Source organism: Candidatus Magasanikbacteria bacterium RIFOXYB2_FULL_38_10, from assembly GCA_001783145.1.
Lineage (GTDB): Bacteria > Patescibacteriota > Patescibacteriia > Magasanikbacterales > UBA10003 > GWC2-40-17.
The window spans coordinates 1-51,207 of record MFQT01000009.1 but is presented as its reverse complement, the minus strand read 5'-3'; the positions used below and the strand labels follow the sequence as shown (position 1 = coordinate 51,207).

40 protein-coding genes, 4 tRNA genes and 2 pseudogenes are annotated in these 51,207 nt (G+C 38.5%); 35 read left to right on the top strand and 11 right to left on the bottom strand.

The window, feature by feature from the left end; translation table 11 throughout:
• The 7 genes and pseudogenes from A2294_02540 to A2294_02510 all read left to right on the top strand — a co-directional run bounded on the left by A2294_02540 (position 1) and on the right by A2294_02510 (position 12,136).
• Positions 1-388, top strand: a pseudogene (locus A2294_02540) (hypothetical protein).
• Positions 389-1,507: 1,119 nt separating this feature from the next.
• Positions 1,508-5,041 (top strand): DNA-directed RNA polymerase subunit beta, encoded by a 3,534-nt coding sequence (locus A2294_02535; protein ID OGH85818.1) that lies wholly within the window; start codon positions 1,508-1,510, stop codon positions 5,039-5,041.
• 26 nt (positions 5,042-5,067) lie between these two features.
• Positions 5,068-8,934, top strand: coding sequence for a DNA-directed RNA polymerase subunit beta' (locus A2294_02530; protein OGH85817.1), 3,867 nt, complete (start codon positions 5,068-5,070; stop codon positions 8,932-8,934).
• A gap of 44 nt (positions 8,935-8,978) precedes the next feature.
• Positions 8,979-9,680 carry a hypothetical protein gene (locus tag A2294_02525; GenBank protein OGH85816.1) on the top strand — a complete coding sequence of 234 codons (702 nt, stop codon included), beginning with the start codon at positions 8,979-8,981 and terminating at the stop codon, positions 9,678-9,680.
• A 120-nt stretch (positions 9,681-9,800) separates the two neighbouring features.
• Positions 9,801-10,271 (top strand): crossover junction endodeoxyribonuclease RuvC, encoded by a 471-nt coding sequence (locus A2294_02520; protein ID OGH85820.1) that lies wholly within the window; start codon positions 9,801-9,803, stop codon positions 10,269-10,271.
• Positions 10,264-11,994 (top strand): DNA polymerase III, encoded by a 1,731-nt coding sequence (locus tag A2294_02515; GenBank protein ID OGH85815.1) that lies wholly within the window; start codon positions 10,264-10,266, stop codon positions 11,992-11,994. The genes A2294_02520 and A2294_02515 overlap by 8 nt, the downstream gene beginning before the upstream one ends.
• 57 nt (positions 11,995-12,051) lie before the next feature.
• A tRNA-Leu gene (locus tag A2294_02510) sits at positions 12,052-12,136 on the top strand.
• A gap of 32 nt (positions 12,137-12,168) precedes the next feature.
• On the opposite strand, the gene A2294_02505 is transcribed toward A2294_02510, so the two are convergent.
• Positions 12,169-12,978, bottom strand: a complete 810-nt coding sequence (locus A2294_02505) for a hypothetical protein (protein ID OGH85814.1) — start codon at positions 12,976-12,978, stop codon at positions 12,169-12,171.
• 98 nt (positions 12,979-13,076) lie between these two features.
• On the opposite strand from A2294_02505, the gene A2294_02500 reads away from it, so the two are divergent.
• The 5 genes from A2294_02500 (at position 13,077) to A2294_02480 (ending at position 15,676) form a co-directional block, all read left to right on the top strand.
• On the top strand, positions 13,077-13,340 hold the full coding sequence (locus A2294_02500) for a hypothetical protein (GenBank protein OGH85813.1): 264 nt from the start codon (positions 13,077-13,079) through the stop codon (positions 13,338-13,340).
• Position 13,341: 1 nt separating this feature from the next.
• Positions 13,342-13,761 (top strand): hypothetical protein, encoded by a 420-nt coding sequence (locus A2294_02495; protein OGH85812.1) that lies wholly within the window; start codon positions 13,342-13,344, stop codon positions 13,759-13,761.
• Positions 13,762-13,846: 85 nt separating this feature from the next.
• Positions 13,847-14,857 (top strand): Holliday junction DNA helicase RuvB, encoded by a 1,011-nt coding sequence (locus tag A2294_02490; GenBank protein ID OGH85811.1) that lies wholly within the window; start codon positions 13,847-13,849, stop codon positions 14,855-14,857.
• Between the two features lie 5 nt (positions 14,858-14,862).
• The gene (locus A2294_02485) at positions 14,863-15,117 is read left to right on the top strand and encodes a hypothetical protein (protein ID OGH85810.1); all 255 of its coding nucleotides are present in this window, start codon (positions 14,863-14,865) and stop codon (positions 15,115-15,117) included.
• A gap of 4 nt (positions 15,118-15,121) precedes the next feature.
• A complete protein-coding gene (locus tag A2294_02480) occupies positions 15,122-15,676 on the top strand; it encodes a hypothetical protein (protein ID OGH85809.1) in 555 nt (184 codons plus the stop codon).
• Between the two features lie 36 nt (positions 15,677-15,712).
• Here A2294_02480 and A2294_02475 read toward each other — a convergent pair whose 3' ends face one another.
• The gene (locus A2294_02475) at positions 15,713-17,581 is read right to left on the bottom strand and encodes a hypothetical protein (GenBank protein ID OGH85808.1); all 1,869 of its coding nucleotides are present in this window, start codon (positions 17,579-17,581) and stop codon (positions 15,713-15,715) included.
• A gap of 154 nt (positions 17,582-17,735) precedes the next feature.
• Here A2294_02475 and A2294_02470 point away from each other — a divergent pair, with 154 nt between their 5' ends.
• The 5 genes from A2294_02470 (at position 17,736) to A2294_02450 (ending at position 22,448) form a co-directional block, all read left to right on the top strand.
• Complete coding sequence (locus A2294_02470) at positions 17,736-19,151, top strand: hypothetical protein (protein OGH85807.1); 1,416 nt, start codon at positions 17,736-17,738, stop codon at positions 19,149-19,151.
• Between the two features lie 30 nt (positions 19,152-19,181).
• Positions 19,182-20,498, top strand: coding sequence for a hypothetical protein (locus tag A2294_02465; GenBank protein ID OGH85806.1), 1,317 nt, complete (start codon positions 19,182-19,184; stop codon positions 20,496-20,498).
• Positions 20,485-21,177 (top strand): F420-0--gamma-glutamyl ligase, encoded by a 693-nt coding sequence (locus A2294_02460; protein OGH85805.1) that lies wholly within the window; start codon positions 20,485-20,487, stop codon positions 21,175-21,177. The genes A2294_02465 and A2294_02460 overlap by 14 nt, the downstream gene beginning before the upstream one ends.
• A gap of 91 nt (positions 21,178-21,268) precedes the next feature.
• A tRNA-Ala gene (locus A2294_02455) sits at positions 21,269-21,344 on the top strand.
• Positions 21,345-22,371: 1,027 nt separating this feature from the next.
• Positions 22,372-22,448 (top strand) — tRNA-Pro (locus tag A2294_02450).
• A gap of 45 nt (positions 22,449-22,493) precedes the next feature.
• Here A2294_02450 and A2294_02445 read toward each other — a convergent pair.
• The 3 genes from A2294_02445 to A2294_02435 are packed head-to-tail and all read right to left on the bottom strand — an operon-like array spanning position 22,494 to position 25,035.
• Positions 22,494-23,297, bottom strand: a complete 804-nt coding sequence (locus A2294_02445) for an ABC transporter (GenBank protein ID OGH85804.1) — start codon at positions 23,295-23,297, stop codon at positions 22,494-22,496.
• Position 23,298: 1 nt separating this feature from the next.
• Positions 23,299-24,069: an ABC transporter ATP-binding protein gene (locus A2294_02440; protein OGH85803.1), complete on the bottom strand. Its 771-nt coding sequence runs from the start codon at positions 24,067-24,069 to the stop codon at positions 23,299-23,301.
• 21 nt (positions 24,070-24,090) lie between these two features.
• Complete coding sequence (locus tag A2294_02435) at positions 24,091-25,035, bottom strand: hypothetical protein (GenBank protein ID OGH85802.1); 945 nt, start codon at positions 25,033-25,035, stop codon at positions 24,091-24,093.
• A 170-nt stretch (positions 25,036-25,205) separates the two neighbouring features.
• On the opposite strand from A2294_02435, the gene A2294_02430 reads away from it, so the two are divergent.
• The 12 genes from A2294_02430 (at position 25,206) to A2294_02375 (ending at position 38,482) form a co-directional block, all read left to right on the top strand.
• Positions 25,206-25,478: a hypothetical protein gene (locus A2294_02430; GenBank protein ID OGH85801.1), complete on the top strand. Its 273-nt coding sequence runs from the start codon at positions 25,206-25,208 to the stop codon at positions 25,476-25,478.
• A gap of 3 nt (positions 25,479-25,481) precedes the next feature.
• Complete coding sequence (locus A2294_02425; protein OGH85800.1) at positions 25,482-26,843, top strand: hypothetical protein; 1,362 nt, start codon at positions 25,482-25,484, stop codon at positions 26,841-26,843.
• Between the two features lie 29 nt (positions 26,844-26,872).
• Positions 26,873-27,241 (top strand): hypothetical protein, encoded by a 369-nt coding sequence (locus A2294_02420; GenBank protein ID OGH85799.1) that lies wholly within the window; start codon positions 26,873-26,875, stop codon positions 27,239-27,241.
• Between the two features lie 2 nt (positions 27,242-27,243).
• On the top strand, positions 27,244-29,430 hold the full coding sequence (locus A2294_02415) for a copper-translocating P-type ATPase (GenBank protein OGH85798.1): 2,187 nt from the start codon (positions 27,244-27,246) through the stop codon (positions 29,428-29,430).
• Between the two features lie 14 nt (positions 29,431-29,444).
• Entirely contained in the window at positions 29,445-30,140 is a 696-nt protein-coding gene (locus A2294_02410) for a hypothetical protein (GenBank protein OGH85797.1), read from the top strand.
• A 54-nt stretch (positions 30,141-30,194) separates the two neighbouring features.
• Positions 30,195-32,651: a magnesium-translocating P-type ATPase gene (locus A2294_02405; GenBank protein OGH85796.1), complete on the top strand. Its 2,457-nt coding sequence runs from the start codon at positions 30,195-30,197 to the stop codon at positions 32,649-32,651.
• A 1-nt stretch (position 32,652) separates the two neighbouring features.
• Positions 32,653-33,696, top strand: coding sequence for a hypothetical protein (locus A2294_02400; GenBank protein ID OGH85795.1), 1,044 nt, complete (start codon positions 32,653-32,655; stop codon positions 33,694-33,696).
• Position 33,697: 1 nt separating this feature from the next.
• A complete protein-coding gene (locus A2294_02395) occupies positions 33,698-34,087 on the top strand; it encodes a hypothetical protein (GenBank protein OGH85794.1) in 390 nt (129 codons plus the stop codon).
• Between the two features lie 96 nt (positions 34,088-34,183).
• The gene (locus tag A2294_02390; protein OGH85793.1) at positions 34,184-34,729 is read left to right on the top strand and encodes a hypothetical protein; all 546 of its coding nucleotides are present in this window, start codon (positions 34,184-34,186) and stop codon (positions 34,727-34,729) included.
• Positions 34,730-34,732: 3 nt separating this feature from the next.
• Complete coding sequence (locus tag A2294_02385; protein OGH85792.1) at positions 34,733-37,255, top strand: hypothetical protein; 2,523 nt, start codon at positions 34,733-34,735, stop codon at positions 37,253-37,255.
• Between the two features lie 173 nt (positions 37,256-37,428).
• Positions 37,429-37,500: transfer RNA gene (locus A2294_02380), tRNA-Gly, on the top strand.
• A gap of 13 nt (positions 37,501-37,513) precedes the next feature.
• A complete protein-coding gene (locus A2294_02375; protein OGH85791.1) occupies positions 37,514-38,482 on the top strand; it encodes a tryptophan--tRNA ligase in 969 nt (322 codons plus the stop codon).
• A 41-nt stretch (positions 38,483-38,523) separates the two neighbouring features.
• Here A2294_02375 and A2294_02370 read toward each other — a convergent pair whose 3' ends face one another.
• Genes A2294_02370 through A2294_02345 form a run of 6 tightly spaced genes read right to left on the bottom strand, consistent with a single transcriptional unit; the run spans position 38,524 to position 43,461 of the window.
• Entirely contained in the window at positions 38,524-39,492 is a 969-nt protein-coding gene (locus A2294_02370; GenBank protein OGH85819.1) for an L-lactate dehydrogenase, read from the bottom strand.
• Positions 39,493-39,511: 19 nt separating this feature from the next.
• Entirely contained in the window at positions 39,512-40,435 is a 924-nt protein-coding gene (locus A2294_02365) for a fructose-1,6-bisphosphate aldolase, class II (protein OGH85790.1), read from the bottom strand.
• Between the two features lie 5 nt (positions 40,436-40,440).
• Complete coding sequence (locus A2294_02360) at positions 40,441-41,406, bottom strand: hypothetical protein (GenBank protein ID OGH85789.1); 966 nt, start codon at positions 41,404-41,406, stop codon at positions 40,441-40,443.
• Between the two features lies 1 nt (position 41,407).
• On the bottom strand, positions 41,408-42,325 hold the full coding sequence (locus tag A2294_02355) for a hypothetical protein (protein ID OGH85788.1): 918 nt from the start codon (positions 42,323-42,325) through the stop codon (positions 41,408-41,410).
• A 44-nt stretch (positions 42,326-42,369) separates the two neighbouring features.
• Complete coding sequence (locus A2294_02350; GenBank protein ID OGH85787.1) at positions 42,370-43,002, bottom strand: hypothetical protein; 633 nt, start codon at positions 43,000-43,002, stop codon at positions 42,370-42,372.
• 3 nt (positions 43,003-43,005) lie between these two features.
• On the bottom strand, positions 43,006-43,461 hold the full coding sequence (locus A2294_02345; protein ID OGH85786.1) for a hypothetical protein: 456 nt from the start codon (positions 43,459-43,461) through the stop codon (positions 43,006-43,008).
• 156 nt (positions 43,462-43,617) lie between these two features.
• On the opposite strand from A2294_02345, the gene A2294_02340 reads away from it, so the two are divergent.
• The 6 genes and pseudogenes from A2294_02340 to A2294_02315 all read left to right on the top strand — a co-directional run bounded on the left by A2294_02340 (position 43,618) and on the right by A2294_02315 (position 51,207).
• The gene (locus A2294_02340; protein OGH85785.1) at positions 43,618-44,271 is read left to right on the top strand and encodes a hypothetical protein; all 654 of its coding nucleotides are present in this window, start codon (positions 43,618-43,620) and stop codon (positions 44,269-44,271) included.
• A gap of 100 nt (positions 44,272-44,371) precedes the next feature.
• The gene (locus A2294_02335; GenBank protein OGH85784.1) at positions 44,372-45,625 is read left to right on the top strand and encodes a hypothetical protein; all 1,254 of its coding nucleotides are present in this window, start codon (positions 44,372-44,374) and stop codon (positions 45,623-45,625) included.
• 228 nt (positions 45,626-45,853) lie between these two features.
• Positions 45,854-48,754, top strand: a complete 2,901-nt coding sequence (locus A2294_02330) for a hypothetical protein (protein ID OGH85783.1) — start codon at positions 45,854-45,856, stop codon at positions 48,752-48,754.
• A gap of 80 nt (positions 48,755-48,834) precedes the next feature.
• Positions 48,835-49,647 (top strand): hypothetical protein, encoded by an 813-nt coding sequence (locus A2294_02325; protein ID OGH85782.1) that lies wholly within the window; start codon positions 48,835-48,837, stop codon positions 49,645-49,647.
• Positions 49,648-49,802: 155 nt separating this feature from the next.
• Positions 49,803-50,765 (top strand): NGG1p interacting factor NIF3, encoded by a 963-nt coding sequence (locus tag A2294_02320; GenBank protein OGH85781.1) that lies wholly within the window; start codon positions 49,803-49,805, stop codon positions 50,763-50,765.
• A 5-nt stretch (positions 50,766-50,770) separates the two neighbouring features.
• Positions 50,771-51,207 (top strand): annotated as a pseudogene (locus tag A2294_02315) (hypothetical protein).

Here is a 51,207-nt window from a genome sequence, read left to right as displayed (position 1 = left end):
TACGAGCGCCTCCGGTCAGACTAACAGCGGATCTACCGCTCAGGATTCACCAGATGCCGCTAATAATTCTTCAACGGATCCGGTGGGCAATGATCCTTTGTCTTCTGCGGAAGAAACAATCGACGGAGAAAATACCGCTCCTTTGGGCAATGAAAATAATTCTACGAATGCGGACAACAATCCTTCGGCTGATTCTGCTGATAATCAAGAGACTTCTCCGCCAACTGAGCCTTTGGTTGCCAATGAAAATTCCAATTCTCCCGCGCCAATACCTGTGGAACAAACACCTGTGGCGGAAACTTCGCCGCCCACCGCAAAAGATCCTCCCGCAGAATCTGCGCCTTTGTCAGCTCCAAGTCCTGATACCGGTGAAACGGCCACAAATTAAAAATCCCCTTTAAAGGGGATTTTTTGTGATTCAAGAGGCTGCGAACAGCGCCCCCACTTTTTTCAAACAGTGGTTTTTTGGTCTCACTAAATTTCGTTGAAAATTTAGTGGAACTTCGCTTCCCCCTTATTGCGGGAAGTTAAGTTAATGACCTAACTCCTATTTGTTTTTGTGAAGCTTGCCCGCAGCCCCTTGATTCCCAAGACAAATTTATTAAGGGCTAGAGTTTATTATAAAGTAAAATCAGCAAATTTTCAAGATGGATTTCTAGTGACGAAGAGGGAAATTTTTTTGAAAACAAAAGCCGACCCATATAAAAATAAGGGCCGGCTTTTTGAGGTAAGATCTGCAAAATTTAGGAGGATAGAAGGTCTGGTACGCATTCCTGCAAGCAGGAAGTCATCCAGGAATGGACATTTTTTAGGTTCAAGCGAAGTCTTGACCCCCCTGGCCTAAAAAAAATCCGGCAACTAATCTTGGGCCTGTTGGCTTGTTTAGTCGTTTATCTACCCCTCCTTAATTTTGGAGAACTTGGCAAAAAATAATGCAAAACCCTCAAAATTAAAGAGGATAGATGATCCAGTTTTTTCTCTAAATAAATAGAGAGTGTTCTGGAAAAGGAATGAACCTAGAGGCAAGCGAAGTTATTCACCTCGCTATATTGCCCTATTTTCATCCCGCCGATTACCTCGCCCTCCTTGGCTACTTAATCGGTTATCTTTCCCCTCCTTAATTTTAAGGATTTTTGGCTTATTTTAGCGTTTTAATGAACTTGTTTTGGCTTCTTCATCTTCAGAACATATTAGTATAGCACATTTTTCCACAGTTGTCAAGACCTTTAGTCACTTTTGGTGGACACTTTTATTAACAATCTATTTTTTTAGGCTAATTTAAGCTAAAAAATAAATCTTGACAAAGTTAAATAAAAAGATTTGACAAAAGTTTTTTTTTGCTGTACACTCTATTCAATCTTTGAATGGACCTAAGCCCCGAATAACGGGGAAAGGGGCTGTTCGCAAGGAACATTTACATGATTTCCCTTGCAATTTTCTCAAAAAACAATCAATAGAGGTTTGTACAACTCCAGAAAAATGAATCTGGAGAGTTTTTGTTTCTGCTTTGAGTGTAGTATATAAGGATAAAATTAAACCGGATATAAGAGTATTTAAGGCTGTGGGTTTTCCAATTACAAAATTATTTTATAAAAAATTAAAAACTAAGTATAAAAAAATTATGTCTTCCTCCACCAATATTTTAAAACCCAGAATTCATTTAAGAGAACAAGAAGAAGTAATGGATTTGCCCAATCTCATTTCCGTACAAAAAGATTCTTATGATTGGTTTTTAAAAACAGGCGTGAGGGAACTTTTTGACGAGGTCTCTCCAATTCAAGATTTTACCAATCGCGATTTGGAATTATATTTTGGTGAATACTATCTGGATGCACCCAAATTTGATGAAATTATTTGCCGCAACCGCAACATTACTTATGAAGCGGCCTTGCGTGTTAAGGCGCGCTTAACTAACAAAAGGACAGGTGAAAGCAAAGAGCAGGAAGTTTTTATGGGTGATTTTCCCGTCATGACCAAAACCGGCACCTTTATTATTAACGGTATTGAACGCGCGGTGGTTTCCCAGCTTATCCGTTCTGCCGGTGTTTTTTTTACTTCAGAAATTTTTCGCGGCCATCGTTATTACGGTGCCAAAATTATTCCCAACCGCGGCGCTTGGGTGGAAATTGAAACCGATTCCAACAATGTAATTTGGTGTAAAGTGGATAGAAAGCGCAAAGCCCCTATTACTATGTTGCTCCGCGCTTTTGGTTTTGGCAGTGATGAAGAAATTAGAAAATTATTTAAAGATGTAGATACTCACCCGCAAGTTAGATTCATAGAAAACACCTTGGCCAAAGACACTTCTAAAGATGAAGACTCCGGTCTTATTGGCATTTATCAAAGGATCCGTCCGGGCGATTTGGCTACCGCTGATAACGCGCGTTCTCTTATTCACGCCATGTTTTTTAATTTTGATCGTTATGATTTTTCCGCTGTCGGCCGCTATAAATTTAATCAACGTTTTGCCGTTAAAGAAGAAATTGATGTTCACGACAGAAGGTTCCGCACTTTAACCAAAGAAGATTTAGCTACCATCATTAAAGAAATCATTCATTTAAATATTACACAGGAAGAAGCGGATGATATTGACCATTTGGGTAACCGTCGCGTTAGGGCCGTGGGCGAACTGGTACAAAATCGCTTAAGAGTTGGTTTGGCCAGAATGGAGAGAATCGTCAAAGATAGAATGAGTACTATGGATGTGGGGGCTTTGACTCCCAATAAACTGATCAACGCGCGTCCGGTAATGGGTGTCACCCGCGAGTTTTTTATGTCCTCCCAACTTTCTCAGTTTATGGATCAAACCAATCCACTTGCCGAATTGGAACATAAAAGAAGGTTGTCGGCCATGGGTCCTGGCGGTTTGTCTAGGGACCGCGCCGGTTTTGATGTGCGCGACGTGCATACCACCCACTACGGCAGAATTTGTCCTATCGCCACTCCGGAAGGCCCTAACATTGGTCTGGTCACTCACTTAGCCTCTTACGCCAAAGTTAATCAGTTTGGTTTTATGGAGACCCCATTCCGTAAGGTTTTAAGGGAAGTTAAAAACGATTCTAAATTAACTGAAGGCGAGAAATTACAGGAAGATGTTTTAGATGCCAAAGGTAAACTGGTAGGCAAAAAAGATGAAAAAATTACCAAAGACTTGGCCAAAGACTTGGCCAAGTTGGATTTAGAAATTGTTAAAGTAAAACCACGCGTCACTAAAGAAATTGTTTGGCTTAATGCTTTTATGGAAGAAAAAGGCACTACCACTTCCGCTAACACTTTACGCGATAAAGAAGGTTATTTTATACATGATAAAGCCGAAGTTAGAAAGCACGGCGAACCTAGTTTTGAAGATGTTACCACTATAGATTATGTAGATGTGGCTCCTAACCAAATTGTTTCTGTGGCCACTTCTTGCATTCCCTTTTTGGAGCACGATGATTCTGTTCGCGCCCTTATGGGTACTAATATGCAGCGTCAGGCCGTGCCTTGTATTGCTCCCGAAGCACCGTTGGTTGGTACAGGTATGGAAAAACGCGCCGCTATGGATTCCGGCCATATTTTTATCGCTGAAAATGATGGCGTGATTGCTGAAGTGGATGGCGGTAAAGTTCAGATTTTAGAAGATGGCGGGGGATTGCGTACTTTCCAATTAAATAAATTTGTTCGTTCTAATGCCTCTACTTGCTTTAATCAACATCCCGTAGTCACTCGCGGACAGCGTGTTAAAGCCGGTGATATTTTAACCGATGGTCCGGCTATTTCTCAAGATGGTGAGTTGGCCTTGGGGCAAAATATTTTGGTAGCCTTTATGATTTGGGACGGCTACAATTTTGAAGATGCTATTATTATTTCCGAAAGATTGGTACAAAAAGATCGTTTCACTTCCATTCATATTGAAAATTACACTACGGATGTGCGTGAAACCAAACTGGGGCCGGAATTGGTTACCTCGGATATTCCCAATGTCAGTGAGGAAAAATTAAAAAATTTGGATTCCGAAGGTATTATTCGCATTGGCGCCAAAGTAAAATCCGGTGATATTTTGGTTGGTAAAATTACTCCTAAGGGTGAAACCGAACTTTCCGCTGAAGAAAAATTATTACGCGCCATTTTTGGCGAAAAAGCTCGTGATGTACGCGACTCCTCTTTATATTTGGAGCACGGCGAACACGGCACAGTAGTAGACGTTAAAATTTTCTCTGCGGAAAACGGCGATAAATTACCGCCGGGAGTTATTAAATCCGTTCAAGTTTCTATTGCGGACATGAGAAAAATTCAAGTGGGCGACAAAATGGCGGGCCGTCATGGCAATAAAGGTATTGTTTCCAAAATCGTGCCAGTGGCCGATATGCCTTTTTTAGCCGATGGTACTCCCGTGGACATTATTTTGAGCCCTCTCGGCATTATTTCCCGTATGAATTTGGGACAGATTATGGAAACTGTTTTAGGTTCCGCCGCCAATAAATTCAGATACAAGGTGGCTTCACCGGTTTTAGCCGGTATTTCCGAAGAAAAAATTACTGAGGAATTAAAACGAGCCGGTTATGATCCCGATGGTCAGGCTCAGCTTTATGACGGTCGCACCGGCGAGTCCTTTGATCATCAAAGCACCATTGGTTATATTTATATGTTAAAGCTTAATCACATGGTGGAAGACAAAATTCATCAACGCTCCATTGGTCCTTATTCTTTAATTACTCAACAGCCTCTTGGCGGTAAGGCGCAATTTGGCGGCCAGAGATTTGGTGAAATGGAGGTGTGGGCTTTGGAAGGCTATGGCGCCGCCGCCACTTTGCAAGAAATTTTGACCATTAAATCCGATGACGTAGCCGGACGCGCCAAGGCTTACGAATCTATTATTAAGGGAGAGCCGATCACTCGCTTGGCTATTCCCGAATCCTTTAATGTTCTAGTAAGAGAATTAAAAGGCTTAGGTTTAGATGTGGAATTGTTGAAAAAGAGAGAAGGTAAGAAAGAAGTTGAATATGATGTAGTTAAAGAAGGTGCGGAGGAAGAAATTCTGAAACAAGAAGAAAAAAACTAAAAATATAAAAATCTATATCTAAAAATATGTTTAAAGATACCTTACTAGAATTTGATGCCATCCGTTTAAAACTGGCTTCACCCGAGACTATTAAAGAATGGTCTTATGGGGAGGTCACCAAGCCGGAAACCATTAACTACCGTACGCAAAATCCGGAAAAGGGCGGCTTGTTTGCCGAAGAAATTTTTGGCCCTACCAAAGATTGGGAGTGCTATTGTGGCAAATATAAAAAGATTCGCTATAAAGGAATTATTTGCGACAAATGCGGCGTAGAGGTGACGCACTCTTCAGTGCGTCGTGAAAGAATGGGACATATTGTGTTAGTTTCTCCCACTTCTCATATTTGGTTTTTGCGCTCCACTCCTTCCAAATTAGGATTGGTTTTAGATGTTTCACTTCAAAAATTGGAACGCGTTATCTATTTTGTGGATTTTATCATTACTTCTGTTGATGAAAATTTAAAACAAGAAACCGATTTGAAATTGAAAGAAGAATATAAAAACAAACGCAAACAGATAGAAAATGAATTTCAAGCTAAAATTAAAAATACGGCCGGCACCAAGGCGCAAGAAGAAAAAATGTTGCAGGAAAAAGAAAGGAAATTAGCCGCTTTAGAAGCCGATTATTTGTCTGCTCAAGCGGAAATTAAAAAAATAGAGCCGTTAAATGTTTTATCAGAAATTGAATATCAGGAACTGTCTTTGCGTTACGGTCATATTTTTGAAGCCGGTATTGGCGGTGAAGCGGTAAGGGATTTGCTGGCCACAATTAATTTGGAAAAAACCATTGAAGAATTATCTGCGGAAATTAAAGAGGCTCCACCGGCAAGACAAGAAAGATTAGTTAAGCGTTTGAAGCTTTTTAAGAGCATGCTCCGTAATAAAATCAGGCCGGAATGGATGATTATGACCACTGTGCCGGTTATTCCACCGGATTTACGTCCTATGGTGGCTTTGGATGGCGGTCGTTTTGCCACTTCTGATTTGAATGATTTGTATCGCCGAGTTTTGAATCGTAATAATCGTTTAAAAAGATTGATTGAATTAAACGCCCCGGAAATTATTTGCCGCAATGAAAAAAGAATGTTGCAGGAAGCCGTGGATGCTTTAATTGACAATAGCGCGAGGCAAAGTAAGACAGTGGCCGCTTCTACCGGCCAGAGACGCCAATTAAAATCTTTGGCAGATATTCTAAAAGGCAAACAAGGCCGCTTTAGACAAAATTTGCTCGGTAAAAGAACCGATTATTCCGGCCGTTCGGTTATTGTGGTAGGTCCGGAATTAAATATGGATCAATGTGGTTTGCCTAAACGCATGGCTTTGGAATTGTTCAAACCTTTTGTCATGAGCAAAATTATTGAAAGAGGTTTGGCGCATAATGTGCGCTCCGCCTCCAGATTTATGGAAGCCGATCATGACGAGGTTTGGGATATTTTGGAAGAAGTCACTAAAGATACCTTTGTCTTGTTGAATCGCGCTCCAACCTTGCATCGCCTGGGTATTCAGGCCTTTAGGCCAATTTTAATGGAAGGCAAGGCTATTCGTTTGCATCCTTTGGTTTGTACCGCCTTCAATGCGGATTTTGATGGAGACCAGATGGCTGTGCATGTTCCCTTAACCGAACAAGCTAGATACGAGGCTAAGGAGATTATGCTTTCCACTAAAAATTTATTAAAACCAGCCACAGGTTCCCCCATTGTCACTCCTAAACAGGATATTGCCTGGGGTGTGTTTTATCTTACTTCACTTGATGATAGGCTTACCGCCGATAAATTAAAATCTTTTACCAACATTAGAGAAGCGGAAATGGCCTATAAATTGCGCCAGATTAAATTACAGCAAAAGATTTTAGTGCGCTTTGATGATTTAAGCAAATTTCCCAAAGATACCAAATCTTTAATTGAGACCACCATGGGTAGAATTTTATTTAATCAGGTTTTGCCCGATGGTATGCCTTATTACAATGAAATTGTGCCGGTAAAAAAATTAGGTGAAATTGTAAAGACCGCTCTGGAAATGTTTGGTTTTGAAAAAACCGCTTTAATGTTGGATCAAATAAAAACTTTAGGTTACAAATACATTACCAAATCCGGTTATTCTTTGAATATGCATGACTTTCCTAAACTGACTGCCAAAAAAGCCATTATTGATGAGGGTGATAGACAAGTGGCGGAAATTGAAGGACAGTACGCGGAAGGTTTACTGACCGATCAGGAAAGACATGTTAAAATTATTGAAGTTTGGACAAAAACTAAAGATGAGGTGGTAAAAATCAGCCGCACTGCTTTGGATCCTTACTCCTCCGTTTCTTCCATTATTGAATCCGGTGCCCGCGGTTCTTGGGGACAGCTTACCCAGGTCATTGGTATGAAAGGCTTGGTGACCAACCCGGCCGGTAAAATTATAGAATTGCCGGTGAAGGGAAGCTTTAAGGAAGGTTTTGATGTTATTGAATATTTCATTTCCACTCACGGTGCCAGAAAAGGTTTGACTGATATGGCTCTTAGAACCGCCAATGCCGGTTATTTGACTCGCCGCTTGGTGGATGTGGCTCAAGATATTATTATTCATGCTGAAGATTGCGGATCGGATGAAGGCGTGATGTTAACAATTAAAGATAGCGAAGAAATTGGTGAAAAAATCGGCAACCGCGCTTTTGGCCGCGTAGTTTTGCATGATGTGATTAATCCTCAAACCAAAAAAGCCATTGTCAAAAAGGATGAATATGTTAATGAAAAGCAGGCTAGAGAAATTGATAAAGCCAAAGTGGATGATATAAAAGTTAGAAGCGTTTTGCATTGCCGCTTAGCCAAGGGCGTTTGTCAAAAATGTTATGGCTATGATTTAGGCAAGAGCCAGCCGGCAGAATTTGGCACCGCTGTAGGTATCATTGCCGCCCAATCTATCGGTGAACCTGGTACACAGCTGACACTCCGCACCTTTCATACCGGTGGCGTGGCTTCCGATGAAGATATTACTCAAGGTTTGCCTCGCGTGGAAGAATTATTTGAAATTCGTCCGCCTAAGAAAAAAGCCTTTATTGCCGATGTGGCCGGCCGCGTGGAAATTGCTTCGGTGGAAAAAAGAATTATAGAAGGGCCTGACGGGGAAAAGATTTTTGAAGGTCGCTTTGGTCAAAAAGTTATTAAAATTAAATTTGCCGATGTTGGCGAATCTGTTTATGATGTTGGCAAAGGAGATACGGTGGCAGTGGAAAATGGCGCCGCGGTTAAAGGAAATGCTTTGCTGATTACTAAAAAGGATGGCACAGAAATAAAAGCCGTTCGGCCCGGTAATGCCGTGGTGGAAGGTAAGAAAGTTAAAATTATAGGCGAAGTGGAAGGTGAAAATGAATACATTATTCCCAGCGGTTATGTTTTGTGGGTAAAAACCGGCGACTTGGTTGGAGTGGGCGATCAGTTGACTGATGGGCATTTAGACTTGAGTTTACTTTATCAGTTGCGCGGCAAAGAAGCTGTACAAAAGTATATTAAAGATGAAATTCAGGATATTTATTCTTCCCAGGGTCAGAAGTTGAATGATAAACATATTGAGGTAATCATCAAACAGTTATTTTCTAGAGTCTATATTACTCAATCTGGAGATACAGAATTATTGCCGGGCGAAATTGTGGAACGCGCTTCCTTTTTGGACGAAAATACTCGTGTTAAAAAAACCAACGGCAAGATGGCCGAGGGAGATGAATTACTTTTGGGCATTACCAAAGTTTCCTTGTCTACCGATTCGTTCCTCTCCTCTGCCTCTTTTCAAGAAACGGCTCGCGTATTAATCAATGCGGCTATCACCGGTAAGGTGGATAGATTGGAAGGCTTAAAAGAAAATGTTATTATTGGTCGCCAGATTCCAGCCGGTACCGGGTTTAGAAAAAAGTAAAATAAAAACCCCTCCTTATGTGGAGGGGTTTTTAAAGAAAAAATATGTCCAAACATTCCAAATGGTCAAAAATCAAAAATCAAAAATTTTCTGCTGATGTTAAAAAAAGCGCTACTTTTACCAAGTTTATTAGGGGTATTGCGGTAGCGGCTCGCGAAGGCGTAGATCCGGCTAAGAATTTTAAGTTGCGTATGGCCTTGGACTCTGCCAAAGCCGCCGGAGTGCCCAAAGATACGATTGATCGCGCTTTGGCCAGGGCTTCTGGCGAGGGTGAGGCTTTGGAAGAGGCTTTATATGAAGCTTTGGGTCCGGGAAAAGTTGGCATTATGATTGAGGCGGTGACTAATAATAAAAATCGCACTTTTAATGATTTGCGTAAACTTTTAGATGATCATGGTGGAGTTTTAGGCCAAAGCGGGACTGTGGGGTGGCAGTTTACCAGGTTTGGAGTGGTACGTTTGAATGTTTCTAAAAATGATAATTTGGAATTACAATTGATTGATTTGGGAGCTGAGGATATTAAAGAAGAAGATGGTGGCTTAACCATTTATACTCAAGTGCCTAATTTTCAGAATTTATTAGAAGGTTTGGAAAAAATGGGTTTAAAACCGGAATATCAAGGTTTGGAGTGGGTGGCTAAAGAGCCTGTGGAAGTTGATGAAACAGTTCATGGTAAATTGGAAAAATTATATGAAGATTTAGATGAGGCAGATGATGTTCAAAATTACTACACCAGTGAAGCTTAAAGAAAAATCGTTCCTAAGGGAGCGGTTTTTTTTGATTTAAAAATTATGGTATAATTTTGGTGTAATTTACTTACTTGTTGCTTAAATATAAAAGTAAATATGGCTGGTAAAGTTAAAAAGATTTTAGGTATTGATCCGGGATTCCACAGGATGGGTTACGGAGTGATAGAATCAATTGGTTCTAAAATTAAAATGATCGATTACGGTTCTACGGAAACTTCTAAAACCAAAAGTATAGGAGAACGTATTTTAGAAATTTCTTGCGTTTTGCGTGAAATAATAAAAAAACATCAGCCGGACAGTTTAATTTTGGAAGAATTATTCTTTTTTAAGAATTTAAAAACCGCCATCAACGTAGCTCAGGCGCGCGGTGCTATTATTTTGGTGGCTGAGGAGTGTTGCCTGCCGGTAGTAGAACTAACTCCCTTGCAGGTGAAACAGTCTGTCACTGGTTTTGGTAGGGCGGAAAAAGGACAGATTCAAAAAATGGTCAAAACCTTGCTTAATTTAAAAGAAATTCCTAAACCAGATGATGCGGCCGATGCTTTGGCGATTGCTATTGCGGGAAGTAGCTGGGTAAAATATGAATAATACAAATCAAGAAATCGCAAAAATTTTTCGCCACATCGCTTTTATTCTAGAAGTTCAAGGCGTGGCTTTTAAACCCCGCGCTCACGAACGAGCCGCTGAAAGTTTAGAAAATTTAAACCAAGACGTTTTGGCTTTGTATAACATTGGCGGTGTTAAGGCTTTACTAGAAATTCCGGCGGTTGGCAAAGGTCTGGCCGATCATATTGAAGAATACATTAAAACCAAAAAAATCACCGAATACGAAAAGTTACGTAAAAGTTTTCCTGTAGATATTGAAGAATTGTCTTCGGTGGAAGGTTTGGGGCCAAAAAAAGTTAAGGAACTTTATGAAAAATTAGGGGTGAAGAATTTGATAGATCTAGAAAAAGCAGTGCAGCAGGGAAAGGTGGCAGACTTAGAAAGATTTGGTCAAAAAAGTGAGGAAAATATTAAAAAAGGAATTGAATTTTTAAAAAAATCCACCGGACGCGTACCTTTGGGGCATATTTTACCTTTGGTTAGAGAAATTGAAAGTAAACTTAGCGCAGTTAGTGGAGTAAAAAAAGTGGTGGTTGCAGGGTCAGTTAGACGCTTCCAAGAAACTGTGGGGGATATAGATTTGCTCGCTACTTCCACCCATCCTAAAAAAGTAATGGAGGTTTTTGCCAATTTGCCAGAGGTGCAAAGCGTTTATGCTAAGGGCTTAACCAAAACTTTAGTGCGCCTTAAAATTGGGTTGGACGCGGATTTGCGCGTGGTTGCACCCGAGTCTTTTGGCGCCGCCTTGCAATATTTTACCGGAGATAAAAATCATAATGTTAAGTTGCGAGTGATCGCTATAAAAAAAGGATACAAATTGAATGAGTATGGTTTGTTTAAGGGTACAAAAAATATCGCCTGCAAAACAGAAGAAGAAATTTATGAAAAGTTAGAAATGGATTGTCCGGCTCCTGAATTGCGCAGGGATAGTGGAGAAATTGAAGCGGCGCAGAAGCGGAAACTTCCCAAAATTATTCCTTTTGGATCCTTAAAAGGTGATTTGCAAACTACCACTAATTGGACTGACGGCACTGTCTCTATAAAAGAAATGGCCCGGGCGGCGCAAAAATATGGTTTAGAATATATTGCCATTACCGACCACACCAAAAGTTTGGCAATGGCTAATGGTTTAAATGAAAAGAGTTTGGCCGAGCAGTGTAAAGAAATTGATAAGTTAAATGCACAAAATAAAAATTTTAAAATTATCAAAAGCGCGGAAGTAAACATTAACAAAGATGGGACTTTAGATATTGATGATATTACTTTAGCTAAGTTGGAAATTGTCAGCGCGGCTGTACATTCCTCTTTTAAGATGAAAAAAGAAGAAATGACTAAAAGAATTATTAGGGCGTTTGAACATCCTTTGCTAAATATTTTGTTTCACCCTACTGGTAGGCTAATCAATCGCCGCGAACCTTATGAACTGGATATGGAAAGAATAATTAAGGCCGCCAAGGCCAATAATGTGGCTTTGGAGCTAGACTGTTTTCCCGATAGGATGGATTTAAAAGATATCTATATTAGGCAAGCCGTGGCTAGGGGAGTAAAAATCGCCATTGATACAGATGCCCATCATCCCAGTCACTTTCAATTTTTAGAGCTCGGAATTGGTACAGCCAGGCGTGCTTGGGTTAAAAAGGAAGATGTAATCAACACGTGGCCATTGGAAAAATTGTTAAAATGGGCTAGAGATAAAAGGCTTTAAACAGGGTGTTTAAAAGAGTTGACGATTGGAAAGTTTTTTGGTTTAATATAGCTACTTGCCGCTGTGGTGAAATGGTATACACACTACACTTAAAATGTAGCGCCCTCAAGGCATGCCGGTTCGAGTCCGGCCAGCGGCACCAAGATTTAAAAAAAAGCAGCTTTTTAGCTGCTTTTAAAATTGCGTGATGAACTGTTTTAATTCTTTCATCTTTTTTTGCATCGCCTTTTGTCCTTCTTCCATAAAATCTTTACCGTCTAAGAAGTGTTCTATTCCTAGTAAAGTATTGTCGTGAATGTGTGGCGTTACTATTATATCTGCCAAATTAGAATCTTTCTCCGCCAAATGAAAACGGGCAATATCTAAGAGTGGTCCTATCAAAGAAGGGATATGTACCGTTTTATATTTTTTGGGTTGATGCAGATAATGATCCAAATTAACCCCAATAACAATATCTGCACCCATTTTTTTAACCACTTGCACTGGGACGGGCTGGCTTAAACCGCCATCAACTAATAATTTTCCCTCACGACGCAAGGGTTTAAATAATACAGGAATGGAAAAACTGGCTTGCAGGGCGGAAACAAAATCGCCTGTATTAATAATTTCTGTCTCTCCTGTTTCTATGTCCGTAGCCACTGCGCAAAAGGGAATTAACAAATTTTTAAAATCTTTAGCTGCTAAATTTTTTCTTAAAAAGTCAGCCATTTTTTTGCCATTGATAATTCCACCATTAAAGCCGGCAAAATCAGTTAGAAAATCAAAAATTTTTCTCCAAGTGTTGGAGGATATCAGTTCTCTGGCAACTTTTATGTCTTTGGTGGCGGAGTAAATTCCGCCAATCACTGCTCCAGCACTGGATCCGGCGATATAATCAATGGTAATGCCGTTTTTTTCTAACACCTCTATTACGCCAATATGAGCAAGACCTCTGGATCCGCCGCTACCCAGGGCCAGGCCAATTTTAGGTTTATTTGGTTTCATGTAGTTAAGTTTAGCATAAAAATTTGTTTAAAGTAAGCGGATAAAATTTCGGGTTTAATATTTGACCAGTATCTTAACATATGTTAAGATACTAACATATGATTAACAACAACAAAAAATACCTATCTACAATAGAATTAGCCAAAATATTGGGCGTCAGTAGAATCACGATTTTTAACCGCGTTAAAAAAGGAATGATCAAAGCTGAAAAAATCGGTCGAAATTTTGTAATAAATCAACAGGATTTGCCGGAAATTTTAGGTAATAATCTAACGCGAAAAGATAAAGAAGAAATTGAAAAAGCTGTTAAGAAAACAGTCGCCGAATACGGGGAAACATTAAAGTTATTGGGGAAAGAATAATATGAAAAAAATAACCTTAAAAGAGGTTGAATTTTTGGCACTCAATTTAGCAAAAGAGATGATGGCTTGGAATGAACCGATACCTGATTTTGGAACCAGATTTCCAAATATTTTAGAGAGTTGTCTGGCCGGACCATTTTATTCATTTCAAGGCAAAAATTTATATCACGGAACGGTAGAGCAGTCTTCCATATTATTTTATCTGATGATAAAGAATCATCCTTTTCAAAATGGCAATAAAAGAATTGCCATGACGACTCTATTCGTATTTTTATATAAAAGGAAAAAATGGCTTAAAGTGGATAATCAAGAATTGTATAATTTTGCAAAATGGGTGGCGGAAAGCAATCCTAAATTAAAAGATGAAACTGTAAAAGCGATAGAAAAGTTTGTTAAGACCTATATAACAGACCTAAAATGATCCTGTCTTATAAAGACACCTCTTAAAAAAACGGTCAAATTTTTTTGATTGCCAAAATATCCTTAAACTGCTATAATTTAGCATTATGGAACGCGTTGTTTCCCCTCAAGTTAAAGAAGATGAAATTAAATTAGACACCACTTTGCGCCCACAAAGTTTGGGTGAATTTGTAGGCCAAGAAAGAATCAAAGGTAATTTGCAAATTTTTATTGATGCAGCCAAAGGACGAGGTGAAACCATTGAACATGTTTTGTTGTATGGCAATCCGGGATTAGGCAAAACCACTCTGGCGCACATCATTGCCAAAGAAATGGGCGCTAACATTAAAGTGACTTCTGGTCCGGCTTTGGAGAGAGTAGGTGATTTGGCTGCCATTTTAACTTCACTAGAGACCGGTGATATTTTATTTGTTGATGAAATTCATCGCATGAATAAAACCATTGAAGAGGTTTTGTATCCGGCTTTGGAAGATTATGCTTTGGATATTATTATTGGCAAGGGCCCGGGCGCCAGGACTTTAAGAGTGGATTTGAATAGGTTCACCTTAATTGGCGCCACTACCAAAATGAGTTTGCTCTCTGGCCCTTTGCGGGATCGCTTTGGTGCTATTTATCATTTAAACTATTATGAAGAACCAGAGATTGAACAAATTGTAAATCGTAGTTCCAAAATTTTAGACATTGCTTTAGAAAAAAAATCCGCAGAAATGATTGCTTCTTCGGCACGTCGCACTCCCAGAATTGCCAATCGTTTATTAAAACGTGTGCGTGATTTTGCTCAAGTAAAAGGCGATGGGGTTATTACAGAAGATTTGGCCAGAGAGGCTTTAAAAATGTTAGAAATTGATGAGGCAGGACTAGACCAAATTGACCGGCTTATTTTGGAAGTGATGATTAACAAATTTGATGGTGGGCCAGTGGGATTAAATACCTTGGCCGCGGCTACAGCCGAAGAGATAGAAACAATAGAAGAAATTTATGAACCGTTTTTATTGCAACGCGGACTTATTAATCGCACGCCACGCGGCCGCATTGTGACCGGTCTTGCCTATAAACATTTGGGTCTTCAAGCACCCACTCAACAAAATTTAATTTAATTTATATGGCTTTCCCTCTTTATTATCTCTTATTTCCCTTAGCTGTTTTTGGCGCAATTTATGCGATTTTTGTTTTAATGGACTTATATCATCTGGCCAGTTTTGCCGAAATGCATTTTACCAGCTTTGTAATGACTTTTATTTTTTTAGCCGGTGTGGCTTATATTTGTTTTTGGGGTTGGACATTTTTAGCTCCTTTAAATTGGAATGAGACTGTTACTATTTTCAACGGTATTACTTTTAATGCCCCTACTTACTAAACATATGTTATACAGCCAAGTCATTAAACAAAAAAATTACGAGAAAATAATGCATTTATTGCGCCGCGACATTATCACCCTTATCCCCTATGTTTTATTTTTGTTTTTACTTTTAGCAGTAGAGTTGGGCATTTATTATTTGTTAAAAAATTTATTTCCCGAATTGTTTTTAAAGAATTTTACTTTAGCCATTTTATATCTGGTGGCTTTTATTTATACTTTATCTGTTTGGCTGTTTTTTTACACTGCTTTTGTTAATTATTTTTTGGATATGTGGATTATTACCAATGACCGAATTGTAGATATTAGACAAAAAGGTTTGTTTGCCAGAGTGGTGGCCGAGTTAGATTTGTTTAGAGTACAAGATGTCACCTCGGAGGCCCACGGAATTTTTGCCACTATGTTTGATTTTGGCAATGTTTATATTCAAACTGCCGGCGAGCAAGAGCGTTTTGTCTTTTATAACATTCCCGAACCTCACAAAATTAGGGAGGCGATTATTAGGTTAGCTGATGAAGACAGAAAATTTCACAATGCCGATATGATGAAGGAACAGTAAAGAGAAACAAAAAATCCCTTTAAAGGGATTTTTTGTTTAATACATTTTCTGCAAATCTATACCGGTGTAGTAGTATTTTAAAATATCATCCCAATTGGACCCATCCTTGGCACGGTATAACCCGTCGCGAGCAGACATACCTACCCCGTGTCCCCATTGGGTTTTGCCTTTATCATAAGGGGTGGTAACTGCTACCAACCAGGGTTTTTCCGCGCCCCACACCGCTTTGGCGCTTTTAGTTTTGCCGTTGGAGCGGGCAAAATAAGGCGTATCGGCCGGTTCGTTATTATAAGTGGCTACAAAGCCACGAGTTTCTTCTATCGCTATAACCATGTTGGGTGAAATTTTTTCTCTTACATATCCTCTATAAACCTGATCATTATCCGCGTCTAAATCAAAATGGCCCAGCAAATGACGGCCGGGGTTTTTAAGTTGATAATAGGCATAGCTTCTTTCTGCCACTGCCATGGCCTTTAAGAATTCTGTTGGTGAAGAATCGCTTTCTTCCGCCATGCCTTTTAAATAATTTTCCATGCCTAGTTCATTAATCACCCAAACATATCCGGTTTCCGCCAATCTTAATTCTAAGGTATCGCGAAATTCGTTGTAATTAATATTGTTGCCCCAACGAGCCAGTAGTTCGTGGTTGCTGATGGTAAAGTAAGCGTTCAAATCCAGCGGAGCCAACCGCAGCGGTCTGTCCGAAATTATTTTTTGTTCACCCAAAACGGCAAAATATTTTTTGCTGTCTTCATCGTAAGAAAGCAGAACTTTATTTCCAGGTATGATGCGTCCCAATTCTAATCCGTCCGTGTCTTTAATAGTATAATCAAAAGGAGAAACAAATTCTAAAGGCTCCTCGGTGGTAAATAAACCAATTCTAACTCGGGTGTCATCAATAATTATGTTAGATGAATCATCGGCTACATTTTCCAGTGGATTTTGATTGATTACCGTCACGGGTAAGTCAAAATTGCCCCCCTCAATTTTTTGTCCATTGATGAGTAAAGAAAAATGCAAAGTAAAAATTCCAGACCGTTCGGGCGCTCTTAAGGGGATTTGATAAATTTCCGTTTGCCCATTTTTAATTGGGGTAGTAGAAAATTCAGAGATGGTATTGTTGTTCAGCCAAGCAGTGGAAGCAAAAGAATTGCCGGTGCTAACTCCTGCCAAAGAAACGTTGTTCAAAATTAAGGTTCTTTTGTCCCAATTTTGTTTGCCTTTATTGATAAATAATAAGGCGGTGGTTTTTTCTTCGCCGTAATTTAAAGAGACTGGTTCCATTTTGCTTAGCTTCATGGCTTCCAGATCTTTTTTGTTAAATTCAATTTTGGGAGGATTTAAAAAAGCATTATCGGCAGTTTCGGCTTCTATATCACCGGTGGCCTTGTCGCTTGCATCATTTATGGCGGAACTTGTTTTGCCCACATTTACCACCAGTTCAAATTGTCCACCTTTAACCCAGGCTTTGTTTTCCGCCGCCAGGGCAAAGGTTTCTTTGTAGGTACCAGCTTTTTGTGGCGCCTTGATTTCCAGTTCAAAATAACCCTTGCTATTTGGCCCGGCCAAAGAATCTTTTAATTTGGTTGGATGGCTGTAAGAGAGCCATGAAGCGGCGGCTAATTTACTGGCATGATATTTGGGGCTGTAAGTATAAATGGAGACGTAATTTTTACCTGTGTTGCGCCAGTTGTAAGTTCCGCGGTTATAAAAACCGATTTTGATTTGTTTAACTTCTCCTGGCGCTAAGTTTATTTCTGAAATTTTAGAATATTGTTCCGCTGCCCAATCTGGAATGGTAGTCTTGGCTAAAACAGGGGAGATGGATAAACCGTTAAACAAAAAAGCGGCAAAAAATAGTATTAAAGCCAGTTTTAGGTGTTTTTTAATACTGCGGGTTTTCATAATAAAAGTATCATACCAATAATGTTGTCTTGGGGCAATGTGGATAGTTTATTTTTTGGCTAAATTATGGCATTGCCCTCCAAAGCCTTGCAAGCTTTTGGAGGGCTTTTTTTGTCTTCTTTTCCTAAATACTATATACTAAAATCAATTCACTATGTCTTTAACCAAAGCTGTCAGGCATACTCTAATTCAACTTACAGGCCGAGCTTTTTCCACTCTTTTTGGGGTGGTGGCTTTGGGAGTAATTACCCGTTATTTGGGCCAGGAACAGTTTGGTTGGTACACCACCATTACCGTCTTTTTACAATTTTTTGGTATCTTGGCGGATTTTGGCCTTACTTTAATTACCGCTCAAATGCTTGCCCAACCTGGGGCCGACGAGACTAAAATAACCTCCAATCTTTTTTCTTTGCGTTTGTTTATCTCAACTGTTTTTTTTGGTAGTGCCTTAATTTTAGTTTGGTTTTTTCCTTATCCTTTAATTATCAAATGGGGAGTTTGGGTTTACGCCGCTTCTTTGTTTGCTATCACTTTGCAGAATATTTTTGTGGGTTTTTATCAAAAACATACCCAAATGGAGCGCGTAGCCTGGGGAGATGTTTTAGGTCGGGGTTTAATTTTGGCTGGTTACATCCTCTGCGCAATTTTGAAGTTAAATATCTTGCTAATTTTAGCGGTGAGCGTGGTGGCTAATTTGGCTCAGCTTATTTTGTTGTGGAGTGGCGTAACTAAATTTGTTAAGATAAAATTTTCTTTTGATAAAGAGATTTATAAAGAAGCTTTAACGCGCAGCTGGCCCATAGCCATTTCCATTGCTTTTAATTTATTATATTTAAAAGCCGATACTTTAATTTTGTCGGTAATTAGGCCGCAAACAGAGGTTGGTTTATATGGCGCGGCTTACCGCGTAATTGATGTTTTGACTTCCATCCCCACTATTTTTATGGGGATTATGTTGCCGCTTTTAACCTCTTCTTGGATTTTGCAAAATAAAGAAGAATATTCCAAATATTTCCGCCGTGCTTTTGATTTGATGTCCCTTGCGGCCTGGCCTTTGCTTATTGGCGGTGTTATTTTATCTTCTCGCATTATGTCTTTTGTGGCCGGACAGAATTTTTCCGCCTCGGGAAATTATTTGCAAATTCTTTTAGTGGCCATGTTTTGCATTTTTTTTGGCGTAATCAGCGCTCACGCCATTTTATCTTTGAACAAGCAAAAACAAATGATTAAATGGTATTTGTTGGATGCTGTTTTATCTTTGGCCGGTTATTTTATTTTTATTCCGCAATTTGGCGCTTACGGGGCGGCTTGGGTGACGGTTTTTTCTGAAGCTTTTATTATGTTAGTTACTTATATTGTGGTGATAAAAACCACTGGTATTTGGCCGGGTTTAAAAATTAGTTTTAAAAGTTTGGCAGCTTCTTTAATAATGGCGGTGGCTGTTATCTTTTTGCAATCTTATAATTTTATTTTTATTTTATCGGCCGCGATTATAACTTATTTTGCAGTTTTGTATTTATTACGGGGGATTACCAAAAAGATGTTTTTGGCTTTATTTAAACAAGATTGATATACTATAAATATAATTAAATGAATCTGTATGTCTCTTTTTTTTATCTTTGTTCTTATTATCTTTTTTCTCTTGTTTGTTTTTCTTTTAAACAAAAATTTGCTTTGGGGGCTTATTTTGATTTCCGCCTTTTTGCCATCTTATTTAATCCGTTATACAATTTTTGGTTTGCCCACTACGGTTTTAGAAGGAATGGTCTTATTAACTTTTGTTGCCTGGGTAATTAAGCATGGCGCACAATGGGGGGGTGTCACCAAGAATTTTTTAAAACGTCAGGCCTTATCTTATCCATTTAACCGTTGGTTTTGGGCCATTATTTTATTTTTGGCTGCGTCAATTTTAGCTGTTTATACCTCTCCTAATCATTTGGCGGCTTTAGGAATTTGGCGGGCTTATTTTTTAGAACCAATTTTATTTTTTTCCGTTTTTATTTCCACTGTTAAAACCCGCGAGGAAATGCTTAAAATAATTTGGGCGCTGGTGCTGGGCGCCATTCCCGCCACTCTTTTAGCTTTGGCCCAAGAATTTACCGGCTGGCTTATTCCCAATCCTTTCTGGCAGAACTGGGCTACGCGCCGCGTCACCAGTTTTTGGGGTTATCCCAACGCTGTGTCTTTATTTTTTGCGCCACTGCTACCCTTTGTAGTTTATCTTTTTGAGCATACTTGGCGTAAGACTAAGGGTTTGTTTTGGCAGGATCTATTTTATTCTTTAATCTTTTTTTTATTTTTTCTGGATATTATTTTTGCCCGTTCTATGGGTGGGTTAACGGCCGTGGCGGGGACATTATTAATTTTTGGTTTGGTTTTTCGTCGCACCAGAAAGATAACTTTGATTATTGTGATTATTGCCGGCTGTTTGGCGTTTTTAACGCCTTTAAAAAATTCTTTGCAGGAAGAGTTTTTTTTGCAGGGTGTTTCCGGAAATTTGCGGGTGAACATGTGGGGTGAAACAGTGGAAATGCTACGCAGTCGTCCTATTTTGGGCGCGGGACTCGCCGCTTATCAGAGCGCCGTGGCACCCTATCACATTTTAAATTGGGCCGAAATTTATTTGTATCCGCATGACATCTTTTTAAATTTTTGGTCTGAAGTAGGTTTACCGGGCCTTATTGCTTTTTTGTGGCTGGTATTGTTGTTTGGCCGAGCCGGTTGGAGGCTTTTAAAAGTCCGCCAAGGCGATGATCTGTGGTTAGTGGAAACATTGCTTGCTTCCATGAGTATAATTTTAATTCAAGGCTTGGTAGATGTGCCCTACTTTAAAAATGATTTGGCAATTTTCTTTTGGATATTAATGGGTCTGATGGCTTTAAATTTTAAATTTTCTTCCCAATATGCTCATTCCTAATCCTGGAAAAAATTTATCTATTGAAGTTGAGGGAAAAAAATATGATCGCTTTCCGATTAAAACTCCGGTGATTAAAAAAGGGGACGATTTGGTAGTGATAATTAAAAACGGGACCGGGCAATATTTAGAGTCAGGTGATTTTATTTTTATCAGTGAAAAAATTGTGGCCATTAGTCAGGGTCGCGCCTATCCCATCAGCGAGATTAAACCATCTTGGATGGCTAAATTTTTAGTCAGGTTTGTTTATAAATCTCCCTACGGAATCGGTTTGGGTAGCCCGTGGACAATGGAATTGGCTGTGCGCGAAGTGGGTTACTTTAGAATTTTATTTGCCGCCTTACTGGCCGCTTTTACCAAGCCTTTAGGAATTCGCGGCGTGTTTTATTTGGTGGCTGGACGGGAGGTGGCGGCAATTGATGGACCCTGCTCTTACACCTTGCCGCCGTATAACAAGTACGCCAAACTTGGTCCGGCCAAGCCCCATAAAGTGGCTCAATTTTTAAAAGAAAAATTAGGACACGAAGTAATTATTATTGATGCTAATGACTTGGGGGTGAATGTTTTGGGCAAGTCTAACCGGGAGATTAAAGATGCTTGGACTAAAGCCATTTTTAAAGATAACCCCCTGGGCCAGACTAATGAACAAACACCTGTGTGCATTGTAAGGGAGTTAAAGTAAAGCTAAACAGCTAAAAACAGCAGGTTTGACAATTAAGTTAAATTGTAGTATTATTAGGACTAGTTAAATTGTAAATTAAACCGTAGCGCAAGGGCCGTTAGCTTAGTTGGTAGAGCGCCACATTTGCAATGTGGAGGTCAGCGGTTCGAATCCGCTACGGTCCACCAATACCTTTTTGCCGAGGTAGCTCAGTGGTAGAGCGAAGGACTGAATTTTCGGTCCATCCTATAGTAATATGGGATTAAAAATCGGGTGAATTCGGGGAAACCCTCCAGTAAGAGGGTAATCCCGAGCCAAGCCAAGATGGGTTAAAATATCTTGGAAGGTGTAGAGACTAGGAAGTGAGTCCCAACAATAATCTTCCAAAAAGCGCCCGACACCCTTTGGGGTGATGATATAGTCCGATCCTTGAAGTAATTCAAGAAAAAAACAAGGAAAATCCTTGCGTCGAGAGTCCGATTCTCTCCCTCGGCATTTGATAAAGTATAAAACCCATGATATAATACCATGTGTGGTAATTATCATGGGTTTTAAATTTTATGGATATTAAACAAGAAGCTAAAAGATTGAGAATAAAAGGATTATCTTATAATGTGATTTCCCGTAAACTCCTTGTTCCTAAGGGCACTTTAAGTTATTGGTTCAAAAAAGATCAACGATTTAAAAAAATTACAGAAAAAAATGTAAAAGCTGCAAATTTTAATGCAGCAATTAATATCACTAAATATAATAAAAAACGTTCAATTATTGCTAGAGAAAAATGGTTGGAAATAGAAAAACAGGCACAAAAGGAAATTTCTAAAATAAGTAAAGATGATTTATTTTTGATTGGAGTATCTTTATATTGGGCAGAAGGTTATAAAAGAGGTAATTGGAATGTTGTTTTTACTAATTCTGATTCAGACATGAATGTTATAATGCTAAGATTTTTTAGGGTTTGTTGTTTCGTCCCTAAGGAAAAAATTAGGTTGCATTTACAAGTACATCAGAAGGATCAGGTAGAAAAATCCATTAATTTTTGGGCAAATAAGCTAAAGATGCCGCGAAAATTTTTTTTAAAAACTACTATTCAAAAAAATGTAATTAAAAAAAATACAAAACGCCGTCTGCCTTATGGGACTTTACGAATTAAGATAAATGATGTAATATTAGTGAATAAAATAAGAGGGTGGATTAAAGGGCTTATTTTAAGTTCGGGCTGTGGCTCAGTTGGCTAGAGCGTCTGCTTTGGGAGCAGAAGGTCGCGAGTTCGAGTCTCGCCAGCCCGACCAACTTAAACTTTTTTCAAATTCATAAAAGACCCCGCATGGGGTCTTTTAAAGTTTTTTGTAGATTAAGGCCAGTATAAAGAAAAGGGCGTTAAGAAGTACAATCGTGGCGCCACTGGGCCAGTTTAAGAAAAAAGAAATTGTAATTCCCAAGACTACGGAAATTAAAGCCGTACAGCAAGCTAGGACAATAGCAATTTTAAATCCTTTGGCAATTTGTAGGGAAGTGACAGCCGGCAAAATTAAAAGTGCGGAAACCAACATTACTCCCACCATTTTAACTGCTAAAACCACAGTCACGGCCGTGAGGGCGGAAATAATAATGTTGATGTATTCTGTTTTTATGCCGGTAGTTTTGGCATACTCTTCATCAAAAGTAGCGGAAAATAAATCCCAATAATATAAATAAATAATGATTAAAACAATGGCCGATAAAATAACGGAGAGGATTACTTCGCTCAGGGCAATGGATAAAATATTGCCAAAGAGGTAGCTGAAAAGATCCACGTTAAAACCGTTAGAAAGACTGGCTAATAAAACTCCGCCGGCAATGCCTACGGCCGAGACAATGCCAATAGCCGCATCGCCGTAAATTTTAGCTTTTTCCGTGATTTTTAAAATAATATAAGAGCTTAATATTACTAAGGGAACGGCGATATGGAAAGGATAGATTCCTAAAAAAATGCCCAAAGCAATGGCGCCAAAACTTACATGTGATAAACCGTCACCGATTAAGGACATTTTGCGTAAAACTAAGAATATTCCTAAAGCCGCGCAAATAATTGCCACAAAAGATCCGGCTAAGAAAGCCCTTTGTATAAAAGAATATTGTAAAAAATTAATAAATTCCATATTAGTTTTGATGTTTGTGCTCGTGCAGATGTTGATGGCAGATAATATGTTGTTCATGTCCAAAGTATGATCCCATATCAGTTGATGTGCAGAATTCGGAAAATTTGCCGAAGTAAACCAATTTTTTATCTAAATATAATAATTTTTGAGCGTATTGACCAATATAACCGGTATCATGGGTAATTAGGATTATGGCGATTTTATTATTTTGATTAAGTCCGCTTATTATTTGGAAAAAAGATTCTCGCGATTCCGGATCTAAGGCGGTGGAGGGCTCGTCCAAAATTAGTAGTTGCGGTTTAGAAATCAAAGCTCGTGCCAAGAGAATTTTTTGCTGCTGTCCCCCGGAAAGTTCACTGATCATTTTTTTTCTCAAATCAGAAATTTTAAATTGTTCTAAAATTTCATCAACGCGTTCATGTTCTTTTTTGCCAATTACTTTGGGCCATTTTTTGGATGGCAGAATTCCCAGCATTAAAATTTCTTCAACTGTGGCTGGAAAAAGAGTGCTGATAATGGCCGATTTTTGTGGCAGATAGCCGATTTTTTGCCAAGCAGAGAATTTTTTTTGTGGCTGATCAAAAATTTTCATCTCCCCATTGGCTAAAGGAATTAACCCTAAAACAGCTTTAATCAGTGTTGTTTTTCCTGCTCCGTTGGGTCCGGCGAGACCAATATAATCACCTTGGTTAATTTCAAAACTTACATTGTGTAAAGCTGGGGTTTTGCCGTAATTGACACAAATTTTATTAGCTTTTAAGATAACAGACATAAATTTAAAATTTTGATAATTTTAATGGGGGTCAATTTCCGAACAATCCAATCCAGTCTTTAAATTTTTTAAATTTTTTTCCATTAAAGATAAAAAAGTTTCTCCTTTTAAAAAATCATTTTTAGAAAGATTGTGACCCGCATTTAACAGGAGCATTTTAGTGCGGGTCTCCTGGGCTAGGGTTTCAGAAATTTTGGGGCTGGTAAGCTCTTCGTAAAAAATGTATTTAATTTTATTTTTTTTGATCTGTTCAATTAATTTTATCAAATCTTGAGCGGTAGGTTCGGCATCAGGGGCCAGGCCCTGGGCGGCCAAATAATTAAGTCCGTAGCGTTTGGCCAAGTAGCCTAGGGCATAGTGTCCGCCATAAACTAAAGTCTTATTTTGACAGGTGCTTAAGTAGCTTTGGTATTTTTCATCTAAATTATTTAATTGAGAAGAAAAAGAGGCAAAATTATTTTGATAAAAAGTTTCATTAGAGGGATCTTTTGTCTGCAAAGCCTCTAGAATATTTTTAGCCATTATCCTATCGTTATCAAAATCAAGCCAAATATGGGGATCGGAAGCTCCTGCCGGCTCATCAGAATCGTGGAAAACCGCATCAATCAACCGAACTCCGTTGCTATCATCTACCACTAATAAATTTTTGTTAGTGGATCCTTTGATTATTTCCGCTACCCAAGGTTCCATAAATTTGCCGGTAAAAACAAAAATATCCGCTGTGTTTATGTTGGCAATATCACTGGGGGTTGGTTCAAAAGAATGAGGCTCTACTCCGGGTGGCAAAAGCAAAGTAACTTCAGTTTTGTCTTGGCCAATGTTTTTGGCAAAATCGTATAAAGGAAAAAGGGTGGTGATGATTTTGATTTTACCCGTTTGAGGCCGGAGCCGTTCAATTTTGTTTAGGCTGTAAAAGAGGGCCAAGATGAGCGCCAAAATTAAAGCCCCAAAAAGAATTTTTTTCATAAGCTTGTTGGCTATATTGTATAGGATAAAAGTTTTTTTTTCAATCTTTGTAGGGGATGCTATAAAGGAGGCAACAAGTTGGGTATTTGACATGTGGAAAAATAGGGGATATACTATACCTATACCTGGGGTGGGGGTATATTAATAAATAATTTAAATTAAGAAAATTTATGCAAAATTACAAAGAAAAGGCTTTGATTAGTTTTAAAAAGGCCAACAGCTTATTAGCCAAAATTGTTCAAATGACAGAAGACGGCGAATATTGCATCAATATTATGCAACAGAACTTGGCGGTGATTGGTCTTTTAAAATCAGCGCATCAGATGCTAATGGAGAACCATTTGGCTTCTTGTTTTACTTCGGCTGTCTCTTCCGACAATAATAAACGTAAACAGGAAATGATAGAAGAAATTTTAACTGTCACCAAATTATTTAATAAGTAAAATATGAGTTCAACTAAGAAATTTGAATTTATTTATAAAGTCAAGGGTATGCATTGCGCTTCCTGTGAAATTTTATTAGAAAAAAAAATTATTGAAATTCCCGGTGTCACCTCGGTTGACGCTTCGGTTGGCAAAGGGGAAGTTAAAATTACTTACACGTCGGGTCGGCCGACAATAGACAAATTAAACGCATTTTTTAAGGTTGATGGTTATCAATTTTCTGATTTGGGTTTTAAAAAAGAAAATTCCGGCGGTTGGGGTAAAAATTTTTTGCTAGTCATAATCATTATTTTGGCCTTTCTTTATCTTAATCGTTTAGGTTTCAGTTCTCTTGTTAATGTTAATTCGTCTTCTAATTTGGCGGGTTTTTTTATTTTTGGAATTTTAGCTGGTCTATCTACTTGTGCCGCTTTGGTGGGGGGCCTTGTTTTATCCATGTCTAAACATTGGGCTAACGCCTATGCTTCCAATTCCGGATTATGGCAAAAAATGCACCCGCACTTTATGTTTAATGCGGGCCGTCTTTTTTCCTATGGTTTAGGAGGAATGGTTTTGGGCGCCATTGGCGGTAAATTACAAGTTTCCCCAAGCTTTACCGGCATATTAGTTTTGTCTGTTTCCATTCTGATGGTCCTTTTGGGATTGCAAATGATGGGTTTAAGTTATTTTCAAAAATTTCAAATAAGAATGCCTCGTTTTATCACCCGCCAAGTTTCTGATGAAAATAATTTTAGCGGCAAAAAAATGCCTTTTCTTTTAGGCGCCGGGACTTTCTTTTTGCCTTGTGGTTTTACCGTCACTTCCCAGGGAGTAGCTTTGTTGTCCGGATCCTTTTGGCAAGGCGGTTTAATCATGTTGTTTTTTGCTTTAGGCACGGCTCCGATGTTATTTCTTATTGGGTTATCTAGCGTCAAGTTTGTTTCGCGTCCGCATACGGCCGCAAAATTTTTAAAGACTGCCGGCCTTTTGGTTTTGTTTTTTGCCCTTTTCAACATCAATGCCCAGTTTAATGTTTTGGGCTGGCCCAGTATTTCTGATTGGTTTAATAGCGGTTCTCCAACTAAAGCCAGGCCAACGACTTTGATTGAGGGTGAGCAGGTGATTAAAATGGAAGCTTCTGCTTCGGGTTATCAGCCGGACTATTTTAAAATTAAAGTAGGTGTGCCGGTAAGATGGGAAATTAAAGACACCGGAACCAGCGGTTGCACCAACGCCGTCATTGCCAGAGGACTTTTTTCCGGACAAATTGATTTAAAGCCCGGCAAAACAGCAATTAAAAAGTTCACCCCTTTAAGGGTTGGGCGCTACAAATTTAGTTGTTGGATGGGCATGATTAACGGCATAATTGATGTGGTGGATAGCTAATTTAATCAAATTTTAATTTAATTAAAAATATGAAAATAACCGGTTTAATTTTAATCTTACTGATTATTGCCGCCTTTTGTTTATGGGTTTGGAAAACTAAAAGAAAAAAAGGTACAGAGCCATTTAAGGAGGATGGTGCTCAAATTTTTAATATTTTAGTTAAAGGAGTCTATTCGCCGGATGTTCTTAGAGCCAAACTTGGTAAAAAAATATGGATAAATTTTAAACGAGAAGAATCTGCGGATTGTTCCAGGTTTGTTAATTTTCCCGATTGGCACATTAGAAAAGAACTGCCTGAAGGCGAAATTGTAACGGTAGAATTATCAGTGGATAAAAAAGGCGTTTTTACTTTCACTTGTGATATGTCCATGTATCAAGGAAAACTAATAATTGAATAAATATGTCTAAAAAAAATTCCGTTTCCGCGGCCAAACAAACTTATAATATAGAAGGCATGCATTGCGCTTCGTGCGCTCTTCTCATAGAGAATAATTTAAAAAATGTGGCCGGTATAAAAAAAGCTACGGTTAATTTTGCCACCCAGAAAGCTACGGTGGAATTTGACGGCGATAGAAGTTTAGATGAAGAAGTTGTGTCCGCCGTTGGGAAAATCGGCTACAAGGCTTTTCTTGGCAGTGATGACGAGGCTGATGAAAATTATAAAAGGAGAGAAAAAGAAATTAAAAAAGAAAGAAATTTATTTTTATTAAGTTTGGTTTTAACTTTGCCGGTGGTGATTTTGAGCATGATTTTGGTTGATAAGTCGTTTAATAGCAAGGTGGTGCAATCCATTTTGGCTGGAGTGGTGCAGTTTTTCATTGGCTGGCGTTTTTATCGTGGAACTTATTACGCATTTAAAAATGGCAGTGCCAATATGGACACTTTAATTGCCGTTGGCACCAGCGCCGCTTATTTTTACAGTATCGCCGCCACCTATTTTATAGAAGGGGAAATTTTTTACGAAACCTCGGCCCTGCTTATCACTTTTGTGGTTTTGGGCAAATGGTTGGAGGCGAGAGTTAAAGGCAAAGCCAGCGAAGCTATAAAAAAACTTTTGGGGCTTCAAGCTAAAACCGCCCGCGTAATTCGTGATGGTGCGGAAAAAGACATACCTCTTAAAGAGGTGGTGGTTGGCGACATCATTATTGTTAGACCGGGGGAAAAAATTCCGGTTGACGGACAGATTTTAGAGGGTTATTCCAGCGTTGATGAATCTATGATTTCCGGAGAAAGCTTGCCGTTGGAAAAAAAGGCCGAGGACTTTGTAATCGGGGCGACTATTAATAAAACCGGGAGTTTTAAATTCAGAGCCACTAAAATCGGTAAGGATACGGTTTTGGCCCAAATTATTAAGGTGGTGGAAGAGGCGCAAAGTTCCAAAGCGCCAATACAGAAATTTGCCGATTTGGTTTCCGGTTACTTTGTGCCGGCAGTGGTGGCCCTGGCTTTGATTACATTTGTGAGTTGGTTTTTTTTAGCAAACTCTCCTTTTTTAATAGCTTTGATGTCCTTTACCGCCGTTTTAGTAATTGCCTGTCCCTGTGCTTTGGGATTGGCTACACCCACCTCAATTATGGTGGGTACCGGTAAGGGAGCGGAAAATGGGATTTTGATTAAAGGCGGTGAAGCGTTGGAAGTTGCCAATAAAATTAAAGTAATTGTTTTTGATAAAACAGGCACTTTAACCAAAGGACAGCCTGAGGTCACCAATTTGATTGTTGGTGAAGGGTGGGAAGAAGACCGTTTATTACAGATCGCCGCTTCTTTAGAGAAGTTATCCGAACATCCTTTGGCCGAAGCCGTGGTAAAAAAGGCTAAAACAGAAAAAGCGGAATTTTTATCCGTTAATAATTTTCAGGCCGTACCCGGACACGGCGTCAAGGGTGATATAGGAGGAGTCAGCTATTTTCTGGGCAATAAAAAATTATCAGAAAATAACGGATCTGTTATTGGTGAAAAAGAAATTGGTATTATTGCCAATTTAGAAAATGAAGGGAAGACGGTAATGCATCTTACGGCAGATTCCAAATTGCTGGGATTGATTGCCGTGGCCGATACTTTAAAGGAGACCTCTAAAGAAGCTATCAATAAATTACAGCAGATGAAAATTAGAACTATCATGATTACCGGCGATAACAAAAGAACCGCCGAATCCATTGCCAGGCAATTGGGAATTGATGAAGTCTTGGCCGAAGTTTTGCCGGAAGATAAAGCCAAAGAGGTGATTAAATTGCAACAGAGCGGTCAAAAAGTAGCCATGGTGGGAGATGGCATCAATGATGCTCCGGCCTTGGCCGCTTCTAATCTGGGAATCGTTATGGGGTCGGGTACGGATATTGCCATTGAAGCAGGCGGAATTGTTTTGGTTAAAAATGACCTGCGCGATGTTGTTAAAGCTATTAAATTAAGCAAAGCTACAATGAGAAAAATCAAACAAAATATGTTTTGGGCGTTGTTTTACAACAGCGTTGGTATTCCTATTGCCGCTCTGGGTCTGTTAAGGGCCGAATTTGCCGGATTAGCTATGGCTTTAAGCAGCGTTTCCGTAGTTTTAAATTCTTTGCTTTTAAAAAGAATTAAATTTTAATAAATTGATTGCTTATGAAAATACATCGTTTTTTCATGGAACAAAATTTAAAGGAAGAACAAGTAGTTTTAGGAGATAAAGAAATAATTCATCAAATTGAAGATGTTTTAAAGTTGCAATCCGGCGAGTCTATTGTTTTATTTAACGGTGATGGTTTTGAATATCAAGGTAAAATAAAAGAGTTGAATCGAGAGGAGATAGTTTTAAAAGAAATAAAAAAGACGGCTAACAATGTAAGGGCTAAAAATCAGGTAACTCTTTTTTGCGCGGTTTTAAAAAAGGAAAATTTTGAATTGGTTGTTCAAAAAGCCGCCGAAGTAGGGGTGACAAAAATTATTCCTCTAATTACGGAAAGAACCATAAAATTAAATCTTAATTTAGAACGATTAAAAAAAATAATTAAAGAAGCAACTGAGCAGTCAGGTAGAAATATCTTGCCAGAAATTACCAAACCTTTGTCTTTTAAGCAGGTTTTGGATGGACTTAAAAAAGAAGATATTAATTTATTTTTTGATATCACAAAAGATACGGATGCTTTTCCTAAGGTACAGGGTCGTTTAGTTAATATTTTTATTGGACCAGAGGGCGGCTGGACAGATAATGAAAGGAAGCTGTCCAGTGATTACTATTTTAAAGAAGTTAATCTGGGGCCAGCTGTTTTACGGGCAGAAACCGCTGCAATTATTGCTACTTACTTAGCGGCCAATTGATTTCCAATTTAAGGAGAAAGTGCTAAAATAGAAGCATTAGGCTTCTATTTTAATATGGAAAATATTTTAGGCTTAAGCGGCATTGAAGCATCCTTTCGGCTCAAAAAGTTCGGAGAAAATATTGTGAAACAAAAGAAAAAAATTAATTTTTTTCTTTTGTTTCTTAAAAAATTTAACAGTCCGCTTTTAATCCTTTTAATTTTTGTTTCTTTGGTTTCCTTTTTTTTGGGTGAGAGCGTTAATGCAATTATTATTTTGGTAATGGTTTTTGTTTCGGCGGTTTTAGATTTTTTCAACACTTTTAAATCGGAAAAAGCCGTAGATAAATTGATCAATCGCGTGGTCACTACGGCCACTGTTTGGCGCGATGGGCAAAAAAAAGAAGTAGTTTTAAAAAAAATCGTCCCGGGAGATATTATAGAGCTTACAGCCGGGGACATTATTCCCGGGGATGGCCGTCTTTTAGAGGCTAAGGATTTTTTTGTTAATCAAGCTGCTTTGACGGGCGAATCTTTTCCAGTTGAAAAAAAATCAGAAAAGGGGGAAGAAAGTATGATTTTAATGGGAACCAGTGTGATTGCCGGTCGGGCGATTATGGAAGTGGAAAAAACCGGCCGTTTCACCAAGTACGGAGAAATTGCCGAAAGACTAGAAGCAGGCTCTTTAGAAACTGAATTTGCCAAAGGCCTGCGTCGTTTTAGTTATTTTATTTTAAGAATCACTTTTGTTTTGGTTTTTATTGTTTTTACCGCCAATTATTTTTTGGGTCGTGGTTTTTTTGATTCTTTTCTCTTTGCTTTAGCTATTGCAATTGGGTTAACTCCGGAACTTTTACCAATGATTGTTTCAGTGGCCTTAAGTCACGGTTCCTTAAAAATGGCTAAAAAAGACGTAATAGTTAAAAATCTTTTGGCCATAGAGAATTTTGGCGGCATGAATGTTTTGTGTACTGATAAAACCGGCACTTTAACTAAAGATAAAATTACTTTAATCAAAAATATTGATATTTTAGGTGAGGAAAAAGATGATGTTTTTTTGTATGCCTATTTATCCAGTATGTTTCATACCGGAGTAATTAATCCTTTGGATAAGGCTATAAAAGAATACAAAAAATTAGATATTGACGATTTTAAAAAAATTGATGAAATACCTTTTGATTTTATGCGTCGTCGTAATTCCGTGGTAGTGGAAAAAGACGGTCGCCGTTGGCTTATTAGTAAGGGAGCTCCGGAAAATATGTGGGAACTTTGTCAAGGGGTTTGGGAAAAACCCAATCTTTCCACTATCAATTTGATTGAAAAGGGCCAAGAAACATATCAAAAATTGAGTGCTGATGGTTTTAGGGTTTTAGCCGTAGCCATAAAAGAGATAACAGATTTTAATGATGTTTATGAAAAAGACGTGGAGGACGATTTAATTTTTGTTGGTTTTGCAGCTTTTCTTGACCCCCCTAAAGAAACGGTTAAAGAAGCCATTGGTTCTTTGGAAAAATTGGGAGTAGAAATAAAAATTTTAACCGGGGATAGTGCTATTTTAACTCAAAAAATTTGTCGCGACATTAATTTAGTAATAAAAGGAACTCTAACCGGCGAACAGATGGAAAAAATGACTGAAGAAGAATTGTTGCCCGTGGTTGGGAGAACTACTATTTTTGCCAGAGTGAATCCAATCCAAAAAGAAAAAATAATTTTATTATTAAAAAAAAATAATGTCACTGTGGGTTATTTGGGCGATGGCATTAATGACGCTCCGGCTTTAAAAGCGGCCGATGTGGGTATTTCTGTTAATAACGCCGTGGACGTGGCCAAGGAAACGGCCGATATTATCTTACTTAAGAAAAGTTTGGACGTCTTGAAAGATGGTATTATTGAAGGCCGTAAGACTTTTCAAAATACCTTAAAATACATCATGATGGGCCTAAGCTCCAACTTTGGCAATATGTTTTCTATGACTTTTGTTTCCTTTCTTCTGCCTTTTTTGCCCATGTTGCCGGCACAAATTCTTTTAAATAATTTTTTGTATGATATGTCCCAGCTGTCTTTGGCTACCGACACGGTGGACGAAGAGGCTGTTAAAAAACCTTTGCGTTGGAATTTGCCTTTTATTAGAAAGTATATGTTAATTTTTGGACCAATCAGCTCTTTGTTTGATTTTATCACTTTTGGAGTTTTATTTTGGTTTTTTCATTTTGGAGAAAAACAGTTTCAAACCGGATGGTTTATAGAATCTTTGGCCACGCAAGTTTTTGTCATTTATGTTATCCGCACCCAAAAAATTCCTTTTCTCCGGAGTAGGCCCAGCTTTCTTTTATTTTTTAATACTTTGCTGATAGTGATAATAGCTTGGGCTTTGCCGTATCTTCCCCTTGGCTCTTATTTTTCTTTTACCCCCTTGCCTCTTTTTGCTTTAATTTCTATTGTAATTATAGTAATAGCTTATTTAATTTTGACAGAATTTTTAAAATGCTTGTTTTTTAATAAATCTTTGAGGCATAAACAGTTAGATAATTGATATGGCTAAAATAATTTATGGCGTAGCCGGTGAAGGGTCAGGTCACGCTTCGCGTTCTAAAATTTTGATAGAACATCTTCTCGGCCAAGGCCATCAGGTAAAGGTTGTTTCTCATGATAAGGGTTATGAAAATCTTTCTCCTTATTTTGATGTCTTAAAAATTTCCGGTTTAAGAATGACTTATAAACACAATCAGTTGCATTATGTGGAGACTTTGTTTGCCAATTTACTTAAACTGCCGGGCTTGCAAAGAAGTTTTCAGAAAATTAAAAATTTGATAGAAGAATTTGCGCCTCAAATAATTATTTCTGATTTTGAACCTTTGACGGCTTTAATAGCTCATTTAAAAAATATTTCCCTTATCTCCGTTGATAATCAACACCAGCTGACTAATACAAGATTTTCTTATCCGCGTGAGTATTTGGAAGAGGCTGTTTTAGCCAAAACCGTCTCGCGTTTGATGGTTTATAGAACTAAAGCTTATTTAGTTACATCTTTTTTTAATACGCCGATTACTCACGCCAGAACTTATTTGTTTCCGCCAATTTTAAGACAAGAGGTGTTGGAGGCCAGGCCCAGCCAAGGCAATTTTGTTTTGATTTATGTTAATTCCAATTTTTCCGATTTAGTTGATGTTCTGGAAAAAATTGGCAAGCAATTTGTAGTCTATGGCATTTCCAGCAATAAAAAAATAAAAAACATAACTTTTAAAAAACCAAGCCAAAAAGAATTTTTGGAAGACTTAACTCATTGCCAAGCGGTAATTGCCACGGCCGGACTTTCGCTTATTTCCGAAGCTCTGTATTTGGGCAAACCCTATTTGGCTATTCCGGTTAAGCATCAGTTTGAACAAATTTTGAATGCTTATTATTTGGAAAAACTCGGTTATGGAAAATTTTTAAAAGAAATCACCAGAGAAGGAATAGAATCATTTTTGTTTGATCTTCCTTTTTATGACAGAAATCTGCTAAAATATAAAAGAAGCGACAATAGGCAGATTTTTAATAAATTAGATTCCTTAATTCAAAAATATTCAATTAAATAATATGGAAAATCAAATAAATAAACTGACAATTTTAGTTATTGAAGACGAAAAGCCTTTGCTTGAGGCTGTTAGTATTTCCTTGGAACAATCCGGTTTTAAAGTGGTAAAATCAAGAATTGCCGATCAAGCCCTGCAATATTTAAAAGATGTTGGAATTGTTGACTTGATTTGGTTGGATCATTATTTGTTAGGCGACGACGGGATAAAATTGACTCAAAAGTTAAAACAAGAAGAAAAATTTAAAAATATTCCCATTTTTGTGGTTTCCAACAGTGAAGATCCAGAAAAGAAAAAACAATATTTGGATTTGGGAGTGATTAAATATTTTACTAAATCGGATAGTTCTTTGGAAAAAATTATAGGAGAAATTAAAGAACATTTTAAAAAATAAAGAGGCCGCTCCAACATTGGTTGGGGCGGTTTTAAAATGTTGCTAAAGGGGAACATTTTAGGTACAATTTACTCATATTACTCCCATGCTAACCATATGAATTTAACTTTAATTTTAGGGCCAATGAAAAGCGGTAAAACTTTGGAGTTGATTAGTCGCATTTCTCCTTTAAAATTTATGCCAGTCAAGTTTGCTTTATTTCAGCCCGTTAGAAACGTGCGCGATAACGAGGTGGAATCTCGGGCCGGAGCGGTGCTTTTTGGGCAGAAAATAAAAAATTTAAAAGAAATTTTGGATCATGATTTGGAAATAGTGGGAATTGATGAAGTGCACATGTTTTTGCCGGAAGATATTGAAGCCGTGGAAATTCTTTTAAAAAAACAAGTTCAGGTCATTGTTTCCGGATTAGATATGGATTATAAAGGAAAATTATTTGATACTGTCTCCCGTTTGATTGAACTTGGGCCCAAGGAAATCATATACAAACGTTCGGTCTGTGAAAAATGTTTGCATTATAACGGGGTCTACACGCAAATTTTTAAAAATGAAGATCCGGTGGTGGCAGGCCTGCCTCCTGTTGTGCCGGATGATGGCACTTATAATTACAAACCTGTTTGCCGGGAATGTTTTGTTAAAAGTTAATTTATGGACAATTTAAATTTAGAAAAAATAATAGCCGAGCGCAATACCTTTAAAGGTCTGACTTCTAAAGAAGCAGAGGGTTTTTTAATTGAATATGGTTTAAATTCCCGACCGGCAGTTAAGAAAAAAAATTGGATAAACAGATTGGTAAAAATTATGGGTGAACCCATGATGCTTTTGCTTTTGGCAACAGCCGCGGTTTATTTTTTCTTAGGCGATAAACTGGAAACGTCTATTTTGCTTTTGACTGTCATTCCTATTGGTTTGATGGAATTTTTTCAAGAGCAGAAAACTGATGAGGCCATTGGGGCGCTTGATAAAATGATGGTGCAATACGCGGAAGTTTATAGAGACGGATTTTTAAAAAAGATGGAAATTAAATATATCGTGCCGGGCGATTTAGTTTATTTAACGGCAGGTGATCGTGTGCCGGCTGATGGCATTATTTTAAGTTCTCCCGGAGTTTCCCTTGATGAATCCATTCTGACAGGAGAATCAATTTCGGTTGTTAAATCGGTTTTGTCCGATGGTTTAAAACAGGTAAAAGATGAAAATAAATTATGGCAGGGGACTTTGGTGGTACAAGGTGAGGCTTATTTTTTAACTTTAGCCACAGGGGTCAATACCGCTTATGGCAAAATCGGCAGTTTGATGGAGAAAATTATCAGTCAAAAAACTCCTTTGCAGATGAAAATTTATCGTTTGGTGCGAGTGGTGGCGATTTTTGCGGCTTTTTCCGCTTTACTGATCGGCTTAATTTTGGCTTTAAAACAGGGCTGGACTAGTGGTGTTTTAGGCGGCTTAACAATTGCCATGTCTTTAATTCCGGAAGAATTTCCCATTGTTTTTAGCGTATTTTTGATTATGGGCGTATGGCGCATGACGCGTCAAAAAGCCTTAATTAGGGAAATGGCCATGGTGGAGACCTTGGGTTCGGCTACTGTGATTTGCACTGATAAAACCGGTACTCTAACTCAAGGTACCATGGCTTTAGATTTTATTTATTACGACGGAGAATTAGTTGAAACAAAGAAAGGCCATCTGCATCCGTTGAATTTAAAAGAGATTATTGTGCCCTCTCTTTTGGCATTGGAACAAGTGGCCATTGACCCCATAGAAGTAGAGGTGCAAAATTTTGCCAAAAAAATCGGCATTGATACCCATTCTTTTTTTAGAGAAAGAAAATTATTACAAGACAGTTCTTTTGAATCTAAAACTAAAATGGTTCATCATATGTGGCAGGAACCGGATGAAGAGTGCTATCAATATACTGCCGGAGCGCCGGAATCTGTTATTGCTTACAGTAAATTATCTGAAACAGAAAAACAAAAAATTGAAAAAGCCTATTTAGAAATGGCCGCGGCCGGTTGTCGCGTGGTAGCTATTGCTAAAAGATCTTGCTCCGAGCAAGAGAAAATAATTATTAAAGACTTAGATTTTATTGGTCTTTTGGGAATGAGCGATCCGCCGCGTGAAGGTGTTAAAGAGGCCGTAGATATCTGCCAAAAAGCCGGCATTCGCATTATTATGATAACCGGTGATAATAAATTAACCGCTCATAATATTGCCGAATCAATTGGCTTAAAGCACAGTGAAGAAATTATCAACGGAGAAGATTTAGAAAAAATGTCGCCATTTGCCCTTCGGGAAGCGGTAAAACGCCACGACATTTTTACTCGGGTTCATCCTGAACAAAAATATCTGATTGTAGAAGCTTTACAAAAACAAGGTGAGATAGTGGCGATGACCGGTGATGGGGTTAACGATGCTCCGGCTTTGCGTCAAGCTAATATTGGTATTGCCATGGGGTTAAAAGGCACAGAAGTGGCGCGGGCGGCTTCCGGTATTGTTTTAATGGATGATAATTTTGCGACAATTGTTAATGCAATTAAAGAAGGGCGGCGTGTTTATGATAATTTGCGCCAGGCTTTTGTTTTTTTATTTTCTTTTCATCTGCCTATTGTGGGTTTGGCTTTTTTACCTTTGATGCTGGGCCAATCTTTGGTTTTTTTACCCATTCATATTATTTTTTTAGAATTGATTTGCGATCCCGCCGCGGTTTTGGGGTTTGAAAGAGAATCGCCGCGCCGCAATTTAATGCATCAGCCGCCAAGATCCTCCCAAGAGCCGCTTATTAATCCCCACTTGTGGGCCATAGTTTTTATTCAAGGGATTTCCATTTTGGCTGTTTCTTTTGGATTTTATTACTATTTTGCTCTAGTAATGGGGGACATGGAGTTGGGCCGAACCGCCGCTTTTACTTCTTTGGTTTTATCGCAAATATTTTTAATAATTTTTAGCCGCGAGCCACATCAGGTTAAAACCAATAAATTGTTGTTAGGGATTGTTTTATTAACTTTTGCCTTGGTATTCTTGATTGTGGAAGTGCCAATTTTGAGAAAAATTTTTCATTTGGTGGAATTATCTTGGTTTGAACTGGGTTTAATTGTTAGTGTTTCTATGGCCGTGGCTTTTTCTTTACGTATTTTACGAATGGTCAAAAGGAAACTGTGCCTTGCTTTTTAAAAAGAGTTTGTTATAATGTTAGGCGTCGCGGGTATATTTTCGTATACCCACTCGTTCGGAAAAGATATCCAAGCTTGCTTGGCCGCCTTATTCCTCATTTCGCGGGTATACTCCGTATATCCGCTCGTTCGCAGAAAATAGACAAACAAGTTTGTCTGCTTTCTGCTCACTTCGCGGGTATAGTATAATGGCTATTATTACAGCTTTCCAAGCTGAAGATGCGGGTTCGATTCCCGCTACCCGCTCATTCAAAATTTTATGCAAAGATTATTATCAGGCATTAAACCGACGGGAGACATTCATCTTGGCAATTATTTTGGCGCCATGCGTCAGTTTTTGGATTTGCAGAATGAATTTGACAGTTTTATCTTCATTGCTGATTATCATGCTTTGAATCAATTGCAGAATGCGAAAGAGTTATCCAAAAATATTTTAGAAATTGCCAAAGCCTATCTGGCGATTGGGTTAAATCCGGATAAAGTGACTTTATTTAAACAATCCGATGTGCCAGAAGTAACGGAGCTTGCTTGGATTTTTAATTGTTTAACGCCGATTGCGGAATTGCAACGTGCTCATGCCTATAAAGATGCAATGGCTAAAAAATTGCCGGTCAATATGGGTTTGTTTGATTATCCGGTACTAATGGCGGCGGATATTTTGATGTACAATTCCGATGTGGTGCCAGTAGGAGCAGATCAGAAACAGCATTTAGAGGTGGCACAGGATATGGCTAAAAAATTTAATAAGGTTTTTGGAGAAATTTTTAAAGTACCTCAAGAAAGAATTTTGGAAGGATCGGCCACAGTGCCAGGATTAGATGGCAGAAAAATGAGTAAGAGTTATAAAAATACTATTGGATTATTTGATAGTGAAAAAGATGTCTTGAAAAAAGTAATGACTATCAAAACAGATAGCAAAGGTGCTAGTGAGCCCAAGGATACTAAAACGGATAATATTTTTTCTTTACATAAATTATTTGCCACTCCAGATGAATTAAAAGAGTTAGAAAGGGCTTATAAAGAAGGTCAAATTTCTTATAAAGAATCTAAAGAATTGTTAGGAGAGAGGATAAATAATTTCCTGCAACCGCTTAGAGAAAAAAAATTAGCTTTAGATGCTAATGAAAAAATGGTTAAAGAAATTTTGGTGCAAGGCGCTGGCAAAGCAAGAAATGAAGCTCAAGCAATGATGAAAAGAGTTAGAGAGAAAATTGGAGTGAAGAATTAAAATAAAATCCGCTGTTATAGCGGATTTTATTTTTGTAGTTTCTAAATTTTTATACTCTTGATCGTTTCGCTAATGACTTTGGCAGATTGACGCAGTTTTTGCAATTCTTCATCATTTAATTTTACTTCCAGCACTCTTTTGATGCCGGTTCTTCCCACTACAGAAGGCAGGGATAAACAAATATCTTTTAATCCATATTGCCCTGTTAAAAGAGAGGACAAGGGGAAGACATGATTTTCATCATACAAAATAGCGCGGACAATTCTAGAGATAGCTAAGGCAATTGCATAATAAGTGGCGCCTTTTTTACAAATAATCTCATAAGCGGCATTTTTGGTGTGGTTGTAAGAATCCTCTACTAATTGGGGATCGTATTCTTTAAAACTGGTAATATTTTCACCCATTAAATTAGCGTGGGAAATTATTGGAACCTCGGAATCGCCATGTTCGCCAATTAAATAGGCGGCCATGGAATCTGGCGCTACACCAAATTCTTGGGCCAATAAATAACGAAAGCGGGAAGAATCTAAAGTGGTACCGGTGCCAAAGACTTGATAATTAGGTAGGCCGGATTTTTTTAAAGCTACATAGGTCATCACATCTAGTGGATTTGTTACCATTAAAATTACGGCCTTGTCTGTATAATGGCGTACTTGTTCTATGATTCCACCAATAATTTTGGCATTGATAGCGGCCAAGTCTAATCTGGTTTGTCCAACTTTTTGTCCCAGTCCCGCTGTAATAACCACTACATCGGCATCTTTACAATCGGAATAATCACCGGCCCAAATCCGGGATTGTTTAACAAAAGAAAGACCATGCCCCAAGTCCATGGCCTCACCAAGGCATTTGTCTTTGTTAACATCAACTAGAACAATTTCTGAAGCTATGCCTTGTATCATCAAGGTATAGGCAGCCGTGGAGCCAACAAAACCGGCGCCCACTATCACTACCCGGGTAGTTTCTATTAGTGGCGCCGGGATTTCTTTTTCATTTTTTTTCTCAAGCATTTTTTTAGCGGGCATAAATTTAAGATTTAAAAAGTTTAATTTTGTCTAAAGCTGTTTTTTTTACTTTTTCTTTGCCTGCTCCCAAATATTTTCGCGGATCAAAAACTTTTAAATCCTGCAGTAGGGTATTGCGCACACCGGCGGTAAAAGCTACGCGTAAATCAGTATCAATGTTGATTTTGGCCACGCCCAATTTAATGGCACCCAAAATTTCCGCATCCGGCACTCCTTTGGCGCCGCCCAGTCTTTCGCAGTCGCCGATTTTGTCACATTTAAATTTAATTAAGTTTAATAACTTTTGGGGCACGCCGCTGGCACCATGCAAGACTAAGGGAATTTTTACAAGTTTGGCAATTTCTTTAAGTCTGGCTAAATCCAATTTGCCCGTTCCACTAAATTTATAGGCTCCATGTGAAGTGCCAATGGCTACAGCCAAAGCGTCACAGCCGGTTTTTTTAACAAAATCTGCGGCCTGTAAGGGATTGGTAAAAATATTAGCCGCGGCTGAAACCTTATCTTCTATTCCTTTCAGAATACCCAGCTCTGCTTCCACGCTCATTTTTTTGGCGTGTGCCCATTTCACCACTTGTTTGGTTTGGGCAATATTTTCTTCATAAGACAAAGCTGAACCATCAAACATTACAGAAGTGTAAAAGCCGGAGGTGATAATTTTTTTAATCAATTTTAAATCTTTGCCATGATCTAAATGTAACACTAAGGGTATTTTGGTTTTTTTGGCCGCGGCATCAACCATAGCCTCAATATATTCTAGCCCCATATAATCAATTGCTCCTTCGCTGGTTTGCAGAATGATGGGGGATTTGGTTTCCCCCGCCGCTTCTGTTAAGGCTTGTAAAAATTCCAAATTATTAAAATTAAAAGCCGGTAAGGCATAACCATTTTTTCTGGCAGGAATTAAAACTTTGTTGAGATTAACAAGCATAAGATTTAAAAATTAACCGGACAGATGTGTTTATATTTTTTATGAAAAGCAATCATTTGCACTTTGGTCAAAAGACCGTCTTGCGGTCCGTATTTCATAATGACGGAAGATGAATTGCAGGTACCCCAACACATAGCTTCAGCAATAGATTTTTTATAATGCAAAGCCGCAATAAAAGCCGTGGCATAGGAATCGCCGGCGCCGGTGCGTTCTATAACAGGGGTATTTAAAATGTCCATTTGCCAAAATTTTTCCCCGTCAAAGCAGAAAGATCCATTTGTGCCATCGGTAATCACTACAATTTTAGGTCCGGTTTTATGGACAGCTAAAAGATAATGTCTAATATCATGCTGGGCTCCTACAATAGTGGCCGCTTCTTCTTTGTTGATAAAAATTACTTGTGTAATTTTTAAAATTTCTTCCATTTGTTTGAATCCGCCGCGCAACTGAAATGTCCCCGGATTGTATCCTAGTTTGGTTTTATTTTTTTTAACAAAATTAACAATTTGTTGATTGAGTTTTTGATGATTGGGGCCAAGTGAGGTGTAATAGATCCATTCTGTCGGTTTAAGTTTGGGCAAAGAATAAATGCGAGGTGCATGATAAACAAAAATCGTCCTTTCTCCCTTATAATTAATTACAAAAGAAGAGTTAGTTTCTTTGCGTTTGTCCAAAATGGCATATTCCATTTCCACCTTTTCTTTTTCTAAACGTTCCCAAATAAATTCTCCCGTGCCATCGTTTCCTAAAATTGTATAAAAAGCAGTTTTTAGACCTAAGCGTGAGGATCCGACGGCATTATTGGCCGCATTGCCGGCTACTTTGCGGTGCAGTTTGTCAATGGGAATTTTATCTGCAAAATTAACACAAATCATGCAACGGTCGGAATGCAAAGAGCAATTTACCTCCGCGTCATGAATCTGCAATAAATTATCCAGGGTGCAATCCCCAATAGAAATTATGTCATGCATATTATTTTTGGTTTAAATAATCAATGGCTGCAAGGGTGGCAGAACAACCCATACCAGCGGCAATAACAATTTGTTTGTAAGGGACGTCGGTGACATCTCCGGCGGCAAAAATTCCCTGGACGTTGGTGCGGCCGGTGCGATCCGTTATAATTTCTCCGTATTTATTTTTTTCCACCAAATCTATAAAATCCGCATTGGCCTGCATGCCAATATTTACAAAAATTCCTTGCACTGGCAAAGTTTGAGTGATACCGGTTTTGTCCGCGTATTCTAGGGCTTGCACCATTTTTTCACCGGTAATTTTTTGCATTTTTATTTCCGTAAGAATTTTTATGTTGGGATTATTTTTTACTTTATCAATCAAGATGGTTTCGCCACGAAATTCCGGATGAACATTTAAAAGATAAACAACACTGGCAATTTCCGAGAGCATCAAAGCAGAAGTTAGAGCGCTGTTGCCCCCGCCAATTACAGCTGTAATTTTATTTTTAAAAAGAGGCGCATCGCAAGTGGCACAGTAGGTGACACCTTTATGGAAGAAATCTTTTTCACCATCTATGTTTAGATGCCGGGGTTTGGCGCCTGTGGCTATCAAAATAGCGCGGGTTTCTTCTTTTTTTTCTTCTCCGGCCAAGTTTTTTAGTGTTAAAGAAAAACCATCTTTAATTTTTTCTATTTTGGTGACGGCAGAACCCAAATCAAATTCAACTTTATTATATTTTAGTTGTTCGTATAATTTATTGCTAAAATCAAAACCGCTAATTTTATTTTCTCCCGGCCAATTTTCTATATCTGTGGTGGTGGCTAATTCCCCACCCACTTCCGGAGCAATAACTTTTAAAATAAGATTTCTTCTTTTTCCGTAAATGGCGGCGGTGATGCCGGCAATGGATCCTCCTAAAATAGCTAGATCAAGCATAGTATTATATTAGTCCCCGAGCCTTTTAGGCGGGGCAGACAAATTTATTTAATTAATTCCTGTAACTCTTTAAAATGTTTAGCGGGTTCGGGATTGTTAAAAATTTCACTGCCCATTACCACATAATCCAGATTAAGATTTTTAATGGTTTCTAATTCTGGAATGTGAATGCCGCCGTCAATTCCCACTGGTGTATTGGGATGTTTTTCTTTAAAAAGCTTTATTTTTTCTAAAACTTCCGGTAAAAAGGCCTGGCCTTGCTTGCCTGGATGAACTGCTAAAAACATCATTAAATCCGCTTCATAGCCAGTGGCACCAATTTGTTCCAAAGTCGTCTCGGGATTAACGGCCACCCCGGCTTTATAACCATAGGCTTCTATGTGTTCTATGGAAGCTACAGGTATTTTGGCGGCTTCCAGATGAAAAATAACCCTTTGAATGTTGGGGAAATTATACCATCTTTCTATTTCTTGGGCTGGATTTTGTACCATCAGATGTAATTCAAACTGTACCGGAGTTTGAATAGAGCGGAGCGAATCCGGATCTACGGTTTTTTCCGGCACAAAAAATCCGTCGCAAACGTCAATGTGGACTAAATCGGTTAAATTTTCCACTTGTTGCAGTTGTTGTTGAAAAATTTCCGGATTAGTGGCGAGAATAGCGGGAATAATTTGCATAGATTATTTATCTAATTTAGTTAATTCCTCAATCCTTCTTTTATACCTTTCCTCATTAGAAAAAGGTGTATCTAAAAAAAATTTGGTAATGGTGGTGGCATATTCGGGACTCAAAACCGCTCCGGCCAAGCATAAGACATTGGCGTCCTCATCGGTGCGGGCCCATTTGGCCGCCTGGGTGTTATAGCCTAAGGCAGCGCGTATGCCTTTTATTTTGTTGGCGGCCATGCAAATACCATTGCCCGAGCCGCAGAGTAAAATTCCCCGACCGTTATTTTTTAAAATTTCACTAACCAATTTTTGAGCAACCAGTGGGTAGTCGTCGGCGGGTTCCGGCTGATTGGGTGTTAAATCTTCTAGAAGGTAGCCAAGTTCCTTAAGTTTATTTTTAATCTCTTCTTTAAGATTAAAACCGGCGTGATCGGTGGCAATAAAAATTGATTTATCGGTGTTTTCCATATTAAGTTTATTAATGTTGATTTTTATCAGTCTTATCTCTGATTATTATAGCAATTTGGAGAGGGCTTGACAAAAAGGTAATTTTTTGCTAAGCTGTGGGCAATCATTTCCCTGGAGGGAATTATGCCTTTCTGGATCATTTTGTCCTTGTGTCTGATGGGGAACGTGGCCTTGGCTCAGCCCGATCCGCTCACGGCGGAAGACCGGCCGGAAACATGGACGTCGGGCAACTTTGAGTTTACCTCTACTCCGTCCTGCGGGGCCTCGGGTTGTACTTTCACCATCGAGGCGAAGAAGGACGGCGTGGTGTTTTTTCACTTCATTAACATGAGCGCTGATGTCAGTGCCCTTAGCGACAATTGTATTCGCATCGGCACTACACACGACTTCATTGGTATTTACGACGTGGCCAACGTAAGTAGCCCGATCCTGCCGCAAGTCATCTGTCGGGAAGAAGATACACGCAGACTGTACAACGACGAGGTTGTTGGTTACAGGTACGTGGACCGTACGGCCAAGATGCTGGGCAAGCAACTCAAGGAGCGGATGGCTAGGCTCGAAATCCGCGCGGCCCAGTGGTCTAGGTTGGATGAACAGACGCAGCACGCCACCATCGTAGAGGCGCTGGCCATCACGCAGATTTTTTTGCGGGAAGGGCTGGAACCACCGCGCCCAAAGAATATCAAGAAGTTCGTACAGAAGTTGATCCCTCGGGTCTTTGATAAAGTGGTGGACGGCGTGGTCGATGCCGTCAACGACCGCCTAAACAAGCGCGGCCTGGGGGGCGGTCTTTCTATTCTCCTCAATTGATCGTTCTTTTAAATCCAACCCGCTATTCATTTTGAATGGCGGTTTTTTATATTTTATTGATAAATCATACTTGGTAGGTTATAATTAGCATATAAAAACTATGCGCGCTGAGAACTTACAATATTTTAGAGAAGAGTTGGGGCTAAAACCTCAAAAAGAGGCCAAAACATCTAAAGAAAAGAAGGATGGCGAATTTAAGTTTGAGATTATAACCTCTTCCGACTTGCGGGAGAGACTTAAAAATCGAGTCTGGGGTTTGGTGAATACCGCTCGTGAAGAACATTATGACGCCTTGGTGTTTTTGGATAAAAGCGCGCGACCAATTTCCTGGCTTTTTAGAAAAATGTGGGAAAGAATCTGCCCTGAAGAAAAAATGCCGCAGATAAATTTTGTCAACATTGGCAGAGATAATCCTGTTTACGAAGCCAGAGAATATACTCGTAATGTTGGTAATCCCCAAGCATGGGCTCCGGAAGTTTTTTCCTCTAACGTTGAGGGTTTACAAAATATTTTCGGCCATCAATTTGATAAGAAAAATATTTTGTTGGTGGATGAAGTGATGAGTACCGGCACGTCGTTGTTAATTGCAAAAAAACTTTTTGAAAATACCTTTTTTGGTATAACGGTTAATCAATCATCAATTTTTACGACCGACGAGATTGAGGATGTGCCATGGCACGCAATGCCTTGGATGGATAAACCCGGCGCTACTGGTGTTATGGATGATAAGGGAGAGTTATTAACTAAACGGATTGATCAAAAAAATTTAGATGACAAATTAGCTGAACTGACTGATAAAGTGACAGAAGAAGCAAAAGAAATGGCGGAAAGGAAGGGAGCGACTATGGGTTTTGGAGCTTCTACTTTTCTCGATTTTATAAGTAGGATGGAAGACGAAATAGTTAAGTTAAGAATCGCCAAAACTATTGATAAAAAATTGCAAAAATTGTCAGAATATTTTCCGGCCCTTGGAGAATTGAGGAGTTGTCTTCCCAAATTAAAAATTTTGGACAAAGCCCCATTGTCTATTCAGGCCAGTAATGAAGAAAAGGAAAAATATATTATTGATGCATGGCAGGCCATTAATGCTTTGGATTTATTGCAAGGAGATATGGGAAAGATAATTTTAGCAGAAATGGAAGAAGGTAATAATACCAAAGAATTGGAGGATTTGAAGTCTTTATTTGATTTTGTTAAAAATAGTAAGGATGAGGCTCTTACTCGTTCCAGTTTTCCTTATGATCTTTTTAAGAAAATTAACGATTTTAGCAATTTGAAAAAATTACAACGTCGGGGTAAACAATTAAGACGGGAAATGGATAAAATAGCCGAGGAAGTTCCGGCGGCGAATTGACTTTTTTAGGGCTTTTGTTAAACTATATTTAACGCTTTGATCCGCTAATCAGCGGGGAGCTGAAGGAAGAACGCCTCAAAAGGCAAGTAGAACCTTCTGGGCAGGCCCATTACAGCCGTAATTAAGTTAAAGTTCAAGATGGTACCGTCTAGCGCCATCCGCTGGTTGGCGGAGCTAGACTCTTGGCACGCTAAAAGCGTGTTTTTTAATTATTAAAAATTTGTTTTTATGCAATCTCAAAATAAAAAATCCCTTTTTGCTCAAAATGAAGAGGAAGTTTTAAGAATGTGGGCGGAGAAAAATATCTTTCAAAAAACTCTAGAGAAAAAATCTCCTAAGGGCAATTTTGTTTTTTTTGAAGGACCTCCAACGGCTAACGGCCGTCCGGGTATTCATCATATTTTGGCCAGGTCTTTTAAAGATATTATTTTGCGTTTTCGCACTATGCAAGGCTACCACGTGGAACGTAAAGCCGGCTGGGATACGCACGGTCTGCCTGTGGAATTGCAAGTAGAAAAGGAATTGGGCATTTCCGGCAAACCGGAGATAGAAAAATATGGCGTGGAGGAATTTAATCAAAAATGCCAAGAAAGCGTTTGGAAATATCAAGACGAGTGGGAAAAATTAACCCGGCGTATTGGCTTTTGGCTGGATTTGGAACATCCTTATGTCACTTATCGCAATGATTATATAGAAAGTTTATGGTGGATTTTTAAAGAAATAGACAAGCGCGGTTTGGTGTACAAGGGCTACAAAGTTGTTCCGCAATGTCCTCGTTGTGGCACGGCTCTTTCTTCTCACGAAGTGGCGCAAGGTTATAAAAATGTGGAAGACACCTCGGTTTATGTAAAATTTAAAGTTAAAGAACAGGATAAAACTTTTATTCTTTCTTGGACCACCACCCCCTGGACTTTGCCGGGCAACGTGGGTTTGGCGGTTGGGTCGGAAATAGTTTATGTCAAAGTAAAGCACAATGATGAATTTTACATCTTGGCCAAAACTTTAGTAGAACAGGTTTTGGATGCTTCCACGGAAATTGTTGAAGAATTTAAGGGTCAAGATTTAGAAGGTTTGGAATACGAACCCCTTTTTCCCGGAGTTTTAGATCCGCAAGGTAAAAAAGCTTGGTTTGTGGGTACTGGTGATTTTGTTTCCACTGTTGATGGTACTGGCATAGTGCACACAGCGGTAATGTATGGCGAAGACGATTTTAATTTTGGAGAAAAATATAATTTGCCTTTTGTGCATACAGTAGACGAGAATGGTCATTTTTTACCAATGGTTAAAAATTGGGCTGGTCAATTTGTAAAAAATCCGGAAGTGGAAAAGGGGATAATAGAAGATTTGAAATCTCGCGGCTTATTTTTAGCTGAAGAAAAATACGCCCATGATTATCCTTTTTGCTGGCGTTGTGACAGCCCGCTTTTGTATTATGCTAAAGATTCTTGGTTTATTAAAATTTCTGCCGTGCAAAAGGATTTACTCAAAAATAATGAAAAAATTAATTGGGTGCCGGACTATATTAAAGAAGGCCGCTTTGGCGAATGGTTAAGCAATATTAGAGACTGGGCCATTTCTCGTCAGCGTTATTGGGGTACTCCTTTGCCAATTTGGATTTGTGAGAAATGCGACCAAAAGGAAATTATCGGCAGTTTAGAGGAATTGCAAAAAAGGGCCGGTGCTTTGCCTAAAAATAAAGATGGGGAGGTTGATTTGCATCGCCCTTTTATTGATAATTTAAAATTTGTTTGTTCTTGCGGTGGAGAAATGAAAAGAATTTCCGATGTTTTTGATTGCTGGTATGATTCCGGTGCCATGCCTTTCGCCCAGTATCATTATCCTTTTGAGAATAAAAATTTGATTGATAAAGGAGAGCAGTTTCCTGCTGATTTTATTTCCGAGGCCATTGATCAAACCCGCGGCTGGTTTTATACACTACTCGCCGTTTCCACTTTGCTTGGTCAGGGCGCGCCATATAAAAATGTGATTTGTCTGGGACATATTCGCGACAAGGAAGGTAAAAAAATGAGCAAGTCTAAGGGTAATGTGGTGGATCCGTGGATGATTGCCGATAAGTTTGGCGTGGATGCTTTGCGCATGTATTTATTTTCTTTGAATCAACCCGGCGAACCTAAAAATTTTGATGAAAAAGAAGTGGAAGAAATTTTACGCAAAGTGATAATGCTTTTGGGTAATGTTATGAATTTTTATGAGATGTATAAAAAGGACACTGCCCAAAAATATGTCGGGTCGCCCCATCTTTTGGATAAATGGATTATAGCCAAATTTTTTGTTTTGATAAAAGACATGAATAGAGATTTAGATTGTTATCATGTTTTTGAAGCCTCACGCCGGCTGATTGATTTTATCAACGAGCTTTCCACTTGGTATGTGCGTCGCAGTCGCGAAAGATTAAAAGGCGAGGGAGAAGACAAAGAAAACTGTGCTGCCACTTTGCGTTTTGTTTTGGAAAATTTGGTTAAATTGCTAGCGCCTTTCATGCCTTTTGTCAGTGAAAGATTTTATGCCCGTTTAGATGGAAAAGAAGAATCTGTGCATTTGGATGATTGGCCATTGGCACAAGAAGAAAAAATCAATTGGGAGATTTTAAAAGAAATGGAATTAGCTAGAAAGATAGTGGAATTAGGTTTGTCCGCGCGAGCAGAAAAGACACTCAAGGTGCGCCAACCTTTAAGTGCTATGTGTATTGCCAATTTTCAATTAAATGAAGAATTGATTAAAATTATCTCCGAAGAATTAAATATTAAAGAAGTTAGGGTAGTTAAAGATTTTAGTGATTTGCAGGGTGAAAATTGGTTAATTAAGATTGAAGGTACCTTGTCAATAGCCCTTAATATAAAAATAGATGAACAACTAAAAGCCGAAGGAATGATTCGCGAAATTGTGCGCGCTCTTAATCAGTTGCGTAAAAATGCAGGATTAACAATTAAAGACCAGGTGGTAATGACAGTAGAAACAGCTGACGGGGAATTGCAAAAAGTTATTAAAGATAGTGTAGATATTTTGTCTGCTCAGGTTTTAGCCAAAGAAATAATTTTAGGCAAGGTTGGTGAAAAAGGTTTTCAAGGCGAAGTGGAAGGCAAGGAAATTAAAGTAAATTTTAGTTAATTTAAGATGTTTTTTTATTTTTTTAGATATGTTATAATAAATTCATCAAGTTTTTAGTATTAATTTTTTTATATAAATATATGGCCGAAACCTTAAGAGTTTCTTCAAGCGAAATGGGTTTGCTTCCCGAGGAAGTAAATTTTACAGGGGAAAAATCAAAAAAAGGTGTTAAAAAAGCAGGGGAGGTCGTGCCTCTTGTCAAAAGAACCAAAACTGCCTCAGAAGCTAGAGTGCGTTTTGAAGAATTAAGAGCGGCTAGAACCGGAGAGGCTGGTAAAAAAAGAATGGCAAAAATTGAGACTCCAAAAATAGAACCCTCAAACGCGGAAGAAGATGTTTTGGTTACTCCAAAAGGAGAAACTTATGAAGCCAAAACTTTGAGAGCGATAAAAGAAAGGGCGAGCGTTTTAGCAGAAGGAACAGGTGCAGAATCCCAGCAGCTTAGGGAACAATCAGAAAAAGAACTAGCGGCTCAAGCTTTAAAATATAAAGAAGCGGATCGTAAAAAGAAAACAGAAGATTTGTTTGATAAAACAATGGATAGCATTATTATTGATCAACAATATAAAGATACTCTGGCTGGAGACAATTCTTTTGGAGAAATTTTTGTTAAAAAAGATTTAGGTCTTTTAAGGACAAAAATTGCCAAAACCGTAGATGATTTGGAGAAAAAAATGGATTTAACACCCGAGGGAAAAGTTAAAGGTTGGGATTTGTTTGGTTTTAAGAAAAGAAAAATGGAAAAGACTGAAGAATATAAGCGTTATCAGGCTTACAGAGAAATGCAGGAGGCTTTGATTTCTAAGGTAGCTAAGGCTGGAGATAAAGTAGCGGCTAAAAAGGATCGTTTTTTAAATGAGACAGAACAAAGGTCAAAATGGGTAGTACGATAAGATAAAATTTAGGTTTTTTAAAGGGACCCCTCTAACTAAAGATGGGTCTCTTTTTTATTTTTTAGCTAAATTTGGCTAAAAAATATTGTGAACATGCTCTTGATTTTTCTCTATTTTTTTGCTAAGATAAAGAAAAGTAAAATTTAATCTTTTTTATGACAATTCAACAAATTTATAATCTGGCTCTGCAATTGGGTTTAAAAACAGATCTGCGCGGAGAAAAAGGGGTCAAAAAATATTTGGCCAAGATAAAAAAATACTATGAGAGTTTATCGGCTGAAGAAAAAAAATATTTTGACGAGACAAAATTGCAAGATCCTTATGCCGATTCTTCTATTCATTTGGCGGACTCGCCTAAGTTAGAAGTGCGTTCTGTTTTGGCCGGTATTGATATTGATGTGGGGGAAGTATTGTTGGCCGCCAATTTACAAGAACGTGGAGAAAAGATAGATTTAATCTTGGGCCATCATCCTATTGGTAAATCTTATGCCGAGCTTTCTGAAGTGATGGATTTATTGGTTGATAGTTTTGTAGAGGTGGGTGTCCCCGTGCATGTGGCGGAAAATTTAATTCATGATCGAATGATAGAAGTTAGCCGCGGAGTGCATCCTATCAATCATTATCAGGCCATTGATGCCGCCAAACTTTTAAAAGTTAATTTGATGAATACGCACACTTTGACGGATAATTTGGTGCAAAAATTTATTAAAGATTTTCTTAAAAAGAAAGCACCGGAAACAGTGGGAGAAACCTTAAAGGCTTTAATGGAAATTCCCGAGTATCAAATTGCCAAACATCAAGGCGCGGGACCTAAAATCACTTCCGGCCGTCCGGAGAATCGTTTGGGCAAATTTATGATAGAAATGACCGGCGGCACCAACCCTTCGGAAAAAATTTATCAAGAAGTTTCTAAGGCGGGTATTAGTACTGTTATTAGTATGCACATGAATGACAAGGGCTTTAATGAGGCTAGAGGATCTTTTTTAAATCTGATTTTTGCCGGACATATGGCCTCGGATTCTTTAGGGATGAATTTGTTTTTGGATGAGCTGGAAAAGAAGGGAATTAAAATTTTACCTTGCTCCGGTTTAATTAGAGTGAGCAGGGTTAAAAAATAAAATATATGATAAGAGAAGTGAAAAGACCTTTAGACCCTAATTTATATAAACCAGATGGTTCTAGGAGGACTGCCGATTTTAAAGGCGTGTTGATAGATTGGGAAGCCCGTGACGCTGAAAAGACACAGCGACAAGCAGAAGAAAAAAAGGACGAACAAGAAAGAAAAAAGACGGTTTTGGAAACACAGAAGGCTGTTTTTGAAGAGAGGATTGAACAGCTTACAGACCAGATAAGAGAAGCAAAAAGGCTAATTAGCGTTAATGAGATACATCGTCAGGAAATACGATCTCGCCGCGGAGATGCTTTTGTTCAAGAGATCAAGATAAAACAAGCGGAAGCGACGATTATTAAAGCCACGGAAGATATAGCCGAGGTTAGGAGCAAGGTTAGGGATTTGCGACGAAGGTTGGATTTTTTGTTGGAAACGGAAGAAAAACAAGC

Excerpts from the sequence above, each read along its gene's own strand:
- A2294_02530 (OGH85817.1), top strand. The coding sequence starts at position 5,068 with ATGTTTAAAGATACCTTACTAGAATTTGATGCCATCCGTTTAAAACTG.
- A2294_02525 (OGH85816.1), top strand. The coding sequence starts at position 8,979 with ATGTCCAAACATTCCAAATGGTCAAAAATCAAAAATCAAAAATTTTCT.
- A2294_02515 (OGH85815.1), top strand. The coding sequence starts at position 10,264 with ATGAATAATACAAATCAAGAAATCGCAAAAATTTTTCGCCACATCGCT.
- A2294_02505 (OGH85814.1), bottom strand. The coding sequence starts at position 12,978 with ATGAAACCAAATAAACCTAAAATTGGCCTGGCCCTGGGTAGCGGCGGA.
- A2294_02500 (OGH85813.1), top strand. The coding sequence starts at position 13,077 with ATGATTAACAACAACAAAAAATACCTATCTACAATAGAATTAGCCAAA.
- A2294_02495 (OGH85812.1), top strand. The coding sequence starts at position 13,342 with ATGAAAAAAATAACCTTAAAAGAGGTTGAATTTTTGGCACTCAATTTA.
- A2294_02490 (OGH85811.1), top strand. The coding sequence starts at position 13,847 with ATGGAACGCGTTGTTTCCCCTCAAGTTAAAGAAGATGAAATTAAATTA.
- A2294_02485 (OGH85810.1), top strand. The coding sequence starts at position 14,863 with ATGGCTTTCCCTCTTTATTATCTCTTATTTCCCTTAGCTGTTTTTGGC.
- A2294_02480 (OGH85809.1), top strand. The coding sequence starts at position 15,122 with ATGTTATACAGCCAAGTCATTAAACAAAAAAATTACGAGAAAATAATG.
- A2294_02475 (OGH85808.1), bottom strand. The coding sequence starts at position 17,581 with ATGAAAACCCGCAGTATTAAAAAACACCTAAAACTGGCTTTAATACTA.
- A2294_02470 (OGH85807.1), top strand. The coding sequence starts at position 17,736 with ATGTCTTTAACCAAAGCTGTCAGGCATACTCTAATTCAACTTACAGGC.
- A2294_02465 (OGH85806.1), top strand. The coding sequence starts at position 19,182 with ATGTCTCTTTTTTTTATCTTTGTTCTTATTATCTTTTTTCTCTTGTTT.
- A2294_02460 (OGH85805.1), top strand. The coding sequence starts at position 20,485 with ATGCTCATTCCTAATCCTGGAAAAAATTTATCTATTGAAGTTGAGGGA.
- A2294_02445 (OGH85804.1), bottom strand. The coding sequence starts at position 23,297 with ATGGAATTTATTAATTTTTTACAATATTCTTTTATACAAAGGGCTTTC.
- A2294_02440 (OGH85803.1), bottom strand. The coding sequence starts at position 24,069 with ATGTCTGTTATCTTAAAAGCTAATAAAATTTGTGTCAATTACGGCAAA.
- A2294_02435 (OGH85802.1), bottom strand. The coding sequence starts at position 25,035 with ATGAAAAAAATTCTTTTTGGGGCTTTAATTTTGGCGCTCATCTTGGCC.
- A2294_02430 (OGH85801.1), top strand. The coding sequence starts at position 25,206 with ATGCAAAATTACAAAGAAAAGGCTTTGATTAGTTTTAAAAAGGCCAAC.
- A2294_02425 (OGH85800.1), top strand. The coding sequence starts at position 25,482 with ATGAGTTCAACTAAGAAATTTGAATTTATTTATAAAGTCAAGGGTATG.
- A2294_02420 (OGH85799.1), top strand. The coding sequence starts at position 26,873 with ATGAAAATAACCGGTTTAATTTTAATCTTACTGATTATTGCCGCCTTT.
- A2294_02415 (OGH85798.1), top strand. The coding sequence starts at position 27,244 with ATGTCTAAAAAAAATTCCGTTTCCGCGGCCAAACAAACTTATAATATA.
- A2294_02410 (OGH85797.1), top strand. The coding sequence starts at position 29,445 with ATGAAAATACATCGTTTTTTCATGGAACAAAATTTAAAGGAAGAACAA.
- A2294_02405 (OGH85796.1), top strand. The coding sequence starts at position 30,195 with ATGGAAAATATTTTAGGCTTAAGCGGCATTGAAGCATCCTTTCGGCTC.
- A2294_02400 (OGH85795.1), top strand. The coding sequence starts at position 32,653 with ATGGCTAAAATAATTTATGGCGTAGCCGGTGAAGGGTCAGGTCACGCT.
- A2294_02395 (OGH85794.1), top strand. The coding sequence starts at position 33,698 with ATGGAAAATCAAATAAATAAACTGACAATTTTAGTTATTGAAGACGAA.
- A2294_02390 (OGH85793.1), top strand. The coding sequence starts at position 34,184 with ATGAATTTAACTTTAATTTTAGGGCCAATGAAAAGCGGTAAAACTTTG.
- A2294_02385 (OGH85792.1), top strand. The coding sequence starts at position 34,733 with ATGGACAATTTAAATTTAGAAAAAATAATAGCCGAGCGCAATACCTTT.
- A2294_02375 (OGH85791.1), top strand. The coding sequence starts at position 37,514 with ATGCAAAGATTATTATCAGGCATTAAACCGACGGGAGACATTCATCTT.
- A2294_02370 (OGH85819.1), bottom strand. The coding sequence starts at position 39,492 with ATGCTTGAGAAAAAAAATGAAAAAGAAATCCCGGCGCCACTAATAGAA.
- A2294_02365 (OGH85790.1), bottom strand. The coding sequence starts at position 40,435 with ATGCTTGTTAATCTCAACAAAGTTTTAATTCCTGCCAGAAAAAATGGT.
- A2294_02360 (OGH85789.1), bottom strand. The coding sequence starts at position 41,406 with ATGCATGACATAATTTCTATTGGGGATTGCACCCTGGATAATTTATTG.
- A2294_02355 (OGH85788.1), bottom strand. The coding sequence starts at position 42,325 with ATGCTTGATCTAGCTATTTTAGGAGGATCCATTGCCGGCATCACCGCC.
- A2294_02350 (OGH85787.1), bottom strand. The coding sequence starts at position 43,002 with ATGCAAATTATTCCCGCTATTCTCGCCACTAATCCGGAAATTTTTCAA.
- A2294_02345 (OGH85786.1), bottom strand. The coding sequence starts at position 43,461 with ATGGAAAACACCGATAAATCAATTTTTATTGCCACCGATCACGCCGGT.
- A2294_02340 (OGH85785.1), top strand. The coding sequence starts at position 43,618 with ATGGGGAACGTGGCCTTGGCTCAGCCCGATCCGCTCACGGCGGAAGAC.
- A2294_02335 (OGH85784.1), top strand. The coding sequence starts at position 44,372 with ATGCGCGCTGAGAACTTACAATATTTTAGAGAAGAGTTGGGGCTAAAA.
- A2294_02330 (OGH85783.1), top strand. The coding sequence starts at position 45,854 with ATGCAATCTCAAAATAAAAAATCCCTTTTTGCTCAAAATGAAGAGGAA.
- A2294_02325 (OGH85782.1), top strand. The coding sequence starts at position 48,835 with ATGGCCGAAACCTTAAGAGTTTCTTCAAGCGAAATGGGTTTGCTTCCC.
- A2294_02320 (OGH85781.1), top strand. The coding sequence starts at position 49,803 with ATGACAATTCAACAAATTTATAATCTGGCTCTGCAATTGGGTTTAAAA.